The following is a 56,893-nucleotide window of genomic DNA, read 5'->3' as shown; positions in this document are numbered from 1 at the left end:
CGGCGGTGCCTTCGCGGTCATCGGCCAGCAGCACGACCTTCAGCATGGTGCGTTTGGCCGGGTCCATGGTGGTTTCCTTGAGCTGCGCCGGCATCATCTCGCCGAGCCCTTTGAAGCGGCCGACATCGACCTTGGCGTTGGCGTTGAACTCGCTCTTCAGGAGTGAGTCCTTGTGGGCCTCGTCCCGAGCGTAGACCGTCTTGCTGCCATGCGTGAGGCGATAGAGCGGCGGCACGGCCAGATAGAGATGGCCTTCGTCGATCAGGCGCGGCGTCTGGCGATAGAAGAAGGTGATCAGCAGCGAAGCGATGTGCGCGCCGTCCACGTCGGCGTCCGTCATGATGATGATTCGGGAATAGCGCAGGTCCTCTTCGCGGTAGTGCGCGCCCGTTCCGCAGCCGATCGCCTGCATCAGGTCCGAAAGCTGCGCGTTTTGCATCAGCTTGTCCTTGCCGGCGGAGGCGACATTCAGAATCTTTCCGCGCAGGGGCAGGATCGCCTGGGTCTTGCGGTCGCGCGCCTGTTTTGCACTTCCGCCTGCCGAGTCGCCCTCAACGATGAAGAGCTCGGAGCCTTCGGTGGCGGAGTTGGTGCAGTCCGAGAGCTTGCCGGGAAGGCGGAGCTTCTTCACCGCGGTCTTGCGTGACGTTTCCTTTTCGGCGCGGCGGCGCAGCCGTTCGTCGGCGCGCTCGATGACGAAGTCCAGCAGCTTGTTGGCCTGCAGCGGATTGCCCGACAGCCAGTGGTCGAACGGATCCTTGATGGCCTGTTCGACGATCTTCTGCGCTTCCGCGGTGGCCAGTCGGTCCTTGGTCTGGCCCTGGAATTCCGGCTCGCGCACGAACACCGACAGCATCACGGCAGCGCCCACCATGACGTCTTCCGAGGTGATCGGCGCGGCGCGCTTGCCCTGACCGATGCGCTCGGCGTGGTCTTTAAGGCCGCGCAGCATCGCGCTGCGCATGCCGGATTCATGCGTGCCGCCGTCGGGCGTCGGCACCGTGTTGCAGTAGGAGGAGAGAAAGCCGTCGGCGTCCGCGGTCCATGCCACCGCCCATTCGCAGGCGCCATGCGCGCCGTTGCGGCCGGATTTGCCGGAGAAGATATCCGGGTGCACCAGCGTGTCGGCGTGGACAGCGGCGGCGAGATAGTCCTTCAGGCCCCCGACGAAGTGGAATTCGTCCTCGGCGGGCACCTCTTCGATGCCCTTCAACAGCGCGGGATCGCAGCGCCAGCGGATTTTCACGCCGCCAAAGAGATAGGCCTTCGAGCGCGCCATCTTGAACAGCCGCTGCGGCTTGAACGCGGCTTTGGCGCCGAAAATATCGGTGTCGGGTTTGAAGCGAATTCGGGTGCCCCGGCGGTTGTTGATCTTGCCGAGATCCTGGAGCTTGCCTTTGGGATGGCCGCGCTCGAACGACATCTTGTAGAGCTTCTGCTCGCGCGCGACCTCGACCTCGAGCAGCGAGGAGAGGGCGTTGACCACGGAGACGCCGACGCCGTGCAGGCCGCCCGAGGTCTCATAGACCTTGGAGTCGAACTTGCCGCCGGAATGCAGCGTGCACATGATGACTTCGAGTGCGGATTTCTTCGGAAATTTCGGATGCGGATCGACCGGGATGCCGCGGCCGTTGTCGGTGATCGTGAGGAATCCGTCGGCGCCGAGTTCCACCTCGATAAATGAGGCGTGTCCCGCCAGCGCCTCGTCCATCGAATTGTCGATGACTTCGGCGAACAGATGATGCAGCGCCTTTTCGTCGGTGCCGCCGATATACATGCCGGGACGCCGGCGTACCGGCTCCAATCCTTCCAGCACCTCGATGTCGGCCGCGGTATAGCCGGCCTCGGCATTGGACGCCCGCGACGCGGCCTTGGGCGCCGCGCGGCCCTTCGGTTCCGTCCCGAAAAGGTCGTTGGGGGATTTGGCTTTTGTAGCTGATTTCAATGACTTGGACATGGCTCTTTAGGTGTTGCGCGCGAAGCCGCGCGAGCGAATCGGTCGTTCTGACTATGCCACGGATGGGCTCAAAAGGTGACGGTGGGGCAAAGCGCCATGCGCTTTCTTCCCGTGTTGCACCGAATGGCGAGCGTGTATCAGCCCCGTGCGGCGCTGAACAGATGGCCGCAACGCCCCCTCCATGGTCCAGACAGATCACGGTTTTCGCTGGCGTCGATGGCCGTTGCGGCGGCCGGGATTTGGGCTATCACAACCCGTGCCAGCCTTTGTGACTTGAAGTCACGAAAGCGGCTGGCTTAGCTGTCGCAAGCCTTGAATCAGGCGAAAAAATTCAACGGCGCAACGCGGCGGGGAAGGCACTCGAGACATGCAGGATTTTGCGCGCGCCCTGGCCGATTTCGTGCGCGAGCATCAGGCGTGGGCCGCACCGATCGTCATGGTGCTGGCGTTCGGCGAATCGCTCGCCTTCATTTCTCTGCTGGTTCCAGCATGGGGGGCGCTGGTGGCGATCGGCGCGCTGATCGGCGTCAGCGGCATCAGCTTCTGGCCGGTCTGGCTCGCCGGCGGCATAGGGGCGGCGCTCGGTGACTGGGTCTCGTACTGGTTCGGCTTTCGATACAAGGAGCAGGTCGCCCAGATGTGGCCGCTGTCGCGCTATCCGGAGATCCTGCCGCGCGGCGAGGCCTTCGTGAAAAAATGGGGCGTGCCGTCGATCTTCATCGGCCGGTTCTTCGGACCGCTACGGGCCTCGGTGCCGCTCGCCGCCGGCATTTTCGAGATGTCGTACTGGCCATTCCAGATTGCCAATTTCGTCTCGGCCCTGGTCTGGTCGGCGGCCCTATTGCTGTTCGGCGACGTGATGGCGCATATCGTCGAGTGGCTGTGGCGGGCGGCGTAGGGACAAGACCGGAATAAGCGCGCCGTGCGGGTGTTAGCCCCAAAGATACGATCGACCGACCGGAGCGCTCGCGTTTGCCATCGATCACTGTCATCGCGCGGCCGGTAATACAGCGGTAGATGCGGCAATTACATCAAAAGAAGTGCAAACCCGCTGTCGCACACATCGCATTCGCCGTCGCATACTTCATCTCACTGGGAGGACATCACCATGGAACTGACACGACGACACGCACTCGCCGGCGCCGCGGCGCTCGCCGCCACGCCGCTTTTGCCCTCCGCCGCTGCCAATGCCGCTGCGCCGCTGGCCGACAAGCAGGCGCCGAGCTTCTATCGTTACAAGGTGGGCGACGTTCAGGTGAACGCGATTTTCGACGGGTCGAGTACGTTCGATCTGGCAGATAATTTTGTCCTGAACGCCAAGAAAGACGAAGTAAACGCCGCGCTCGACAAGGCGTTCTTGCCGAAAGACAAGATGACGCTTTTGTTCACACCTCTTGCGATAAATACGGGCGGCAAGACGATTGTCATCGACACCGGAAACGGCGGCGCGGCCCATGCGGCAAGCAAGGGAGTTGCCGGGCAGTTCGTGACGAATCTCACCGCGGCGGGAATTGATCCCAAATCAGTCGATACGGTGGTGATCTCGCATTTCCATGGCGATCACATCAACGGCCTGCTCAATGCCGACAATACGCTGGCATTTCCCAATGCCGAAGTGTTGGTGCCGTCCGTTGAATGGAAGTACTTCATGGACGACGGTGAAATGAGCCGGGCGCCCGAAGGCCGAATGCAGACTGTTTTCAAAAATGCTCGTCGCGTTCTTGAAGCGGGCCTTAAGAAAAAAGCGACGCCCTATGAGTGGGGCAAGGAGATCGCGCCAGGATTGCTCGCGGTTGAGACTATCGGTCACACACCGGGGCATACATCCTTTGTTCTGTCATCGGGGTCCGACAAGGTGTTCATCCAGTCGGACGTGACCAATCATCCTGCGTTGTTTGTCGTCAATCCGGGCTGGCGGGCGTTCTTCGATCAGGATCCTGCGCAGGCCGAAACCACACGGCGCAAGATTTATGACATGCTGGTCGCCGAGAAAATGCGCGTTCAAGGCTTTCACTACCCATTTCCGGGTCTCGGCAATGTGGTGAAGGAGGGAAGCGGCTACCGGCTGGTCCCGGCGCAATGGAGCCCGGTGATCTGACGCCAGACCCTGCCGTAATGGCAGTCATAACTTGACGTCAGGCGGGCGCGGCCTTATAGCCGCGCCCATGATCAACGCTTCGACCATGTCCGCCGCTCGCCGCCGCCGCATTATCGCGGTTCGGGCGGTTGTCTGCGTTTAAGATCATCGCCCCTGCCGCCGGATCCGGTCCCGCGGCTTCTTCCTTTTTCCAAAAACGCGGACTGAACTGGCGGCTCCTACGTCAAGCAGGAGTTTGAGATGTATACGCCTCCACCGTTCAAGTCCGACCGCACCGCGAGCCTGGCGTTCGCGGAAGCGCGCGGCTTTGGGCTTTTCTGCGCGTGGGACGGCAACAAGCCGGTCGCCTCGTCGCTGCCGTTTTATCTGACCTCGGCCAATGACGGCACGCCGCGCGCCGCCTTCCACGTCGCGCGTCACAATCCTCTGGTAAAGCTCGCGGACGGGACCACGTCCTGGCTGCTGGCCGTCAACGGCGCGGATGCCTATGTGTCGCCTGACTGGTACGTCTCGCCGGACCAGGTACCGACCTGGCTCTACCAGGCGGTGCATCTGACCGGCCCGGTGCGGACGATGTCCGAGGACGAACTTGCCGCGCAGATCGAGGCGCTCAGCGCCAAGTTCGAGGAGCGGCTGTTGCCGAAAAAGCCGTGGCTGTCGTCGAAGATGACGGCCGGGCGGCTGGAAGTGTTGAAGAAAGCGATTGTGGGCCTTGAGATGACGGTTGAAGAGGTTGAGGGCAGCTTCAAGCTGAACCAGCACAAGTCCGAGACCGACTATGCAGCGATTGCGGGATCGCTTGGCTCGCAGGCCGACGCCGGCGCGCAGCAGATCGCGTATTTGATGAAAGCCGCGCGGCCCAAGGCCTTTGCAGACCAGGAGGCCTTTGCCGACGAAACGAACCAGCCCGAAAGGACCGTGCCATGACCCTCACCGACAGCCACCAGCCCAAAACCGTCGGCGGCGCGACCAAGCCCGCCGTGTTCGTGGACGGCGCGTCCGGGACCACAGGGCTCGGCATTCAGGAGCGCCTGCGCCTGCAGAACGATGTCGTGGTGAAAAACATCGCCGAGGAGAAGCGCAAGGATCCTGCCGCCAAGCGGGCGCTCCTGAGCGAGGTGGATCTCGTCATCCTCTGTCTGCCTGACGATGCCGCGAAGGAAACCGTTGCGTTGATCGACAGCATGGGCGCTTCGGCGCCCAAGGTGCTGGATGCATCGACCGCGTTCCGGGTCGCTCCCGACTGGGCCTACGGCTTTCCGGAACTCACGCCTGACCAGGCCGACAAGATCCGGACTGCGCGAAAGGTCTCCAATCCCGGCTGCTACCCAACCGGCGGGATTGCGCTGCTGCGGCCGCTGGTCGATGCGGGTCTGTTGCCGGCGGACTATCCGGTCACCATCAACGCGGTGAGCGGTTATTCGGGCGGCGGCAAGTCGATGATCGCGAGTTTTGAGGATGGCAGCGCGCCGTCCTTTGAATTGTATAGCCTCGGCTTCGAGCACAAGCATCTGCCGGAGACGCAGCTTTACTCACAGCTGACGCGGCGGCCGATCTTCGTGCCGTCGGTCGGCAATTACCGGCAGGGCATGCTGGTCTCGGTGCCGCTGCACCTCGACACGCTGACGGGCAAACCCGGCGGCGCCGACCTGCACGCGGCGCTGGCGACGCGCTACGCAGGAAGCAAGTACGTCTCGGTGATGCCGCTCGAGAACGCGGCGACCGAGGGCGGGCGGATCGAGCCCGAGGCGCTCAACGAGACCAACAAGCTCGAACTCTATGTCTTTGCCAGCGAGAAACATCGCCAGGCGGTGCTGGTCGCGCGGCTCGACAATCTGGGCAAGGGTGCGTCCGGCGCGGCCGTGCAGAACATGCAGCTGATGTTGGGGCTTGCCGACAAGTAGTAGCTGATCCCGCGTTCTCGCGAAGAGAGCACGGTGGACGAGGACGCGTGCGTTCGCAGACGTGATGCGCGCGGCACGGCCGCTGGCTTTCGCCGCCGTTGCGGTACAAGACAAGCGAACGGTTTCGCCTGAAAGGAGCGTGCGATGGGCACGAAGAAGATCGGCATTCTCGGCGCGTCCGGCTACACCGGAGCCGACGCGGTGCGCCTGCTGGCGCGGCATCCGAATGCCGAGATCACCGCGCTCACCGCCAACACCCATGCCGGCAAGGCCATGAGCGATGTGTTTCCGCACTTCTTCATGCTCGACCTGCCAAAACTCGTTGAATGGGAAAAAGTCGACTGGAGCAGTCTCGACGCGGTGTTCTGCGGGCTGCCGCACGGCACCACGCAGGAAATCATCGCGGCGGTTCTCAAAGCCAACCCCAGGATCAAGATCCTCGACATGTCCGCCGACTTCCGGTTGCGTGACAAGGACACCTATGCGCAGTGGTACGGCCATGAGCACCGGGCGCTGGAGCTGCAGGGCGAGGCGGTCTACGGCCTGACCGAGTTCTACCGCGAGAAGATCACGAGCGCTCGGCTGGTCGCCTGTCCCGGCTGCTATCCGACCGCGGTGCTGCTCGCGCTGGTGCCGCTGGCAAAAGCAAAACTGATCGACGTCGACGACATCGTCATCGACGCGAAATCAGGCGTCACCGGCGCCGGCCGCGGGCTGAAGCAGAACACGCTGTTCAGCGAGGCGGGCGAGGGGCTGTCGCCCTATTCGGTCGGCACCCACCGGCACGCGCCTGAAATCGAGCAGGAGATCGGCGTCGCCGCCAGCTCCGCGGTAACGATCAACTTCACGCCGCATCTGATCCCGATGGCGCGCGGCGAACTCTGCACGTCCTACGTCAAGCTCAACGGTGCGACGCCGGACGATTTGCGGGCGGCGCTGGAGAGGGCCTACGCCAACGAACCCTTCGTGCATGTCGCAAAGAAGGGCGTGCTGCCGCAGACCCAGAATGTGCGCGGCTCGAACTATGTTCAGATTGGCGTTGTCGCCGATCGCATCAAGAACCGGGCGATCGTGATTTCCACGCTCGACAATCTGGTAAAGGGTTCGGCTGGTCAGGCGATCCAGAACATGAACCTGATGTTCGGTCTGCCCGAAACGGCGGGGCTGGAGCAGATCGCGCTGTTTCCGTAACGCGAGGTGCCGCGGTGGACGAGGAGACGCTGCAATTCTATCGCGGCAATGCCGAGGCCTATGCCGGGCGCGAGATCACCTCGCGTCGGGCGCGGCTGACGGCGTTCCTGGCGCAACTTCCGCCGGGCGCGACCATTCTCGAACTCGGCTGCGGCGCCGGTGCCGACACCGCGGAAATGCTGGCGCGCGGGTACCAAGTTCGCGCGACCGACGGGTCGCCGGAAATGGCTGCCGTCGCGTCAAAGCATCTCGGCCACGCCGTCGAGACGCTGTTGTTTCATAACCTCGACGCGGTCGAGGCCTATGATGCTGTCTGGGCCAACGCCTGCCTGTTGCATGTGCCGAGGCCGGAGCTTGCGGATATTCTCGCGCGGATCCGGCGCGCGCTGAAGGCCAAAGGCGTCTTCTACGCCAGCTACAAGGCGGGCGACGCCGACGGCCGCGATACACTCAATCGCTATTACAATTATCCGTCGCCGGATTGGCTGCGCGCGACCTATGCCGACGCGGGCAAATGGGATTCGCTGTCGATCGAGAGCGGCGAAGTCAAAGGGTTCGACGACAAGATGGCGTCGATGCTGTTCGTGGTTGCCAAAAAGGGCGGCTGAAGAACGGCTTCCAAGTCCGCGATATTGCCCGGATATTGCCGCAGTTCGTCGCGTGAGAAATGCCCGGAGGATGTGGCTCCCTGGCTACAGCTTTAAGATACGAATCCGTTAAGGACAGGGGAGCACCGGCAGCACGTTTGTCGGAATGTGCTGGGAATGCCGGACTGGGAATGCCGTAAATGAAGTTGAAGAAGTACTTGCTGGCCACCGCTCTCGTTGGCCTGGGATCCGCCCCCTCGATCGCCGCAGACCTCGCCGCCCGGCCTTACACCAAAGCTCCAGCACTCGCTGCCGTCTACGACTGGACCGGCTTTTACCTCGGCGTCAACGCCGGCGTCGGAATTGGCCGTGATCGCTTTCAGCACGACTGGCTTGGCTTGGGAGGGGTTTATTCGTTCTATGGCTCGCCGCAGGGTGGCTTCGGCGGTGGCCAGGTCGGCTACAACTGGCAGACCGGTTCCGTACTCGGGCCGATCGTTTTCGGCGTCGAGGCGGATATTCAGGGCGCCAACCTGAGCGACGACCGCACCCGTTTTGTCGTAGGCCCCCTTACGACAACCTATAGCCAGAAGCTCGACTGGTTCGGAACCGCCCGCGGACGCATCGGCATCGCGAACGGTCCGGTGCTGAGCTATGTGACCGCCGGCTTCGCCTTCGGAAACGTCAAGACCAACGCGACCCAGTCGGGAGGCGGGCAGACGTCAACCTTCGCTACCGACCGCACGCAGGGTGGATGGGTCGTCGGCAGCGGCGTCGAGGCCGCGCTTGGCGGCAACTGGACCGGAAAGATCGAGTACCTCTACCTCAATCTCGGCAACAAGACCGACGCTTCCACGCTCTTTGCGACGGCCCCGATCAATAGCGAGATTCGCGAGAACCTCTTTCGGGTCGGTCTGAACTATCGGATCGGCGGCAAGCCTTCTGCGCCGGTCGCCACGGCCAACTGGGCCGGTTTCTATCTCGGCGGCAACTTCGGTTCCGGCACCGGGCGGGATCGCAGCTCGATCAGCATTCCGACGCTGCCGCTCCTTGAGACCTTCAACCTCGCGCCCGACGGGATCAATGGCGGCGTGCAGGCGGGTTACAACTGGCAGGCCGCAAATTGGGTGTTCGGTCTGGAGGCCGACATTCAGGGCAGTACCCAGAAAGACAACAAGACCTGCATGGTCTTCTGTATGCCGGGTACGGTTTATGCGGCGTACGACGCCACGCTGCCGTGGTTCGGCACGGTGCGCGGACGGCTGGGTTATTCGGTCGGGTCGACCCTGTTCTACGCGACCGGCGGTCTCGCTTACGGCAGCATCAAGACGAAGATCAACACGAGCACGTTGCTCGGCCCGGTCACGCAATCCTTCTCGCACACCAATGCCGGCTGGACGGCGGGCGCGGGCATCGAAACGCCGTTCACGCTGCTGGGATTGCTGGGCCCGAACTGGACGACCAAGGCCGAATATCTCTACGTCGACCTCGGCTCGACCTCGGATACCTTCATTTTCGGCGCCGTTCCTGCGACCGCCACCCGATCGGTTACCGAGCACGTCTTCCGCACCGGCATCAGCTACCACTTCAATTCGCCGGTTGTTGCGAAGTACTGAGCGCTGTTTCAGAGGCGCGAATGAAAAAACCCCGGGGCCGAGCCCCGGGGTTTTGCTTTGGATTTTGTGTTTACTGAGAGTCTCAAACCACCTGGAAGATCGCCAGCGCCAGCACGGCTTGTGCGAGGAAGCCGAGCGTGTCGACGATCAAATGGGCGGCGCGCGCCCCGACGGTTGGTCCCGCTTGGCGGTGCTGTGTTGCCAAACTATCAGCAACGATGAGATCGGTTCGCGTGCCAAGCTCTGAGAACGGCACCCTCTTCATCGGCTGTGAGACCGGTGACCGGTCCGCCTGCGGTGCGCGCCCACAACAACGTGTCGCGGTCCACGGGGATGAAGCGTGCGCGGTCCGGAACTTTTCCGGCGATGCCCCGTGCGGCGCACGTTACGTCATGGCCCAGAGCGCAGGCATGGGCGGCAATTGCGCGCCCGAGAAACTGCGTGCCGCCAAGGATCAACAGACGCATTTGTACACCGAAAGAAAATCGCTGATCGGGCAAAACATCGTCAGGATCCCGGGCGCGCCCTTCGGCGCCCCGGATGTCGATGCGGAGATGGATGCCGGAGGGCTAGTCGCCTCACATCACCTTGAAGATCGCCAGCGCCAGCACGGCCTGCGCCAGGAAACCGACGGTGAAGGCCAGCGTGCGGAACACCGGCAGGCCGAGCGTGTAGACGATCAGATGCGCGACGCGGGCCCAGAAATACACGGCGCAGGCATAGACAGTCCATTGGGTGGAATAGTCGAGGTCGTTGAGGATCAGGACCAGCGGCGCGAAGATGATCAGGTTCTCGATCGCGTTGTCGTGCGCGAACATCAGCCGGTTGGCCCAGTCTGCGTGCGGCTTGTCGTTGCGCGAGGGGTTGCCCATGGCGCCGGTGAGGCCGCGCACCTGACAGCGATTGATGATGTAGGGAACCCACAGCAGCCCGGTCAAAATCACGGTCAGAGTCAGCCAGAACAATTCACGAGTCATTGGTTTCCCCCTCAAACGAATTCGAATCCCGGCACGGGATGGCTGATTATACCGGACAACGCGAGTCGGCGCTATGCGCGGACCTTGACGTAGCTGCCCGGCGCGTCCTCGATCGGCGGCATCTCCTCGGAGCCGACGGCGCGCGCGGGCACCTGCTCGGCGTCGAGGCTCTCCAGCCATTGCCGCCAGTCGGGCCACCACGAACCCTTGTGCTCGGTGGCATTCTTAAGCCAGTCGGCGAGGGTGACGTCCCTGATGTTGTCGTTGGTCCAGTACTGGTACTTGCCGCCGGCCGGCGGGTTGACCACGCCGGCGATGTGGCCGGAGCCGGACAGCACATACTTCACCGGACCGCCGAAGAACTGCGAGCCGTAGAGCACCGAGTCCGCCGGCGCGATGTGATCCTCCTTGGTCGCCAGATTGTAGACGGGCACCTTGACCTTCGACAGGTCGAGCAGCGTGTTGTCGAGCACCATGCTGCCGGTGGAGAGGCGGTTCTCCAGATAGCAGTTGCGCAAGTAAAAGGAATGGTTGGCCGCCGGCATCCGCGTGGCGTCGGAATTCCAGTGCAGCAGGTCGAAGGCGGAGGGCGCCTGTCCCTTCAGATAGTTGCTGACGACATACGACCAGATCAGGTCGTTGGAGCGCAGCATGTTGAAGGCCATCGCCATCTTGCTGCCTTCAAGAACGCCGGCGGCATGCATGTCGCGTTCGAGCGCCGAGATCTGGTCTTCATCGACAAACACCAAGAGATCGCCGGCATGGGTAAAGTCGACCTGCGCCGCGAAGAACGTCGCCGACGTCACACGCTGGCGCCGCTTCTCGGCGAGCCAGGCCAGCGTCGAGGCGAGCAGGGTGCCGCCAACGCAGTAGCCGGCCGTGTGGACCTTCATCTCGCCCGTCACCTTTTCGATGACGTCCATCGCGGTGAGCGGGCCTTCCTTCATGTAGTCGTCAAAGGTCTTCTTGCCGAGTTCCTTGTCGGGATTGACCCAGGAGATCACGAACACGGTGATGCCCTGGTCGACGCACCATTTGATGTAGGATTTTTCCGGCTTGAGATCGAGAATGTAGAACTTGTTGATCCAGGGCGGCACGATCAACAGCGGCGTGCGCAGCACCGTCTCCGTGGTCGGCGTGTACTGGATGAGCTGCATCAGCTCGTTCTGGAAGATCACCTTGCCGGGCGTCGTCGCCATGTTGATGCCGACGACGAGGTTCGACGGGTCGGATTGGCGGATGCGCAGGTTGCCGCGGCCGGCTTCGATGTCTTCGGTTAGCATCTTCATGCCGCGAACGAGATTGTCACCGTTCGAGGCCAGCGTCTCGCGCAGCACTTCCGGATTGGTGAGAACGAAATTCGACGGCGCGATCGCGTTGGTGATCTGCTGAACGTAGAACTCGGCCTTCTTGCGCGTGTGCGGATCGAGGCCTTCGGCGTTCTTCACAAGTTCCTGTGCCCACTGCGTGGTGAGCAGATAGAGCTGCAGCACGAAATCGAAAAACTGATTCGATTTCCACTCCGGATCCTTGAAGCGCTTGTCGCGCGGTGATGGCTCGATCGCGGGCTTGGCCGCTTCGCCCGCCATTCGGCGCGCGGCCTGGCCCCAAAGATCGAGATAGGCCTTGCCCATCTTGGTCTGCAGATCTGCGGCGCGCTGGTTGTCGGAGAGCCAGTATTCCGCGACCACAGAGAACGTCTTGATGACCTCACCGATTTCGCTGGGCGGCTTGTCCTTCGGTTCCCCGCCCTCGCGGGGCTTGAGATAGGCCGCGAGCGCCTGGCCGCTGGTCTCCATCGCCTTGGCGATGTTCATGGCGAAGGCTTCGGCGTTGAAGGTTTTCGCAAACTGCGTTTCGGTGTTGACGTCATTCATATCAAGGACACTATAGCTTCATTTCGCGTTCGTCACCGCGTGGATTGCTGGCAAGCGGGTTGGGGTTAACCCTGTTGCACTGCGATAAAATTTGCGTGTTCAGGCCCATTGAAAGCCGCACCGGTTGGAATAGTTCTTTGGGCTTTAATCGTTTCGAGCGACAATGGTTTGAACGGTTCTGGTGAAATCAACGCCGCGGGACGATTCAGCGCGTTGCAAGGCTCGTACCAGCGCATAGATACCATCGCGATGCGGGGCGCGCAGGTAGTTGGGGATTTCCGGACGGATGCCGGCAGAACGAACGATAAGGTTGTGGTCGATTGCCGCGCTGTTCGCGACGGCATTGGCGCTCGGCGGCTGCTCGACACAGATCGCGGATATGCCGGGCGTTGGCCTGCCGGCTGGCGCGCCCGAGCGTCCGAAGGAAGCCGGTGGCTATCTACCGGTGCATGACCTTCCGCCGGATCGCAACGAAGAGGCGATGAAGCCGGCCGAACTGGCTAAAATCCAGTCAGAATTGACGGCCGCCCGCGACCGTCAGGCGACGGCTTCTACGCCGGCAAAGCCCCCGGCCAAGAAGTAAAGTCGTTTCGACGCGCTGTCCCGGCGAGCCAGCCGCCCCCCGCTAGGTCCGGGGCGGGGTTGCTTGAAAACGCCATAAAAACTGGCGCTGCCGGGCTCCCGTGGTAAAAGAACCCAATTCAACCGCATTGCGGGTCCAGGTCTCAAGGACCTCGCGCCTGAATTCGCTCTAAATCCTTGATTGAGCGCGACTTCTGATCGAAACCCAATCCGGTTTCGATAGCCGCGAAGGTTCCCCCGATTCTGTCCTGCCGGTTGTCGGAGCAAGGGTCCCATGGAAGATTTTTATCGCATTCGCCGTCTGCCGCCTTACGTGTTCGAGAAGGTCAACCAGGCCAAGGCGGCCGCGCGCAATGCCGGGGCCGACATCATCGACATGGGCATGGGCAATCCGGACCTGCCGACGCCGCCCCATGTGCTGGAGAAGCTGAAGGAGACGCTCGGCAAGCCGCGGACCGATCGCTACTCGGCCTCACGCGGCATCAACGGCCTGCGCAAGGCGCAAGCTGCCTATTACGGGCGGCGCTTCGGCGTAAAACTCAATCCGGACACCCAGATCGTGGCGACGCTGGGCTCGAAGGAGGGGTTTGCCAATGTGGCGCAGGCGATCACCGCGCCCGGCGACGTCGTGCTGTGCCCCAATCCGAGCTACCCGATTCACGCCTTCGGCTTTCTGATGGCGGGCGGCGTGATCCGCTCGGTGCCCTCGGAACCGACGCCGCAGTTTTTCGAGGCGGTGGAACGCGCGATCATCCATTCGATCCCGAAGCCGATCGCGCTGATCGTCTGCTATCCCTCCAATCCGACCGCCTATGTTGCCGACCTCGATTTCTACCGGGATCTGGTGGCCTTCGCAAAGAAGCACGAGATCTTCATCCTGTCGGATCTGGCCTACGCCGAAGTCTATTTCGACGACAACAATCCGCCGCCCTCGGTGCTGCAGGTTCCCGGCGCCATGGACGTCACCGTCGAGTTCACCTCGATGTCGAAGACGTTCTCGATGGCGGGCTGGCGCATGGGCTTTGCCGTCGGCAACGAGCGGATCATCGCGGCGCTGGCGCGGGTCAAATCCTACCTCGACTACGGCGCGTTCACGCCCATTCAAGTCGCCGCCACCGCCGCGCTGAACGGGCCGGACGACTGCATCAAGGAAATGCGCGACACCTACCGCAAGCGCCGCGATGCGCTGGTCGAATCGTTCGGCCGGGCGGGGTGGGAGATTCCGCCGCCGCAGGCCTCGATGTTCGCCTGGGCGCCGCTGCCCAAGACCTTCGAGGGCGTCGGCAGCATGCAGTTCGCGACCCTGATGGTGGAGAAATCCGGCGTGGTGGTTTCGCCCGGCGTCGCCTTCGGCGAGCATGGCGAGGGCTATGTCCGCATCGCCATGGTGGAAAACGAGCAACGTATCCGCCAGGCCGCCCGCGGGGTGCGCCGCTTCCTTGAAAGCGGCATTGAAACGTTGCACAACGTGGTTCCTCTCGCCAACCGGCGCTAATTCCTTTTATTGCAGGTTATCTCATTCATGGTCGCACCCCTGAGAGTAGGTATTGCGGGGCTCGGCACCGTTGGCGCCGAAGTCGTCCGCCTCATCGAAGCGCAGTCGCGGACGCTGTCCGAGCGCAGCGGGCGCGGCGTGCGCGTCGTTGCCGTCACGGCGCGCTCAAAAGCCAAAAAGCGCTCGCTCGACCTGCGCGGCATCGAGTGGGCCAAAAGCCCGCTGGCGCTGGCCAACGACCCCAACGTCGATTGCTTCGTCGAACTGATGGGTGGCTCCGGTGAGCCGGCGCTGTCGGCGATCGAGGCGGCGCTGAAATCCGGCAAGTCGGTGGTGACCGCCAACAAGGCGCTGATCGCCAAGCACGGATTGCGGCTGGCGAAGGCCGCCGAGAAGCATGGCGGCGCCCTGAACTTCGAGGCGGCGGTAGGCGCCGCCATTCCGGTCATCAAGACCCTTCGCGAAGGACTTGCCGGCACCGGCGTCAACCGCGTCTACGGCATCCTCAACGGCACCTGCAATTACATCCTGACCCGGATGGAGCAGGAGGGGCTGTCGTTTGCCGAATGCCTGAAGGACGCGCAGCGGCTCGGCTATGCCGAAGCCAACCCGTCGTTCGACGTCGATGGCCATGATACCGCGCAGAAGCTTGCGATCCTGGCCAGCCTCGCCTTCGGCACCAAGGTGGCGCAGAGCGCGGTGTATGTGGAAGGCATCTCCTCGATCGCGCCGGAAGATCTTCGCGCGGCCGAGGAACTCGGCTACCGCGTCAAACTGCTGGGTGTGGCGGTGCGCACCGCCAAGGGTATCGAGCAGCGCGTGCATCCCACCATGGTGCCGAAATCGTCGGCGATCGCGCAGGTGATGGGCGTCACCAACGCCGTCACCATCGACGGCGAAGGCATTCCGCCGATCACGCTGGTGGGACCCGGCGCCGGCGGTGCCGCGACGGCGTCCGCCGTCGTGGCCGATATCGCCGACGTGGCGCGCGGCATTCGGGCAAAGCCGTTCGGGCGCCCGATGGAGCGGCTGCGCGACACCAGCAAGGCGCCGATGGAGCGCCACGAGGGCGGCTACTACATCCGCCTGATGGCGCGCGACCTGGCCGGCACCGCCGCCACCATCGCCACCCGCCTCGCCGAACAGAAGATTTCGCTGGAGTCGATCGTGCAGCGCCACCCCGAAGGTGTCGACGCGAACGGTGCAGCGAAAAAGGCCGCACCGGTTCCGGTCATCCTGATTACCTACGCAACTTCCGAGGACGCGGTGTATCGTGCGCTCGAAGCCGTTCAGCGCGACAAGGTGATCAGCGGCCGGCCGCAGGTGATACGGATCGAAAAGAACTAGACCATGATCCGAACGGATCGCGCGCCAAACGTTTGATTTGCGGTCCGAGAGGCCCGTGCAGGTTTAAAGGAGTAAGCCAATGTCGACCCATATTTCCGTTCCGCCGCAATTGCTGCTCGAGCGCATTCTTACGCTCGAAATCGTGCGCGTGACGGAGCGCGCCGCGGTTTCGGCGGCGCGGCTGCGCGGCCACGGCCAGGAGAAGCCGGCAGACCAGGCCGCGGTCGACGCGATGCGCCGCGAACTCAACAAGCTGCCGATCGAAGGCACCATCGTGATCGGCGAGGGCGAGCGCGACGAGGCGCCGATGCTGTTCATCGGCGAGAAGGTCGGGCTGAACGCGGGTCCCCAGGTCGATATCGCTGTCGACCCGCTCGAGGGCACCACGCTCTGCGCCAAGAACATGCCGGGCGCGATCGCGACCATGGCGATGGCCGATGGCGGCACGCTGCTCCATGCGCCCGACGTCTACATGCAGAAGCTCGCGGTCGGTCCGGGCTACGCCAAGGGCGTGGTCGAGCTTGACGCGTCGCCCGCCGACAATGTCCGGCGGCTCGCGAAGGCCAAAGGCGTCGAGCCCGGCGCGATCACGGTGCTGGTGCTTGATCGCCCGCGCCACGCCGACATCATTACCGGCGTCCGCAGCACGGGTGCCGCGGTGCGGCTGATCACCGACGGCGACGTGGCTGGCGTGATCCATTGCGCCGATCCCGATAATACCGGCGTCGATATGTATATCGGCACCGGCGGCGCGCCCGAGGGCGTGCTGGCCGCGGCGGCGCTGCGCTGCATCGGCGGCCAGATGCAGTGCCGGCTGATCCTCGACAGCGACGAGAAGCGGGAGCGCGCACACAAGATGGGCGTGACCGATCCGAAGATGATTTACGGCATCGAAGACATGGTGCGGGGCGACTGCCTGTTCGCGGCAACCGGCGTCACCACGGGCTCGCTGCTGTCAGGCGTCAAGTTCCGCAAGGATGTGATCGAGACCGAAACGGTGGTGATGCGCTCGGTCACCGGCACGGTGCGCTACATCAAGGCGGAGCACCGGCAGCTGGATAAGTTTCATCTGGATTGAGGCCCGCCGTCATTCCGGGGCGCGAAGCGAACTATGGTGCGCAATCGCGCACCTGAGAATCTCGACGTTCCCCGGGGTGCAATTGCACCCCTGAGGTCTGGTGCTGCGCATCATCCCGGAACGACTGCGGCAGAAAAACAAGAACAAGGGGAGGCTCGCATGTCCGACGTGTCCGCGGTGAAGGCGCTGGTGTTCGACGTGTTCGGCACCGTCGTCGACTGGCGCACCAGCCTGATCAACGATTTCACCAAATGGTCGGAGACGTCAGGCATCAATGCCGACTGGACCGCTTTGGTCGATGGTTGGCGCGCGGTCTATTCCGCCTCGATGGATGAGGTGCGCAAGCACCCGGAACGCGGCTATCAGATCCTGGATACGCTGCATCGGCAGTCGCTGGAAAAGCTGGTCGCGCAGTTTGCGATCAAGGGATTGAGCGAGGCCGATCTGCACTACCTGACGATGGGCTGGCATCGCCTGCATGCCTGGCCCGACAGCGTGCCGGGGCTAACGCGGCTGAAAAAGAAATACATCATCTCGCCGCTCTCCAACGGCAACGTCGCGCTATTGACCAACATGGCAAAGTTCGCAGGGCTCCCGTGGGACCTCGTCATGTCGGCGGAATTGTTCGAGCACTACAAGCCCGATCCCGAAACCTATCTCGGCGCCGCCAAACTACTCTGCCTGCCACCGGACCAGGTGATGATGGTCGCCGCCCACAACAACGATCTGAAGGCCGCGCAGAAGCTTGGCCTGAAGACCGCCTTCGTCGCGCGTCCCACCGAATACGGCCCGCACCAGAAATACGATTTCGAGGCCAAGGGCGACTGGGACATCGTCGCCAAGGATTTTGGCGGCATCGCCGATCGGCTGGGGTGCTGAGGTCGCTCGCGTCCTGGGCGCGGCGCAGCGTTTTACACGACGCGTGGGAGAGCTGGGTACGTCATGGCGTGCCTGATGCGGAGCGTGACCGGCGCGATGTGTGGCGCATACGCTGGACGATAACCTCGCTATCGGTGACCCGGTAAAAAATCAGATAGGGATAAGGGCTGAGAGTGAGGCGCCGGACGCCTGGAAGGTCGGTCGCTTGCCCCGCGTAAGGGTGCTGCGCGAGCAAACGGAAAAGAGTTTGAATCCGCTCGCGAACATGGTTTGCCCCTTGGGGCGAATCCGCCTCGATGTAGTCGAGCGCCTTCGCGATCTGCGTCGCCTCGCGCCGTGTGACGCGCAGCCTCACACAGGGCGCTTTGCCAGGATCGAACGCATCTCTTCGTCTGTGGCGAACTCACCCCGCGCGATCTCGTCATCAGCTTCGGCAAGGTCGGCGCGTTCCTCCGACGTCAACCGAATAACGGGTTGCTCCTCGCCGGCCACCTGTAGAAGTAGGCGCGCAAGCTCGTCCTGCACCTCGGGGGGGAGGGCGCGTACGCTATCGACCGCATGTTCAAGCAGTTTGGTCATAGTCGAAAGATAGACCTTTCGAAGGCGGGGCGGAAGGACGTATGCGCCTTATTTTGCCCTGACGCTACGATCAATGCCGCCGGAATCGACTTGCCGACAAGCCACGTCAGCGTTTCGGCGTCGCCAATCGCTCCCTTGCACGTGGCGAAGACCTCGACTGCATTTCCACGGCCCGAGCCAGACGTTCAACCGCGGGAACAATCGTCTGGCGTGCGTGGCCACTGAAGCCAAGCACAAGTGCGGACCGCGGCGCCGCTGCGAGATATAGCCGGCTCATGGGCCGGACGACGACACCGTGTTGGTGGCCAGCGCGCTCGATGGCGGTGTCCGAGAGGCCGCGCCGCGTGAAGGCCACGAGATGCATGCCCTGGTCCGGAGCGTTGACCGTGAGATCGGTACCGAGTTGGCGCTTGAGAGCGGCAACCAGCTCGTCGCGCTGCTCCCTGTACAGCACGCGCATGCGACGAATATGCGCGGCGAAATGACCTTCTTCCATGAAGGCGGCCACCACGGCCTGGCTTAAGGTCGATGGCTGCCGGTCCATCAAATAGCGGGCGGCAACGAACGACCGCTGCAGCGCGTGCGGGATGACGGCGTAACCGATCCGCAGGCCTGGAAAGAGCGCCTTGTTGAGCGTGCCGATATAAATGACGCGCTCACCGTCATCGAGGCCTTGAAGCGAGGCAAGCGGCCGGCCGCCGTACCGGAATTCGCTGGCATAGTCGTCCTCCACGATCCATGCATTCCTCTTCCGTGCCCAGGCCAGGAGTTCAAGGCGGCGGGCCATCGAGAGCACGACCCCCGTTGGAAATTGGTGGGAGGGCGTCACGAACACCGCGCAGGCGTTCGGCGCCGATTGGATGCCTGCGCCGACGTCGATGCCTTGCCCGTCGACGGGTATCGGATGGACTGTCGCGCCAGCGGCCAACAGAGCCTGTCGCGTCAGTGGATAACCGGGATCTTCAACCCAAACCTCCTTGTTGCGGTTCGGAAGGATCCGGATGACGATGTCGATCGCCTGCTGCGTTCCCGCCGTAACCACGATCTGATCGGGGTCGCATTTCACCGCCCGAGCGGCTCGCAGATATTCGCAGATGGCCTTTCGAAGTTCGATCGTTCCGCGCGGGTCGGAATATCCAAAATGGTTTGCATCCAGCGAACGAAAGGTACGTGCGCTGAGCTTGCGCCATAGCTCCAGCGTTCGGTCGTCGATCAGCGTGCGTCCCAGGTTGAACGGCCGCTGATCGCTCTGCACCGTGACATCGACAAAATCGCCGAGGGGCTGCATCTGCGTGGCGTTGGACGGGATCGCCGCAGCAGGCTTCTTGCGTCGCTGTGAATTTCCCTCGATCGGCTCGGGAAGGTCAGGCGAAATATAGGTGCCTGACCCATGCCTGCCGGACGTGTATCCTTCGGCGAGAAGCTGCTCGTAGGCGGCAACTGCGGCGGAGCGCGACACACCAAGCTGCACGGCCATCTCCCGCGTGGATGGCAGCTTCGTTCCCGGCCGCAAGCGTCGTGACAGGATCGCCGCGCGAAGCTGCAGATAGAGCTGGCGGAATAGCGGCGTGTCGCTCTCGCGAACGACCTCGAACGCATAAAGGTCTGCCCAGCTTTGTCGGCTTTTCATGTCGGCATCCGGATCGATATCGGTGCGAAAGTGGTATCGTAGTCTTTCAATAAGTGGATCTTTTCGACAGACCACTATGCAGGCTATGCCGGCGTGGAGGGTGATTCAAGCCGGTGCGATCGCCGGGTTCGCGCTTTCAATCGATTTCACGGAGATCGGCATGAGTTCGCCTCAACTGCGTCGCGCCGATCGCGCGATGTCCGAGCAACGGGCATATGAAATGCTTGAGCGCGGGTTCAGCGGACGGCTCGCGACCGTCGGTGCGGATGGCTATCCCTATTGCGTTCCGCTGCTCTACATCTGGATGGACGGGGAAATCTACCTTCACACCGGCAGCGCCAGGGGGCATTTGCGGGCGAACGTCAAGCGCGAGCCGCGCATCTGCTTTGAGCTCGACGAGCCGGACCAGGTGTTCGACTACGGCCGCTTCGAATGCGATTCCGGTCTGGCGTACCGAAGCGTGATCGTGTTCGGCAAGATTCGGATCGTCGAGGAGAGGGCGGTCAAGCAACGTTTCTGCGAAGTGCTGATGGAAAAATACGGCAAGCCGGATAGCACGCGGCCTAAAGGCTTTTTCCCGCGCATCGACGCGATCACGGTTTACGCCATTGCGGTCGAGCGAATGACGGGCAAGGAGATGGCCTTACCCGCGCTCTCCGAGCAGTGGCCCGCGAAAGACAGAACCAAAACGCCGAATGCGCGCCCGTAACGGATTAGCACCCATCCTATGGGCGTCGTTGCTATCCCGCGCCGCCCTGGATCACGCCGAACCAGCCGAGCCCTCTATACGTCTCGTAGCCCGGCGTGGCGTGGAACGCGACCAGCGCGCCGGAGCGGTCCTGATGGAAGCCGGAGCGCCGCCCCTCCAGTGGAAGCGAGAGGCGTTCGGTGAGCAGGCCCTGGCCGTCGGACGCCGCGATCACCCGGAAATTCGAATCGACCAGCAGCACGCGCGCCTTGTCGGCGGCGCCGACGCGCACGCCCTGGACGATTGCACGGGCTTGCGGCTCCCAGTCGAAATGGACCGCCAACACGCCGGTCGGCTTGCCGTTGGCCTTGCCGCCGGCACGAACGCTGGCGCAATAGGTCACGACCTGGGCGTTGCCGAGCAGGGGCTGGCACTCGACGTCGCCGACGGCGTATTCGTCGCCGGTTCGCAGGCCCCGCGCCGCGCGAAACCACTTGGTTGACGCCACGTTCTGGCCCACGACGTTGAAGCGATCGGCGCGGCCGTTGGCGCGCACCGTGCCGTCGAGATCGCACAGCCAGAGATCGAGGTAGACGGTGTAGGCGCCGAGGATCACGGCCAGCCGTTCCGAGACATGGGCTACGGCCGCAGCCTCCGGCGCCGCCGCGCAATCGACGACGGCGGAGTCGGTCGCCCACCAGCGCACGTCGCAGGTGCGCTCATAGAGGTTGCGGTCCATCAGCTCGATGGCATTCAGCGACAGATCGACCATGCGCTCGCCACGCGAGCGGTCGGCCATCTGCGCGATCGAGTTCATCAGATTGCCGGTCCGGTTGGTGAGCTGGCTTTCAAGTTCGCGGGCGATGGTCTCGACCTGCTGGCCGACATTGCGGACTTCCTGCGCCACCACGGCAAAGCCCGCGCCCTGGGCGCCGGCGCGCGAGCTCTCGATCAGCGCGTTCAGCGCCAGCATTTTCATCTGGTTGGTGATCTTCTGGATCGACTTGGTCTTCTCGCAGGCGACCTGGTTGACCTCGGCGGTCAATCTGGCGATCAGCGCGGAAACGTCGGCTTCATCCTCCGCGCCTGCTGCATTGGCGGGCTGTTTTGCGGTCGTTGCGGTCTGGGAGCGAAGCGCGACGGACATTGGCGGGAATTCCTCAGTCTTTGTGCGGATGTCGATCTTCTGCGGATCGGCGGGACTCAACGACAGCGTGTCTGCCTCCTTTGTCGGGGATCATGGCTAACGATTGGTTTATGTTTCGCCGTCCCGCGGGTAGTATTACGGGGACAAGTTGCATCTTCTTTGTGCAAGTCGTTTTTGTCGGCATAGGCTCAAAGCCCACCTGGCCGAAATTGTGTCAGCCCGGCCACAACGATTCGCGGCACAGCCGCACCACGCCATCGCCCTGGCTTTGCGTTTGCCGCAGGGCGGCTTTGCCCCTATGTCTCGAAGGCATCATGACGCTTCCCGCATCCGCCATTCCCGTTGAACTGCCGCCAGCGTTTCTCGGCGTATCACGTTCAGCAATGGGCAAATTGTGGCGCGACCGGCTCGACGCCAGGGGGGCGGCGCGGGCGCTGGCGATCACGCAGCGATATCAGTTGCCGGAGATGCTGGCGCGCGTGCTGGCGGGCCGCGATGTCGGGATCGACGAGGTCGAGGACTTTCTTGATCCGACCATCCGCAAACTGATGCCCGATCCCCACACCGTGACGGCGATGGAGACGGCGGCGGGGCGCATTGCCGACGCGGCCTTGCGCGCCGAGAAGGTCGCGATCTTCGGCGATTACGACGTCGATGGTGCGACCTCGGCGGCGCTGCTGGCCTGGCATTTGCGCCATTGCGGGCTCGATCCCTTGATCCACATTCCCGACCGTATCTTCGAGGGATACGGGCCCAACGTCGAGGCAGTGCGGGGGCTTGCCGCCAAGGGCGCGACGCTGCTCGTTACCGTTGATTGCGGCACCACCAGCCTCGAGCCGCTGGCGGAAGCACGGAAGCTCGGCATGTCGGTGGTCGTCATCGACCATCACCAGACCGGCGACGAATTGCCGGAGGTCGATGCGCTGGTGAACCCGAACCGGCCCGACGATCTCTCTGGCCTCGGTCATCTCGCCGCCGTTGGCCTCGTGCTGATCACGCTGGTGGCGGTGAACCGGGAATTGCGCGGCCGCGGCTTTTGGAATGCCGAACGGCCCGAGCCGGACCTTTTGGGCATGCTGCACCATGTGGCGCTCGGCACCGTCGCCGACGTCGCGCCGCTGACCGGGCTCAACCGCGCCTTCGTCGCCAAGGGGCTGATTGCGATGCGCCGCCGGGACCACATCGGCCATACCGCGCTGATGGATGTGGCGCGGCTGAACGGGCCGCCCGAAGCCTGGCATCTCGGCTTCATGCTGGGGCCGCGCATCAATGCCGGCGGCCGGATCGGGCGCGCCGATTTAGGCGTGCGGCTTTTGCTGGAGGGCGACGTCTCGGAGGCCGCGCGGATCGCCGCCGAACTCGACCGGCTCAACAGCGAGCGCCGCATTATCGAGCAAGCGGCGGAGGCGCAAGCCGAAGCCGAAGCGCTGGCGTCGCTCGGCCTCGAGGACAAGGGCGCGGTGATCGTGACCGCCGCCGAGGGCTGGCACCCCGGCATCGTCGGCCTGGTCGCCTCGCGGCTGAAGGAGAAGTTTGCACGTCCCGCCTTTGCCATTGCGCTGGAGCCGGGCGGCATCGGCACCGGCTCGGGTCGCTCGATCTCCGGCGTCGATCTCGGAAAAGCCGTGCGGCAGGCGGTGAAGGAAAAATTGCTGATGAAGGGCGGCGGCCACGCCATGGCCGCGGGCGTGACGCTGCGAAAAGAGAAGCTCGCGGAATTTCGCGCCTTCATGGAAAGCGCGCTGGCCGAGGACGTCGCCAATTCCCGCCACGAGAACGAGCTGTTCATCGACGGCGCCGTCAGCGCGCGCAGCGTGACGGTGGAATTCGCCAACATGCTGAACCGCGCCGGACCGTTCGGGGCGGCCAATCCGGAGCCGGTGATCGCGCTGCCGGCGCATCAGCTGGTCTATGCCGACGAAGTGGGCCAGGCGCATCTGCGCGTGCGCTTCAAGTCCGGCGACGGCGCCATGGTCAACGGCATCGCGTTCCGCTCGATCGGCCAAAAACTCGGCCACGCGCTGACGCAGAACCGTGGCCAGCCCTTGCATGTGGCGGGCTCGCTCGCGGTCGATCGCTTTCAGGGGACGGAGCGCGTGCAGTTGCGCGTGGTCGATGTCGCGGTGCCGGATCAGGGACCGGCCTTGATCCGGTAGTTCAACAACCAAGAGCAACAAACGGGAGAAGACATGACGGGACAGGTTCAGGGCAAGGTCGCGCTCGTGACGGGCGGCGCATCCGGCATCGGCGAAGCGGTTTGCGAGTTGCTCGCGCGCGAAGGCGCTTCAATTGCCGTGACCGATGTCGACGATTTGAAAGGTCCCGAGGTCGTCGCGCGGATCAAGAAGGCGGGCGGGGAGGCGAGCTTTTGGCATCACGACGTCACCAGCGAGGAGCGCTGGATCGAGGTGGTGGCCGATGTCGTGAAGCGCTACGGCCGGCTCGACGTGCTGGTCTCGAACGCCGGGATCGGCATTGCCGTGCCGACGATCACCGAGATGTCGCTTTCGGACTGGCGGCGGCAGACCGCGATCAATCTCGACGGCGTGTTCCTGTCGGTGAAACACAGCCTGCCGCCGATGCGCAAGACCGGCGGCGGCTCCGTCATCATGATGTCGTCGCTCGCCGGCCTGCGGGGTGCAGCCGGCCTTTCCGGCTATTGCGCGACCAAGGGCGGCGTGCGGCTGTTCGCGAAAGCGATCGCGATGGAGTGCGCCACTTTCGGCGACGGCATCCGCGTCAACTCGGTGCATCCCGGCATCATCGACACGCCGATCTGGGGCAAGATCCCGACCGAGGCGGCGGGCGCCGGGCAGAACGCCCCGATCGATCCCGAGGAGCGCGCGCAAATGGCGACGCCGCTGGGGCGTGCCGGGCAGGCCGCGGAGATTGCGCAGGGCGTGTTGTATCTGGCGTCGGATGCCTCGCGCTACGTGACGGGGACGGAGCTCGTCATCGATGGCGGAATGTTTGCGGGCGGGGTGGCGCGGAGGTGAGGGCGCTCGTCATTGCGAGCGTAGCGAAGCAATCCATCTTTCTTCGCGCAGAGGCATGGATTGCTTCGTCGCTTCGCTCCTCGCAATGACGGTGAACTAGTTCCCTTGCCTCAACCGCGCCAGCACCTTCAGCCCGCCATAACCGTCAGCCGGCAGCAGCCCCATCTTGGTCTGGTAATCCTTCACGGCCTTCATCGTGTCGTTGCCGACGCGGCCGTCGGTGCCGCCGGTGTCGAAGCCGGCTTTTGTCAATCGCGTCTGCACTTCCTGCACTTCCGCAAGCGTCAGCGCGCGTTCGGAGCCGGGGAAGGGGTGAATGAACGGTGGCGCCCCGAGAATACGATCGCCGAGATGGCAGATCGCCAGCGCGTAGTTCATCGACGGGTTGTAGCTCTTCACCGAATAGAAATTCGGACCCAGCAGGAATGCAGGTCCGCCGGCGACAGGCACCCACATCTGAGCCGATGCGTTCGGCTGCGGGAACGGCTTGCCGTCGGCGCGCGTGACGCCGGCGCTGGACCATGCCGCATAGGTTCGGCTGCCGCTCGATGACCCGCCGGAGTTGCTGACCTCATAGCCCCAGTGCTCGCCGCGGTGATACTTGCCGCGGTTGAGCAGATAGCGCGCGCTGGAGCCCAGCGCATCGTCGGGCTTGCCGAACGGCGAGACGCGGCCGTCCTTGTCGTAGTCCATGCCGACATTGAGCCAGACTTCCGGCATCCATTGCGTATGGCCCATGGCGCCGGCCCAGGAGCCGCGCATTTCTTCCGGTGTGCCCCAGCCGCGGTCGACGATCTTCAAGGCGTTGATCAGCTCGGTTTCCCAATAGGCGCGGCGGCGCGGTTCGTTCCAGGCCAGCGCTGCAAGCGCCGGAAAAATCGGACGCATATGGTTTTGCTGCACCAGGGGATCGCCATAGGCTGATTCAACACCCCACAGCGCCAGCAGCGTGCCGCGCTCGACGCCAAAATCCTGCTCGATCCGCGCGAACAGCGCCTCGTGTTTCTTCAACGCCTCGCGGCCGTTGATGATGCGCCAGTCCGAGGCGCGGCGGTTGATGTATTGCCAGATCTGCTCGTGGAATTCCGGCTGCTTCTGCATCTGCCGGAACACGCTCATGTCGGGCTCGATGCGGCCCATCACCCGGGTCCAGGTCCCGTCCGAAATGCCTTTTGCCAGTGCGCGCGCGCGAAAATTGTCGCGCCACGCGTCGAAGCCGGGAGGTGCCGCGGCAAACGCAGTCAGTGGCGCGGCGAGCAGGGCGCCTGCGCCGATGCCGGCCTTCAGCAGGGCGCGACGGGTGGGGGCGTTCCGGGAATCAGGCTGTTTCATCCAGCCATTCTAGCGGCGTGGCGGGCCTGCGCCAAAAGCCATGACGCCGCGGGAACCGCCGATTTCGTTACAAATCCGTAGCGATTTTGGCGAGCCAGCGGCGGATCACGGCCTGTGCCTTGGTGGTGAGCCCGGCCGCCAGCCTCCGCTCGATCGCATCGGCGCGCCGCCGGCACTGCTCGAGCAGGGCCGCGCCCCGTCGCGTCACCGTCCACTGCAGCACCCGGCCATGGATCGGGTGCGGGGCCTTTTTGATGGCGCCGTCGCGCTCCAGATTGCGGATGATGACGCCGATGGTCTGCGGCGTCTGCAGCGCCACCCGCGCGAGGTCAGCGCCCGACAGGCCGGGATAGGCGCGCAGCATGGTCAGCACCACGAATTGCGGCGAGGTGACGCCGAGGTCGGCCAGCGCGCGCTCCATCGCCAGCCGCGTCGCGGCCTGGGCCTGCCGCAGCAGGTAGGCGAGGTAGCCTTGCTCGCCGCGCTTGCCCTGACCGGGCGGCGGCGGGCGGATCGCGGCGCGCACGGGATTTTCGGCGGATGGCTTCCGACGTCTGGCCGGCGTTTTTCGCAACGCCATTTGTCGGCGATTATTCGGCTCTTCGGCCCGCGCTTTTTGCGGCCGATGCGATCCCGGCCTAGCCGAAGTCCCGATCTTGCGCTGCATATCAGTGCTCTTATAATAAATCAGAGCCCTAATAACATAAGGCAATCGCAATGTCACACGCCCGCAAAGAGTACAAGGATTTCATGTCGCTGACGCCGGACGCCTACGCGGCCGTGTTGGCGCTCGGCCAGGTCGCGGGCAAGGCCGGCATGGACAAGCAACTGCTCGAACTGATCAAGCTGCGCGCCTCGCAGATCAACGGCTGCGCCTTCTGCGTGCAGTACCACATCCTGGAAAGCGAGAAGCTCGGCGTGCCCACTGACAAGCTCAATCTGGTGGTGGTCTGGCGCGAGGCGCCGCAGTTCTCGCAGCGTGAGCGCGCGGCACTGGCATGGACGGAGGCGCTGACCTTGCTCGCCGACGGCGTCAGCGACGAGGTCTATGCGCAGGCGAGCGCGGAGTTTTCGGAACAGGAGCTCGCCTATCTCACCTCCGCGGTCGCCTCGATCAATGTCTGGAACAGGTTCGGCGCCGCGTTTCGCTGGACGCCGCCGGCACGGAAGACAGCGGTCGGCGCGGCAGCTTCGTAAGAACCGGCATGACGAGGGCGCCGCTCGCTCGCCTGCGTGGCGGCTCCTAAAATTTGGAGCTGCTATGCAACGGTCGGGAGGAGCCGCCCCACTTCTTCCTGCAGATCTGCGATCGCCCCACGATCCCCGGAGAGGTGTCGCAGCAGGCATCGCTGGAATAGCCCATCAAACAGCGCATAAAGGGCCCCCCGGGAGACGGCAGGCTGTCGACCACCGAGTAAGGCAAAGCGCGACGAGATGCGCCACACCATGTCTTCCAGGCTCTTGTCGATCTCGGTTACGTCGTTGCGAAAGGCCTCTTCAAACAGAGACTGCGAGCGAAGGTCGTACCAAAGGCGATGCATCTGCGCCTCGTCGCGAACCGTCTCGCCTAGTTTTTCCAGAAAACCCTTCATCAGTTCGTCGCGGCTTTGCGCCGCCGACGTGATCAGGTCGTACCGCGTAACGCACTTCGCCTTGTAGTGACGAACGCAACAGCAGATCAGGTCGACCTTGTCGGTGAAGTAGTAGTGCAGCACACCGTGCGTAAACTCCGACTTCTGTGCGATCTCGCGCAGGCTGGTCCTCGCATAGCCGAGCTCAGCAAGGGTTTCCAACGCAGCCTCGGCAAGTTCGACTCGTCGTGCACTGAATTTATCGACACGCGATCGCTCGATTCGATCGGAAGGTTTGTTTAGCCGGCTCGGCGTTTCAATTTTCCGCTGCCTCTCCGCAGATTGCTTGCGCACGTCCAAAACTCCGAATCGCCGAGTCACTTCGGCGGCAATAGTGCCCTGAAGAGCCTCCCAAAATTATCCTCGCCCCTCCCTGTTAAGGATTGCTTGACAAGTGTCAAGATTTTTGACAATCGTCAAGATAATCTTGGACAACTGTCAAGTTTTCGAGAATTCACGGCCGGAAGAAGCTGTGCATCGGGAGAAAGTGCTGGCGGCGTGCCTCGGCAGCCCGCGGCGCATCACAACGGAAATCACAAGGGGAGGAGCTACGATGAGTGCGAACAATCTGGCTGGCCGCAAGGCTCTGGTCACTGGCGGCGCGCGAGGCATCGGCGCTGCGATAGCAGAGGCGTTGGCGAACGCCGGTGCGGCGGTGATGATCGGCGATATTCTCGCCGATCTCGGCAAGGACACGGCTGGCCGTCTTGCAAAGACAGGCGCCAAGACCGGCTTCGTAGAGCTGAATGTCACCGACGACGCGCAATGGGAAAAGGCGGTTGCAGCCACCGTCGCCACGCTCGGTGGCTACGACATCCTGATCAACAATGCAGGCATCGAGATTACCTCGCTCGTGGTCGATCTCAAGGCTGAGGATCTGCGCCGGATGTGCGACGTCAACATCGTCGGCACCGCTCTCGGCATGAAGCACGCGTTTCGCGCGATGCGACCTGGCGGAAGTGCAGGTGCCGGCGGCGCCATCGTCAATATCGCGTCGGTCGCGGCGACGATCGCTTTCCCGGCGATTGCCGGGTACTCCGGGACCAAATCGGCTGTTGACCGCATGACGCGGATCGCCGCGGTCGAAGCCGGCAAGCTCGGCTATGGCGTGCGGGTCAACTGTCTCTATCCCGGGCTTGTGCCCACCGACATGGGAATGCAACTGGCCAACGACATCGTTGCCGCAGGACTTGCGCCTGACGTCGGTGCCGCCGTCGGCTCGGTCGTCGAGCAGACACCGCTTGGCCGGTTGGGTGAGGTTGGCGACATGGCCGACGCCGCTGTTTTCCTTTGCTCCAACGAGGCGCGCTTTATCACCGGCGCCGGCCTGCCGGTCGACGGCGGTATGGGCACGTAGATTACCAAACGCCAAGAACAAGAATTCGGACAGAAATTCGGGAGGATATGAACATGAGCGAGAAAAAGCCTGTCGTCGTCTATGGCGTCTCCGGCTACACCGGGCGTCTGGTTTGCGAATATCTGCGGGAATACAACATTCCCTTCATTGCCGCCGGCCGCGACGCCGCCAAAGTGAAAGCCGTCGTCGAGAAAATTCCCGGCATCGAAACCGCGGACTATGAGATTGCCGAGGTTGAGCACACGGTCGAAGCGCTGACCAAGCTGTTCAAGGGCGCGAAGTTCGTCAGCAATATGGTCGGCCCATTCATCAAGTATGGCCCGGAAGTTGTCGAAGCCTGTCTTGCCGCCGGTTGTCACTATTCCGATACGACCGGCGAGCAGGACTGGGTGCTGCTGGCGCAGGAACGCTGGGGAGAAAAATTCGCGGCAAAAGGATTGCTGCTCGCGCCCAACATCGCGCAGATGTACACGACGGGTGAAATCGCAGCGAACATCTGCCTCGAAACGCCCGGGCTCGATACGCTCGACATCCTGGTACTGTGGAAGGGGTTTCCGACCTATGCCTCGACGCAGACGATTTTCACCATCCTCAAGGCGAACTGGTACTACCTCGTCCAGAACAAATTTGTCGAATGGGATGTGACGGCCAATTTCGAGGTCAACGTTCCCGGTCAGCACGAGGGCGCCATCGCGGTGCCGTGGGGTGGCACTGCGCATCCGGTCTGGTTCAAGAACGATCCGCGCGTGTCGAATTGCAGGGTGCTCGGCGGCGTCATGCAGCGCGACGTCATGTTGGGCGTGGTTCAGACCCAGCAGATGGTGAAAGAGAAAATCAAGCCGCTCCCGCCCGACCAGCAGGAAAAGGCGCTGGCTGACATCGCGGCAACGGTGCAGGCCACCATGCCGCCGCGCGAAAATCCGCGCATCAACACCTCGATCGATTCGGTCTATGCATCGGGACCGCTCGGTCGTGCCCATTGCGTGATCCACGGCAACTGCAATTACAAGCAGACTGGAATGCTGCAGGCCTATGTCGCCTTCTCGCTGCTGCAGACGGCTCCCAGGAAGGTCGGCTTTGCTTCCGCCTGTCAGGCGTTCGGGCATCGGGAACTGTTAGGGCAGTTGCGAAGCTTCGGACTGGTGATGAACCCAATTCTGACCGTTCACAATTGACGCAGCCGGGTGACGCGTGCGACCGCGCCACCCGCCTTCTTTACGGGAGGTGGTCCATGCGGCTTGTCGATTATCTGGATAAGGGCGCCTCGCTTGGTGTTGATGCGCCATGCCTGACCATGGACGGAAACGACCTGAGCTATGGCGACGTGCAGCGCCTTAGCTATCGGATCGCGCACGGACTCGCCAATTCCGGCGTTGCCGCCGGGGAGAAAGTCGCGATCCTGTCCGGCAACGATCCGATCGCCTTTGCCTGCGTATTCGGTATTTCGCGCGCCGGAGCCGTCTGGTGTCCGATCAATCCACGCAACGAGGCGGCGGAAAACCAGTTCATCCTCGATGCGTTCGATTGCAGCCTGTTGCTGTTTCACAGCAGCTTCGCGCCGATGGTCGACAAAATGCGGCCTGATCTGCCGAAGCTGCGCAAGCTTGTATGTCTCGATACCGAGACGTCTTTCGCGCCGTCGTTCGAGCGCTGGCTTGCCGATGTCGATGACCGGCCATTTCAGCGCGATCCCGTCGATGATCTTGCGCTCATACCCGGCACCGGCGGAACGACCGGCAAACCCAAAGGCGTGATGCTCTCGGGACGCAACATCGAAACGATGACCGCGTTGACCCTGATGGGCTATCCGTTCAAGGGGCGCCCGACCTATCTTGCGCTCGCGCCGCTGACGCATGCCGCCGGTGTACTGTGTTTTCCGATCATGACGCTCGGAGGACGGGTGGTGATCATGCATCACCCGGACATCGGCGAATTCCTACATCTGATCGCGCGCTACCGGGTCACGCACACATTCCTTCCGCCAACCGTCATCTACATGCTGCTGGATCATCCGGAGCTTGGAAGCGCCGATCTCAGCTCGCTGCAATGCTTCTGGTACGGCGCGGCCCCGATTTCGGTGGCGCGCCTGACCGAGGCGCTGGAACGGATCGGCCCGATGGCCCAGCTCTTTGGGCAGACCGAAGCGCCGATGATGATCTCGATGATGCCGCCTGAGGACCATTACAATGCCGACGGTTCGATCGCGACTGGACGTTTGTCATCGGCGGGCCGTGTCGGGGCGCTGGTTCAGGTTGCGATCATGGATGGCGACGGCAATATGATGCCTACCGGAGAACGCGGCGAAATCGTCGTTCGTGGATCGCTGGTGATGGATGGGTACTACAAGAACGCCGAAGCAACGGCGGAGGCCTCCGTGCACGGTTGGCATCATACGGGTGACATCGGATACCTCGATGCGGACAATTTCCTCTACATCGTCGATCGCGCCAAAGACATGATCATTACTGGCGGCTTCAACGTCTATTCCGTCGAGGTCGAGAACGCTCTTCAGGCCCACGAAACCATTCAGGATTGTGCCGTCATCGGTTTGCCGGACGACAAGTGGGGTGAACGCGTGGTTGCTGTGGTGCAGCCGAGAGCAGGGCGCACTGTCGATATTGCCGCGGTATCGGCCTTCGTGAAGCAGCGGGTCGGAAGCGTTAAAACGCCAAAGCAGATTGAAGTCTGGGATGACCTTCCGCGCTCCAAGGTCGGCAAGGTGCTGAAATCCGAGATCCGTACCAGGATGCTGACAAGCGGAAAAACATGACGATGGCTGGGCGCGGATCAGCCGTTCCTAGGACGCGATCAGGGCGCTGCAGGGGTTAACCCAGATCCGGCCGACGCGAACGGCGACGAGGGTCGCGTTCCTGGGTGACGCGGGAACAGGTTCGGCGCCGCGTTTCGCCGGACGCCGCCGGCGCGGAAGGGCGGGACATCAAGGTAACCCGGAGCCGACCTTCATCCGCTCGTATCGATCGAAGCCAACAAGAAAGCCTCGGCGAGGCCGAGGCTTCAGCTGTTAAAGCGGATGGGCCGATAAAAGTCAGTATTTCGCGACCACTGGGCCACCGAAAGTGTAGTTCACGCGGACAGTGGCGATGTCGACATCCTGCTTAATACCGTCCGTGTAAAGGAAGCCGCCGCCGAACGCAGGGACAGCAACGAAGTTGAGGCTGTGCGTCCCCATGAAAAGATGATCGTATTCGACTGCGACCGACCACTGCGAGGCGAAACCGAATTCGATGCCGGCTCCAATCACACCGCCCCAGCGGGTTTCACTTGCCTGAGAGAACGTCCCCCCAGGTCCAACGCCAACTCCTCCTCCTATGGCAGCTACAGTGGTGTTTGATATCCCGGCATATTTGTCGTGGGTGAGGGCCGCGCCGCCCTTCAGATACGCGAGCACGTTGTTCCAGGCATAGCCAATCTGGCCGGTGAAGATACCGATGGAATCGATTTTGGTCTGGTTTACGAAGGGCACACCGCCGAAGGTGCCAATCGCGCGGGTGTTAGATCCCTTCAGATTAGCCCAGTCGCCCTGGGCTTCTATCCCGAACACCCAATTTGTCGCTTGCCAGCGATAACCGATCTGGCCACCGGCCAAGGCCCCCGTCGCATCGTGGCAACCCAATCCGGTCGGCACCGGAACGCCGCCGGTCCAGCAATTGTGGCTGGACGCGCCGCCACCGTTGAGGCCGATATAGAAGCCACCCCAATTGTAGATTGGTGCAACCACAGGAGGCGCCTTGGTATAGACCCTCGCCGGCAAGTCGGCGGCATTTGCCGCGCCTGCGAACGTGACCACCGAAGCAAGCCCAATCCCGATGATTGCAGCACAACGCATTTCAAATCCCCAGCGCAAGTAGTAACGCGTTCTGACATAGACCCACCAAGCGCGCCAGAGTGCCGCACTTTCAGATTGAAGCTTTCGGTGAGGTGTTGTGAAAATGCCTCAAGCGACCAGCGGAAACGTCCGGTGCTGGCCCATCGCGACATACTGCGCTTCCGCACGAGCTTGGTCGCTATAGGAGCAAAGCGGACGTAGTCACCAGTCACATGACGCCGCCGGGTTTATAGGGACACGGCCTAGTTCTCGCGGCCTTCCGCCGGGCTACGGCGAAGCACATCTTCCGGCAAAACGTGCACCACGGCGGCGACAGCCGGAGGATCGGTGCCGATCTCGCGGCCGCGGGCGCGGATCAGCCGTTCATAGGACGCGATCAGGGTGGTGTAGGGGTTGACCCAGATCCAGCCGTCGCGCGTGAATACCTGCACGTCGAAGTGGAGATGGTACGAAGTGCCGTTCGGGAAATCGAGATAGTTGGAGACCACGCCGATCTTTTCGCCCTCGGCGACCCGGCGGCCGTTGAGAATGCCATCCGCATCCATGGCTGACGGGTTCATATGCATGTAGCGAAAGCGGATGTGCTCGTTGCTCGTGTTGATCTGCAGCGTTGCCGCCTGCTGCTTCGGTGAGCGGATCAGCATGCCGTCACGGACGGCCACGACGGCCTGCTTCCTCGGATGGCAACTGCTTTCGCTGTTGCTGTTCGGCGGGCAGGGGGCGGGGCGGATGTCCTGGCCCTGATGGCCGAAGCCGGCGGCGCATTGCCCGACCTGGAAGCTGCGGGCTTCGCAAAAATTGTCCCGCCACGGATAGACGCCGCGGCCCGCTTCCGAATTTTTTCTGGCGATGGATTGCGAGCGGATGGCGGCCGGGACTTTATCGAGCGGAAAACGGATTTGCGAATAGGCGGCGAAGTCGGCGCGTCCGCCGCGCCGGCGCACGCTGCTGCGGGCGATGATGTCGCCGCCCGGGTAATAGGTGAAGTCGGGCGAAACCGCCGTCGGCCGTTCGGCGATCTCGGACGAAATGTCGTGGCGCGGCTGCGCCGGTTGTCCGCCGGCGATGCGCAAGGCTTTCAGAAAGCGCTCGGCGATGGGATAGGCCTCGCGGCAGGCCAGGCGGCGCGCCCGCGGCGCCGAATCAAGACACTGGATCGACACTACATAGGGCACGCCGAAGCGCGTGAAGGCGTAGCGTACATAGCCTTCACGGATGAAGCGGCGCATGTCGGGGAACTGCGTCGCCAGCGCCTTGACCGGCTCGCCCCTGCCGCCAAGCGGATCGGCGAGGTCGTAAATGAGGATCGAGCCGGTGATCTGCACTTCGACCGGCTTGGCGAAGGTTCGCGAGCCACCCGCGCCGGGCTGCAGCGAAAACACCGCATCGTAGCCGGCCGGACCGGCGTGGAACAGATCTGCGCGACTGAAATCGGCCTGGTAGCGCGACAGTGGAAGTTGTGTGCCGTCGGCCTGGTCTTCGAGGTAACCCGCGGTATCGAACGGCAACAATACCGGCACCGGACTGCGTCCGATCCCGGCGAACAGGCTTGCGTTGATGGCGTTCAGTTGCACCAGCGCAGGCGTTGCGCGCGGATCCCATGCCGGCACGCGCCGCTGGCCGGCGAACGTAAATCGGGAAGCAATCGCCGGGCGGGTCCCGATCTCGGTGCGGAGCTGATCGACAACCGCCCGCCATTCGGCGCGGACGGCCGTGATCGAAGGCGTCCGAAACTCTTCGGCGGCAACGCCGGCGAGCCCGGCTGCAAGCAAACAAAGGACTGCCAGCCAACGCCTGAGCAAGCGGACAGCCATCGTATTCAATGCAATCGCCCCCCGGCGAGCCCCTTAATTCCAGTGCGCGACCTTAATCCTTTGCGCGCTCGACGTAAGAGCCGTCCTCGGTCATGACCACGATCCGCGTTCCCGTCCCGATGTGCGGTGGCACCGCGGTGCGAACGCCGTTGGAGAGAATAGCAGGTTTGTAGGAGGAAGACGCGGTCTGGCCCTTGGTGACCGGCTCGGTCTCCACAACTTCCAGCGTCGCGCGCTGTGGGAGCTGGATGGCGACCGGATTCATGTCGTGAAGCGACAGCTTCACGGTCATGTTCTCCTGCAGATAGGGCGCGGACGAACCGACGATTTCCTTGGAGATCTGGACCTGGTCGTAGGTCTCGGCATTCATGAAATGGAAGCCGTCGGCATCTTCATACAGATAGTTGAAATTGTGATCCTCGACGGTCGCCTTCTCGACCTGGTCGGTGGTCTTGTAGCGTTCCGAAATCTTCACGCCATCGCCGATCCGGCGCATTTCGATCTGGCTGACCGGGGTTCCCTTGCCGGGATGGATGTTTTCGGCGGTGAGGACGACGTAAAGCCTGCCGTCCTGCTCGATGATGTTGCCCTTGCGGATAGAACTGGCGATGACTTTCAAAGCTGTTTTCCTGAATTTCTGGCCTTCGGCCAATCCGGACATGGGCGTCCGCGGGGCCGATCGGGCGGTTTCGGGCTGCAACATACTGATTTTGCCCGTCGATGCCAGCGTTTTGCCGCCATTCCCGGAGGAATGCCTCAGGCCATAACGGCCCTATTTTGCTGGGCTTATTGGCGGCGCCGGTCGGGGAACTCGACCGCCTTGGCGTTGTGGTCGGCGAAATCGATGGGAATCGAGAATTGCCCGGTTTTCGTATCGAAGACACAGCGCCAGCCGTCGATCCAGGGCAACGGCTTCTCCTCACCCTGTGAATCGAACGAAAGGGTGAGCACGATATAGCGGCTGTCAGGCCAATGCTTTCCCATCCCGGCGTAATTATTGTCCATCCCCTGGACCAGATGTACCTGCAAGTGATTGAGCGAATCGCGATCGCTGGATTTCCGATGCATCTTCCTGGACAGCGGCTGGCTGAAGAAATATTCCCAGGCCATGTCGCCCAGGGGTTTTGGCGTTGCCGGTGAAAATTGGTCGCCAGTTCGCCGGTACAGAAACAGCGTGTGATAGCCTGCGCCGAGCTTCTGCATCCGCACCAGCCATTGGCTGTTGCGGCTAAATCGAAACCCGGCGGGGTACCCGGCAAGATCGGGGTCTTCGTTGCGGTTCAGCAGAGCGCCGTTCTGATGCTTCCCGTCGAAGGTCCAGAACTGGTACACGCGATCGTATTCGTCCTTCTTCTTCGAAAATTGTTCGACACTGACCTGGCCATCGGGCGAGGTGAACGTGTGGTCGGCATCCGGCAGCCGTTCCAATTCGCTGCCGGGACCGTCCGCGCTGGCCGGCGCCGCCGTGACCAGCGCCACTAACAAAAGGATTGCAGTTCTTCCCAACCAGCCGCCAGACATGCTCGTATCCTGTTGCAAACTCTGGCCGTTGGACTGCTGAGCCGGCCACAAGGTTCAGCGTTGGGGCGTCGGTATTGAGCGGAATGGACAAGGTGAGCGAGTTTCGCCATGACAAGATGGATTAAGCGCGGGACGTTGCCGCCTGCCGGCGGCATCACAGAGAAAGTCCAACAATTTCAATGGTATTTATAGATCCCTTGACTGCCTTTTTAGCCTCGGCGGAGAGCGCTCCGTGGCTGGGCAAGGACCGTTGCTGATGGCCGCGACCGACCAGCCGTCGCCATGGTGGTCGCCCGCGCGGCACGCCGATCGAAAGCCGTTCCTGATGGCGCGAGGCGCGATCACCAGCGCAGTGCGGGCCTGGTTCGACGAACAGGGATTTGCCGAGGTGGAGACTGCCATCCTCCAGATATCGCCGGGCAACGAGACGCATCTGCATGCGCCGCGAACCGAGCTGACCAGCGGCGATGGCTCACGCGCGACGCGTTATTTGCGAACCTCGCCGGAGTTCGCCGCCAAGAAGCTGCTCGCCGCCGGTGAAGCCAAAATATTCGAGTTCGCACGCGTGTTCCGCGACCGCGAGCGCGGCGATCTGCATCTGCCCGAATTCACGATGCTGGAATGGTACCGCGCGGACGCAAGCTATGACGCGGTCATGGCCGATACCATCGTCGTGATCGCACATGCGGCGCAGGCGACCGGCATCGGCACGTTCTCGTTCCGGGGCCGAACGGCCGATCCCTTCGCCGAGCCGGAACTGTTGACGGTGGCGGCGGCGTTTGAGCGCTTTGCCGGGATCGATCTGTTGGCCACGATTCCGAATGGCGAGGGCGACCGTGCGGTGCTCGCCGCGGCGGCAAAAGGGCGGGTACGGGTCACGGATGACGACACCTGGTCGGACATTTTCAGCAAGGTACTGGTCGAGCATGTCGAACCGAACCTGGGGCAGGGGCGTTTGACCGTCCTGTTCGAATATCCGTCGCCGGAAGCAGCCCTGGCGCGGACGAAGGCGGCCGATCCGCGGGTCGCCGAACGGTTTGAGGTCTATGCCTGCGGCGTCGAGCTTGCCAACGGATTCGGCGAATTGACCGACGCGGCCGAGCAGCGCCGCCGTTTCGCCGCAGCCATGGACGAGAAGGCGCGGCGTTATGGCGAGCGCTATCCGCTCGACGAGGATTTTCTCGCAGCCGTTGGCGCGATGCCGCCGTCGAGCGGTGTCGCGCTCGGTTTCGATCGGCTGGTGATGCTGGCAGCCGGCGCGCTGCGGGTCGATCAGGTGGTGTGGACGCCACCGGCAGGAGAGCCATGAACAGGATCGATCCGAAACTGGCGGCCACGCTGCGGCAGCCCGCCGAGCTCGTCGAGCGCGGGTTGGCGAAGCCGACCGATCTCGCCGACCTCGAACGGGTCGCCGCGCGCTATGCCATCGCCGTGACGCCTGATATCGCCGGCCTGATCGACGCTGAAAACCCCGACGATCCGATCGCGCGGCAGTTCATTCCGAGCGCGCTCGAACTGGTGAGCGCATCGGGCGAAAACGCCGATCCGATCGGCGATGACGCGCATTCGCCCGTTCCCGGCATCGTCCACCGCTATCCCGATCGCGTGCTGTTCAAGCTGGTGCATGTCTGCGCAGTGTATTGCCGGTTCTGCTTTCGCCGCGAGATGGTCGGGCCGGGCAAGGCAACGGCGCTGTCGGAGGCGGCCTATCGCGACGCGCTGGACTATATTCGTGGCCACGCGGAAATCTGGGAAGTCATCCTGACCGGCGGCGATCCGCTGATGCTGTCGCCACGGCGGCTGGCCGAGATCATGGCGGACCTCGCAGCCATCGATCACGTCAGAATCGTCCGCATCCACACCCGCGTGCCCGTCGCGGCGCCGGCGCGCATCGATGGCGAGATGGTCAAGGCGTTGCGGGTTGACGGCGCGACGACCTGGATCGCCGTTCATGCGAATCATCCAAGCGAATTGTCGGGCGCGGCGCGCGCGACCTGCGCGCGGCTCGCGGATGCCGGCATCCCCCTGGTCAGCCAAACGGTGCTGCTCCGCGGCGTCAACGACGATGCGGCTGTTCTGGAAGCCTTGATGCGGGCCTTCGTCGAAAACCGGATCAAGCCCTACTACCTGCATCATGGCGATCTGGCGCCGGGGACGGCGCATCTGCGCACGACCATCGCGCAAGGCCAGGAACTGATGCGCCGCCTGCGGGGCCGCGTTTCCGGCCTGTGCCAGCCGGATTATGTGCTCGATATTCCCGGTGGCCATGGAAAGGCGCCGATTGGCCCGCATTATTTGTCGCAGGCAAATTCGCAGGGATGTGAACAATCCCCGGGCGAAACGGGGTATCGTGTCGTCGACTATTGCGGCGACGTTCACCTCTATCCGCCAAAGCCCTGACCTGCGATGGCGGAGGACGGCGAGAGCAAGCGGGAGCCGCCGGAAGATGAGGGCAATCGCGGCATCGAAAATGCCATGATGCTCGGCTTCTTCGTGGTGGTGGTGGCTGCCGGAATCTGGTTGCTTGCCACCATGGCCGATGTACGAAAGGCGCAGGACTGCGCCGGCCAGGGACGCCGCAACTGCGCAACGATCGACGTGCCGGCGCGGTAACAAGAGACAGGAAACGGGAGATCCAAGATGCGAACGACAATCCTCTCGATAGCACTGGTGGTCCTGATCGGCGGGGCGGATGCGTTCGCGCAGGGGTCATCGACCGCGCCGAAAAATTCGGGCGGAGGTGGAGGCGGAGGGGTGATACAGGCGCCGGTCGGCCATCGCCAGCCGCGCGCCGGCGATGTGCCCAGCGAGAAAAACCTGAGCGATCCGAACGATCCCCTGAGCAAGGAAAACGCTGCGCTCGACCGCAAGATCAAGAGCATCTGCCGCGGCTGCTAGGGCGCGCCCCCAAATCTGATATGGGAGATCGCAATGCCCGCTAAAATGTTGCGAATGATCGCGGTTGCCGCTGTCTGCTTCTGCGACGGCGCATTTGCCGTTGCTTCCGGGCAGCCGCGTCATGCGCCGGCGTCCGTTCAGGGATCGACTAGCTCTTCGCAGTCCATGGATACGCTCAAGACAACCCGGTATGCGAAACAAGGCGCCGTTCGGGCGCCGGCAGCCGGCCGCGATCCCTATGTCGACCCAGCTGCGCCATACAAAGCCAATCGCCTGTCCTCGCCACGGGCGACCGAATCGATCCTCAATGTTCCCGGGCAGACAACCGTCCTGACGCGGGAAGTGCTCGACGACATGAAGGCCACGAGCGTCAGGGACGCCTTGCGTTCAACCGCGGGCGTGACGGTTGGAAGATAAAGGGAGCGGCCTTGTGCGCCGGTCGCTTTCGTAGCCGCACAGCGATGTCCGCTTGCAGGGGAAATCCGACATCCAAAATCAATGACATCACGCCCGCTTTTGGCCGAAGCGGACGGCAACGCTGGGGCAAGTTAGTTGCCTTTGGCGACCGCCAGGCCGAGACGGGCCATTCTGGGGTGGAGACGCGCCTGGGCTACCCCGCTCCGAAGACAGCGGATGGAACATAAGGCCGGAATTTGGCTTCAAAGCGAAAGGACACGTAATGGCAAAGAGCACGATTTGCCTCTGGTACGACAAGGACGCCGAGGCTGCTGCCCGCTTCTATGCCGAGACCTTTCCCGACAGTTCGGTGGGTGCCGTCCACCGTGCACCTGGTAACTACCCGTCCGGCAAGGAGGGCGACGTGCTGACGGTCGAATTCACAGTTGCCGGCATCCCCTGTCTCGGCCTCAACGGCGGCCCAATGTTCAAACATTGCGAAGCCTTCTCGTTCCAGATCGCCACCGACGATCAGCACGAGACCGACCGCTACTGGAACGCCATCGTCGGCAATGGCGGCCAAGAGAGTGCGTGTGGCTGGTGCAAAGACAAGTGGGGCGTCTCCTGGCAAATCACGCCGCGCGTGCTGACAGAGGCGCTGGCGGCCGGCGGCGCTGAAGCAAAGCGCGCGTTTGATGCGATGATGGGCATGAAGAAGATCGACGTCGCCGCGATCAAGGCGGCACGGCGCGGCTGACGACCCATCAAGGATTTTGCGGATCCTCAGCGCCAGTCCTCGCGATCTTTCCTTTGTTCCAAGGGACGCCCGTTGGGGGAGGGCGGACGCCGGGTTTATGAGGACAGGCCCTAATAATCGAGATCCGACAAGAAAGTGGTGTTCACGATTTCGAACTCGGACTCTCGCCAGTTCTTAAATAGCGCCGCGCGCGCCGGATGATGTGTTGCCAAATCTGACGTGTTGCATTTCACGGCGTGATGATCGATGCCTGAAATCTCAAGCAACTCATCAAAGCTTGCCTGACGATCCTCGCGATTCTCAATTTCGGCGAAGTAGATGGTGTGGTCGTGCTTTCCCATCGCCCAACAAAATTGAACGCGATCCTGGTCAGCGGCGGCATATGCCAAATGAGGGGCAAGCAGAGCTGCTGTCAGCAGCAATCGAATGATCGGGGCAACCCTGTTCATGGTTCTTGGCGTCATTGCGCGATTCCAAACGTTGTTTGAGGCGTCCGGGCCCGAGGCCGCCACGGCGTGGTGACGGGCCTGACCTTGGCAGCAACCTATATTTCGGCGCGCGATTTCTTCATGTGAGGTACGCCACAGGCCGGTCGATTCTTGCCAAGAATACGACGGTGCTTGTTGTGGGTAATCATCCATTTGCATGAGGTGGAAGCCGGGTTTCTGTCGCGCACTGATGGAATCGAGATGAAAGTTGCAGCGAAAGCCGATGTCAGCCGCTACCGATGGATTTCGTTCGCCATTTCGCGCACATTCGCCAGCGATGATGGCGAGGTTTCAACGGGCTGGGTTATGGAGCCAACGACATGGATGAAGTCGAGATCGTCGATTACGATCCCCGATGGCCGCTCTTGTTCAACGAAGAGGCCGGGCGGTTACGGGCGGTCCTTGATTCATCGCTGATTGTGGGACTCGAGCATTTCGGAAGCACTGCGATTTCCGGCCTGTCTGCCAAGCCCATCATAGATATCCTGATCGCGGTCCGGTCATTGGCTGCCGCGCAGGCCACCTTCGTTGAAGCGCTCCGAAATCTTGATTACGTATATTGGGCCGACAATCCGAAGAAGGATCGAATGTTCTTCGTCAAGGGGATGCCGCCCTTCGGCTCAAAGCGCTCCCATCATGTGCATGTCACGGAGCCAGATGGAGAGATGTGGCGGCGGTTGGCGTTCAGAGACTATTTGCGCGCCCATCCAGAGGAAGCTGAGACTTACGAGCGGCTCAAAAGACGACTCGCCGCCGAACATCGGACAGATCGCGAGGCCTATACCGACGCAAAATCTGCCTACGTGGAAAGTGTGTTGCGGAAGGCGAGCAAGTAGGGATGTCGGTTGTTGGGCACTCAGCGGACATGGTTCGCCGAGGGCGCTTCGGGGAGGGTCATTCACATTCCAGATCGTGCCGTGCCGCCGCCTCCATGAAAACGGCAGCAGGGCGCGCAGATTGCGTGCCCTGCTTCATGGTCATTCGCCCAACTAGGCCGAACGCTCTTCCGGCAAATTGCGCGATTGCGCATTCCTTCGCGTCGCCACCGCATCGGCCAGCACGTCCAGCGCGGACACCGTCGTCTCCCAGTCGATGCAGCCGTCGGTGATGCTCTGCCCGTAGGTCAACTGCTTGCCCGGCACCACGTCCTGGCGGCCGGCGACCAGATTGCTCTCGATCATGACGCCAGTGATACGCTGCTCGCCGTTCGAGATCTGCTGGGCGATGTCGGCCACGACCAGCGGCTGGTTCTCCGGCTTCTTGTTGCTGTTGGCGTGGCTGGTGTCGATCATGATCCGCGGGGCCACGCCGGCGCGGACAAGTTCGAGGCAGGCGGCATCGACGCTTTCCCGGTCGTAGTTCGGCTGGTGGCCGCCGCGCAGGATGATGTGGCAGTCCTCGTTGCCGGTGGTTGCCGCGATCGCCGAGCGGCCGCCCTTGGTCACCGCCATGAAATGGTGCGGGTGCGAAGCCGACTTCACGGCATCCGCGGCGATGCGGACGTTGCCGTCGGTGCCGTTCTTGAAGCCGACCGGGCAGGAAAGCCCCGACGCCAGCTCGCGATGGATCTGGCTCTCGGTGGTGCGCGCGCCGATCGCCGCCCATGCCATCAGGTCGGCGATGTATTGCGGCGTCGTCATGTCGAGGAATTCCGTTCCCGCCGGCAGGCCGAGATTGTTCACTGCCGACAGCACGTTGCGCGCCAGCCGCAGGCCCCTGTTGATATCGAAAGAGCCGTCGAGGTTGGGGTCGTTGATCAGCCCCTTCCATCCGACCGTTGTGCGCGGCTTCTCGAAATAGACGCGCATCACGATCTCGAGGCGGTCGGCAAGCTGTTCGCGCAAGGCGGCGAGACGCTCGGCGTACTCGACGGCTGCCACGGGATCGTGGACCGAGCAGGGGCCGACGACGACCAGCAGGCGGTCGTCGGTGCCGTTGAGGATGGCGTGGATGGCGTTGCGCGCCGCCATCACCACCCGCGTCGCAGTCAAGGTGCGCGGGATCTCGCCCATCACCTCCTGCGGCGTACTCAGCTCTTTCAGTTCGCTAATTCGAAGGTCGTCGGTGGTGCTCAACACGGCTATGGCTCCTGTTCGTTGGGAACCTGCCGGCCAATAAAAAAGCCGCCAGGTTTGGCGGCTGTTCGGACATCTTGGCTTCAATTCGTCAGATTGAGCACGATCCTCCCACCGCCAGCGAGCTGTCGTAGCTAAAATACCAATAGCTGTTGGCGGCGATCATGATCATGGCAGGCTCTATAGCCCAGCCATTCGGCCTTGTCACCCTCATAATCGGCGGCGGGTGAGACGTCAGGATTTGCGCGCGGCGAGCGCCATGCCGACCAGCGACGCGCCGCCGAGCACGAGGTTGATCCCGACCAGGAGGCCGATCGCCCATTGCGCCGAATCCGGCAGGCCAGCGACGATGATGAAGGCGATCGCCAGGTCCATCACGCCTGAGATCAACAGCCAGGACCAGCGTTCTGACAATTCGCGGCGGTGCTCCAGCGCGTACATGATGGTGACGACGCCTTCGGCGAGAAAATACGCGCCGACCACGATGGTGAGCGTGAGGACGCCCTGCTCGGGCTTTGCGAGCAGGATGCCGCCGGCGAGAACGGCCAGCGCCGCCGAAAACAGCGACCACCAGAAGCCCGGCGTCTGCCGCGCCCAGTAGGTGACGAACAGCCCGGCAATGCCGCTGATCAGAAACATCCAGCCGAGGAAGATGGTGACCGCAAGGCTCGCCAGCGGCGGCACGATCATCGCAGCGAGGCCGAGCAAAGCGAGCACGATGCCCTCGAACAGGAAGGCCTTCCAGTGCGCCTTCACCCTGGCGTTCATTTCGGACTGCAATTTGCGGATGTCTGGCGGGATATCCTGGGGGCTATCTTGGGGAAGGGTCATTGGAAGCTCCCGATGCCTGCCGCGCCGATGGAGTGTCCAATATAGCCCGTGCGCCGCCTGCGGGTAAAATTTGTTCGCACGCCTTTTTGAGCGAAATTAACGACGGAAGGATGACATTCAGCCTGGCTCGGGCGCGGACGAAAATCCCTCCGAGGACGTCCTGATGCGGTTGCGGCCGAACACGTAGACCGCCGACGTCGCCAGCAATAGCGCCAAGCCGATCAGAATGGAGCTCAGGCCGAGCGGAATCAGAAGCAGCGACGCGTTGCGCTCGGGATTGACGAACCAGTGATGGAGCGACGTCAACACGAAAGCAGCCCCGGCGAAGCCGGCCCCGCTGCCCACGAGCAGCAGGGCCCACATTCGCCGCAACTGGCTCAGCCGCTCACGCGCGATCTCGGTGCGCGGCGCATGGTGGCGGCCGACCCGCCGAACCAGCCGCACGGCAAATCCGATCGAACTGAACCCGATCAGCAGGCTCGCCGCCCCGAGCAGCATGCGCGTGGTGGGGCCGAGATCGGGATGTTTCTGCAATGTCAGCAGCGGAAAATCGAATGCGGCATGCAAGGCGACCGGCGCGAACAGCGCCAGACACCAACTTGAAATCCGCGCCCAGTCGCGATGATGGCGGTGTGCGCCCAGCGCCGTTCCGGCGCGCGCGATCGCGATATAGGCGCCTGCGATAATGCCGAGCGCACCGTGAAACGGTACCGTCAGCACGCTGCGCAAGGCGGCCAGCGAACGCCACATGTCGGAGTGCTGTACGAGATAAGCGAGGTTTTCGTAAGCCGCGAAGCCGAGACCTGCCGCCGCGCCGTAGACCACGGTATCCATCGGGTCCGCAAACGTACGCCGCCGCACCGACACGGCGATGATCACGAGGACCTTCACGATCTCTTCGGGCGCGGCGACGCCGAAGACCGAACGCAGGCCCTGCGTCATCCAGGGGTTTCCCGGCACCGCGAGGATCGCGGCAAACGGGGCGCGCGCAATTCCCAACAGAGAAATGCTGGCGGCGCCAAGTAAGAAAGCGAGCCATACCCGCGTGGGCGGGCCGGGACGCTCGTCGGCGGCAATGACGAGCCAGAGCACCAGCAACGCCGGCGCAATGGCGGCAACGCCGATCGATGTGGGGAGGGCCTGCAGCAACAACATGTCGGGAACTTTACCTCGTCAGGTGCTCAAATGACCCTAAATTCAGTTGTTTGCAAGAAACCCGAACGCGACTCGTTGTCGCCAAGAACGATTCGAAGCCCGAGCCTACTGGATCCACTGGCTCGCAGCGGCCTTGCCGCCGATCTTGCCATGGACCATCAACAACCCCGCCAGCGCGACCAGTGCAAAGCCGGCGCCGGCCAGGAATGTTCCCTGCGGCCCCGCGATGTCCCAGAGCGCCCCGGCAATGACGCTGGCTGCGAGCATCGCCAGTCCGCCGAGCAGGTTGAAGAATCCATAGGCCGTGCCGCGAAGCTCGGCCGGCGCGGTATCGGCCACGAGCGCGGCCAGTAACCCCTGCGTCAGCCCCATATGCAGGCCCCAGAGCACGACGCCCAGCGTAACGCCGCCAATGGACGGCAGCAGGGCCAGCGCGATATCAGCGGCAACCAGCACCAGAATGCCGCCCGCCAGCACGGCCGTGCGGCTGATTCGGTCCGAGATGACGCCGGCGGGATAGGCCGCGACGGCATAGACGACATTCATGGCCACCAGCACGGCGGGCACGAGCGTGATCGGCAGCCCGACATTCTGGGCGCGCAGAACCAGGAATGCCTCGCTGAAGCGCGCCAGCGTGAATACGCTCGCCACCGCCACCACCCACCAATAGGCCGGTCCGAGATTCCTGATCTCAGCCAGGCTTATGGGATTGCGCACGGCGCGCAGCGCCTGCGGCCGGTCCGGCTCACGCACGGCGAAGACGATCAGCGCCAGCGCCAGGAAGGCGGGGATCACGGTAAACCAGAACACAGCCTTGAAGTTGTCCGCCGTCCACCACATCAGGACGATGGCGAGTAGGGGGCCCGTGAAGGAGCCGACCGTGTCCAGCGATTGGCGCAGCCCAAAGCCCGCGCCGCGCAGATGAGCCGGCGTGAAGTCTGCCACCAGCGCGTCGCGGGGGGCGCCGCGAATGCCCTTGCCGATCCGATCGACGAAACGCGCAGCGACCAGCCACGCGATGGTTGGCGCAAGCGGAAACACCGGCCTGGTGAGGGCCGCGAGACCATAGCCTGCGGCTGCGAGCCATTTGCGCTTGCCGAGCCAGTCCGAGAGCGCGCCGGAGAAGATTTTAACGATGGAGGCGGTCGCCTCGGCAATGCCTTCGATCACGCCGACCGTCACCATCGATGCGCCAAGCACCGTGACCAGGTAGATTGGCAGCAGGGCGTGGATCATCTCCGACGAGATGTCCATCAGCATCGAGACAAACCCCAGGGTCCATACGCCTGCCGGAATATCCCTGATCGAATAGGCCGGCTTGGTTTCAGCAGCCATGTCGCCTCACGCGCCCTCTCATCGTGCCAACAGCAACCGGCACGCTTCGACAAACACCTCGGCCCCTGTGACGATGTCGGCGTCAGCGGTGTTCTCGGTCCAGTGGTGCGAGATGCCGCCGATCGAGGGCACGAACAGCATGCCTGCCGGCATGACGGTCGAGAGAACCTGGGCGTCGTGACCGGCGCCGCTCGGCATGCGGAGTGACTTGCCGCCGGCACAGGCTGCGCTGGCTTGTTCGATGGCCTGCTGGAAGGAGACATCCATTAGCGCCGGTGTGCCGGTGCGAATGCGTTCCACCGCGACGCTGCAGCGGCCCTGTTTGTCGACCTCCGCGGCCATGCTGCGGAGCAGATCCTCCAGCCGCGCAATCACGCTCCCGTCGTCGTCGCGAATCTGGAACAGCATTTCCGCAGCTCCCGGGATGATGCTCGGCGCGCCGGGATCGAGGGTGATGCGGCCGGTGGTCCACACCGTGCGCGGACCGCAGGCCGCCGGGAAGCGCTCGTCGATATCGACGCAAAATCTGGCAAGCGCGAGGCCCGCGTCCCTGCGGATGGCCATCCGCGTGGTGCCGGCGTGGTTTTGTTCGCCCGTAAACGTGATGCGGTATTGCCAGATCCCGACGATGGACGTGACTACCCCAATTTTGAGGCCGCTGCTTTCGAGCGTCTCGCCCTGTTCGATGTGGGCTTCGAGATATCCGATATGCCGCCCGTGTTCGCACCGCGCGCGGGCGCGGCCGGCGAGGCCGGCATCGCGCAGCGCGTCTCGCATGGTCTTGCCGCTGTTGCGGTCGCGTGCTGCGTCGATATCGGCTTCGGTGACGCCGCCGACATAGGAGCGGCTGCCGAGGAAGTGTCCGAAGTGCCCTTCCTCGTCGCACCACGATGCAACTTCAACCGTGCCGTTTGTATTCGGATCGCGATTGATGATTCGGGCGGCTTCGAGTGCATAGACCACGCCGAGCGGCCCATCGAGCCAGCCCGCGTGGTTCTGGCTTTCGAGATGCGACCCCGCCAATATCTTCGGCCCGCCTTTCGCGCTGATGCCGAGGATGTTGCCGATGCCGTCGATCTCGCCGGTGAGGCAGGCCTCGGGAAGGCGCTGCACCAGCCACGCCAGCGAGTGCAGATGCGGTTCCGAGAATGTCGGTTTGTGAACGCCGGTCTTGTAGGTGCCGATGGCACGCAGCGCATGGAGGTCGGCGAGGACGCGGGCGCCATCGGCGCGTGAGAGATTATCAGCCATGGATTCACATACCGGTCCGTAGTTCTCCGGGGTAGAACAAAGTTCCTGATGTGTCCGGAATAGAACAGAGTTCCGGGAACGCCGCCAACCGTGTTGATCTATCCTGCTGACAGCAGCGCCAATGCGATGACAACAAGACGAGCGCCGCCACCGCGCCAGCGGTTATCTTCGCTTTCTCCTTTAACGTGTAGCCGCGCATTTTTTTCCGCAAAAAGTGTGATGGGCGTTCAGGCCCTTGCGGAAGGATATTCGATCAATCAGTCGCAAAAGGAAATAGTTCGCGTCTCGCGAGCAGGGAACGGCCCCAGTACCATGGGAACACCGCGGCGGTTTCGGTCGGTCGTCGGCCGCGGCCGCGCGCAAATCGAAAGGCCTTGCTTTAGACGGGATGAAAAGCCGCGTTGCCGGCGTTAGGAGAGTTCGCCTCGCCGCATGCCGACGACCATGGCGCGACCTTCGGCCAGGCGGTTCTTCATCGTGGCGACGACCTCATTGGCAAGCAACTCTCAGTCTACGCTACGATCACTGTTCCCCAAAGGGCCAGGAACACATTGCCCACCGTCGGCACTGCACTCTTTGCGACTTCCTGGATCGAAGCGAGCGCCGGTGTTGCCGTTCCTGCGCCGGCGACGACACAAGCGTGAGGAAATGATCGCGTCTCGTTCGCAGCGTTGATTCAAATCAACGTTCTGTAAAAGCCGAACTAAAGACTCGATCCGATCGACAGCCGGGAGGTTCCCATGGCGGCTCGCGCGAAGATCTGGTTCTTCTGTCTGCTTCTCCTTTCATCCACCGCGCTGGCGCAACAGCCATCCGCAATTCAAGTGGGTGTCGTGCCGGCGGAAAAGATCGCACTGGCCGACACAAATCGCTTCGTGGGCAGGATTGAAGCCATTGAGCGCGTCGACGTACGCGCGCGCGTCACCGGCTTTCTCGAAAAGGTCGATTTCAAGGACGGCGACCGAGTGAAGGAGGGCGCACCTCTCTATAAAATCGAGAGGGGACCGTTCGAGGCCGCCGTTCAGCAAGCTAAGGCGACGGTCGAGAAGACAAGGGCTCTGCTGGAAAATGCCAACTTCCAGAAGCAGCGCGCCGACGAGTTGATAAAGACCAACGCGATTTCCCAGGCCACGCGCGACGACCGCAATGCGGCGTCGCGTGAAGCCGAAGGCAACTTCGTGGCTGCGGAGGCCGATCTGAAGACGGCCGAGATCAACCTGGCCTATACCGACATTTCATCGCCGATCGACGGTCGGGTCGGCCGAACGGCTGTGACGCGCGGCAACGTCGTAAGTCCCAATTCGGGCGTGTTGACCACGATCGTCAGCACCGATCCGATGTACGTCGTCTTTCCGGTCAGCCAGCGCGAGTTTCTGCGGTTGAAAGAGGAAGGTCGCGGCGCCAGGAAGCAATCGGCAACAGACTTCACAGTGAGCGTTCAGTTCTCGAACGGCGTAGTATACGGCGAAAAGGGACAGATTGATTTCGTCGATGTCAAGGTCGACCGGGCGACCGATGCCGTGACGGTGCGCGCCAGGATCGCAAATCCGAATGGCGAATTGGTCGATGGCCAACTCGTTCAGGTCGCCGTCGAGAGCGGCAAACCGGAGGAGCGCGTCGTCGTTCCGCAGGCCGCTCTGATCGCGGATCAGCTTGGCACTTATGTGTTCGCGATCGAAGACGGCAAGGCCGTCGTCAAACGGCTGAAGCTCGGGCCGACCAAGGGTGGCTCGGTCGTGGTTCTCGAAGGATTGGCGGGCGGCGAGATGGTCGTCGTTCAGGGGACGCAAGGCCTGAGGCCTGGCGCCGTCGTGACGGCTTCGCCAGCCCAGACCCCCGTTCGCGGTCTTTAGTCATGTTGTCGTCCATCTTCGTCGAGCGTCCGCGTCTGGCTGTTGTCATTGCGGTCGTTACCGCCATCGCCGGGCTTGTGTCGCTGCTTGTGATTCCGATCGCGCAGCTTCCGAACATCGTTCCGCCGCAGGTCTCGGTGACCGCCGTCTATCCGGGCGCATCCTCGCTGGTCGTCGATTCCACGGTCGCCCAGGTGATCGAATCCCAGGTCGTCGGCGTCGACAAGATGATCTACATGAAGAGCATCTCAGGCAACGACGGCAGCTACTCATTGTTGGCCTCGTTCGAGCTCGGCACCGATCCCGACATCAACACGGTCAACGTCAACAACCGCGTCCAGATCGCACTCGCCAAGATGCCGGAGGAAGTCAAGCGGTCGGGCGTCACGGTGAAGAAGAAGTCGTCCGCGCTTCTCGCCGTTATCGCGGTGTATTCGCCGACGCAGGCTTACGACGAGCTGTTCCTGTCCAACTACGTTACCATCAATCTGCTTGACCAGATCCGGAGCACGTCGGGTGTCGGCGACGCCCAATTGTTCGGACCGCAGGACTATTCGATGCGGATCTGGCTCAAGACCGATCAATTGACCGGACTGGGGCTGACCACCGGCGACGTGATCTCGGCCATCCAAACGCAGAACGTGCAGGCGGCCGTCGGGCGGATCGGTGCGCGCCCGGTTTCCGACGACCAGCAGCTCCAGCTCAACATCCAGACCAAGGGAAGGCTCTCCTCGACCGAGGAGTTCGAGAAGATCATCATCCGGAGCAATCCCGACGGATCGGTCCTGCGTCTCGGCGATATCGCCCGCCTGCAACTCGGCGCCGCCAATCTGGACCGGTCGACGCGCCTGAACGGCGCCGCGGCCACGCTGATCGGAATCTACCAAGCCCCCGGCGCGAATGCGCTGAGGAGCGTCGACGCGCTCAACAAGCTGATGGCGGACAATGCCAAGTCGTTTCCGGAAGGCGTCGCCTGGAAGATCACCTACGATCCGACGGTCTTCGTCAGGGCCACGATCGAGAAGGTGAAGCATACCCTTCTCGAGGCCGCCCTCCTGGTGCTGCTGGTGGTCTTCATTTTCTTAGGCAACATCCGCGCCACCCTGATCCCGATGATCGCCGTTCCCGTCAGCCTGATCGGCACCTTCGTCGTGCTAAACGCCATTGGATATTCCGCCAACACGGTATCGCTTCTCGCCATGATTCTGGCGATCGGCATCGTGGTCGACGACGCCATCGTCGTGGTCGAAGCCGTCGAACAGACGATGGAGGCGCATCCCGAACTGTCGCCCGGAGAGGCGACCAAACTCGCGATGCAAGGCATCTTTGCGCCGATCATCGCGATCACCCTGGTGCTGCTCGCGGTGTTCGTGCCGGTCGCCTTCATCTCGGGCATTTCCGGCGAATTGTTCCGGCAGTTCGCGGTCACGGTGGCGGTTTCGATGTTCCTGTCCGCCATCAACGCGCTAACGCTTTCGCCGGCTCTCTGCGCGATCCTGCTGAAGCCACATCATGGGCCGAAGCGCGGCTTGATGGGAATGCTGAGCCGGGGAATCGACAAGGTCCGCGACGGCTACGGTTTGGCGGTTGCGCGGCTGGTCCGGCTTGCGATCATCGGGATGGTCGTCGTTGTGGCGGCGCTGGCCAGCATCGGGCTGCTTGCGAGGGCAACTCCGACCGGCTTCCTCCCGTCCGACGATCAGGGCGCATTCTTTGTCGTCGTTCAATTGCCCGACGGTGCCTCGATCGGGCGCACCTCCGACGTGGTGCAACAGGCCGAGGACATCCTCAAGAAGGAGCGTGCGATCGCCGACGTGAGCTCGATTATCGGATTGAACTTCGTCGACAACTACTCCCAGCCGAACTCCGGCTTCCTGGTCGTCACGCTCAAGAATTTCGAGGAGCGCGTCGAAGGCAGCCAGACATCCGACGCCATCATCGCGCGGCTCGCCGGCGCGCTGCGCGGCGTGAAGGGCGGCAGTGCCGTGCCATTGGCGCCGCCGCCGATCATCGGCCTCGGCACCGGCGGCGGTTTCAGCTACGTGCTGCAGGACCTGCGCGGCGGCGAACCCGCCGACATGGCCCAGGTGCTGCGCGGGCTGGTGGTCGCGGCGAACCAGGACCCACAGCTCTCGCGGGTGTTCACGACCTTCTCGGCGACCAACCCGTCCGTATTCCTGGACATCGACCGCGACAAGGCGCGTATCCTCGGCATCGAGATCAACTCGATATTTCAGGCGCTGCAGACCTCGCTTGGCGGGTTCTATGTCAACGACATCAATCTGTTCGGCCGCACCTGGCAAGTCCAGGTGCAGGCCGAGAGCGAGGACCGCTCTTCGGTCGAGGATATCTACCGCATCAATGTGCGCAGCAAGGACGGACAGATGGTGCCGCTGCGCAGCCTCGTTGAGGTCCGCATCGAACTCGGGCCGCAAGGACTGATCCGCTACAACAATACGCGCGCCGCGACCGTTCTGGGCGGGCCGGCGCCCGGCATCTCCTCGGGCCAGGCGCTCGCTGCAATGGACGCGGTGGCGGCAAAGACCTTGCCTTCAGGATATCGGGGATCGTGGACCGACATCTCGTTCCAGGAAAAGCGGGCGGAAGGGCAGACCCCGATCATCCTCGCGTTCGCGTTGCTGTTTGCGTACCTCTTCCTGGTCGGGCTGTACGAGAGCTGGACCATACCGGTGCCGGTCTTGCTGTCGGTCTCGGTCGGCGTGGCGGGTGCCTATCTTTCCATCGTACTCGCGGGCCTGACGCTGGATCTGTACGCACAGATCGGAATGATCGTTCTGATCGGCCTGGCGGCGAAGAACGGCATTCTGATCGTCGAGTTCGCCAAGGCGCGGCGCGAGCAGGGTCACCCGCTGCATGACGCCGCCGTCGAAGGCGCGCGGTTGCGGTTCCGACCGGTCATGATGACGTCTTTCGCCTTCATCCTGGGACTCGTTCCTCTCGTCATCGCGTCCGGCGCCTCCAAGCTCGCGTTTCGCAACGTAGCCACCCCCGTCTTCGGCGGCATGCTGGCGGCGTCGCTCATCGGCGTCTTCGTCATTCCTCCGCTGTACGTTTTGTTCCAGGGTTTTCGTGAACGGATCAAGGCGCGGTTTGGGAGCAAGCCAGGTTCTCACACAACGGCCGCAGACCATTGAGTCTTGTCGCAATTTGGGCTTCGGAGAGGGCGAGCCAGGATGTCTCAAAGCACTGATAGCCGAAGAGCAGTGCCGCGCTCGAACGCGATCTCCCTGATGGCGACGACGCCCTCATTCGCACGGGCTTCCGGCCACGTTAGTCTCAAGTTCGTGAGCGACGTGCTGACCTATCGCGGTCGCGATTATTCATTCCGTATGTTCGGCGCGGGCCTGGGGATCACGCCGGGGCGAGCGCCGGCCGGTTCTAAGGGTGGGCTTCTGGAATTCGTGACGTTCGCGACTTTGCCGGTATGTATAGTTCTGTCGGCGGAGGATGGCCACCGCTGGATCTTACCCCGTCCTGAATTAGACGCATAGGCCCGCCGGTTCACGCTGGCGGGCCTACAGCGCCCTCTGCTGGCTTTACGGGATAAGGTTGAGCGGTTAAGACCCTGGGGTGGGGTCGCAATCGTGCAACGTCTGAAATTCCTGGATGGTCTGAGAGGATGGGCGGCAGTTTCTGTGCTGCTTTATCACGTCTTCTGCGATGGGATCCCGTTCGACGCAGCACTTGGAAGCCAGCTTAAATTGTTCATGCCGTTTAATGGCGGAGTTGGCGTTTTTATCTTCTTTCTCGTATCCGGCTTTTCGCTTTCCATCGATTATCTGGCGCGCGGTGATCTGCGCTCGTGGCTGCGAACAACTTTCGGGCGCTACTTCCGGTTAGCCATTCCAATATTCTTTGCGTGCCTGGCCGTTCATATCGCGATGAAACTTGGAGCGATTGCGCCTCCATCCGAGCGACTGCCGAGATTCCAAGAATTTCTAACCTTTACCCCAACTTGGGAACATCTTGCTCGCTTCTCACTCTACGGCGTGTTTTTCGACTACCGCGATAGTTACATCGGGCCATTGTGGACAATGCGCTACGAACTGGCGGGCTCATTCATTGCGCTATTGTCGGCTCTGGCCTTCCGGCATACGAGATGGCGGTTCGGCTCCTTTTTGGTGATGGCGGTGATAATTCTCAAGGTGGCGCCAGACGACGACTACAAAATGCTCGCTCTTTTCCCGGTCGGATGCGCTTTGGCAGATTGCCATCTTCGTGGCTGGTTCAGCTTGATCCCGAATCCTCTCGGCGTCGCCCTATTCTGCTCCGGTTTTGCCATCCCCATTTTCGTGCCCTATAGCGTGGCCGCGTGGGGGTCTGCTGCAACGCTTCTCATTCTCGGCAGCATATCAATCCCAGCCACGCGCGCCTTTCTTGAAAGCAGATTGTCCAGTTGGCTAGGAGTTATCTGCTTTCCGCTCTACCTGATACACGGTCCCGTAATCTGGCTTTTGGGCGAGCCGCTCATGAGGAGTTTGGGGCACGGTATCGCAGCAAAGATAGTCATCGAATTTGCGGTTATCGCAGCTTCGCTCGTTGCGGCACGGTCGTTTTTATGGACAGAGCGTCTCGCTATAGCGACAGCCAGATATATCGGAGCTGCAGGCGCCAGTGTTCTCCTCGTCAGCCGCGCCGGTCAATCCAGCCGCGAATTTGAGCGGCAGTAACGGCCCGGCGCATGTCGCCCGGAAGTGTCGCGCGTCGGGCCGCGTACGGGCTCAGGTATCCGGCGAAAAGTAGGATCGCAGCGTCAGCCGAACTGCGATGTAGAGCGCGGCGCAACTAGCGATCACGATGCAGGCTGTATCCATTTGTCGCCCCTCGTTCGTGCGCGCTTATTGTCCATTTGTTGGACAGCGCAGCCGGTAAGGGAGTTAAGCCATTGAGACTGTTGGCGCTCCCTAGCGGACTGCCAGATTCGTTTTTCGTCAATGGCTTGCGGTGACTGACGGCGCTTAACCGCACTAATCGAAGCTTCGGGCGTTTCCAGCGAGTGACTAACGCGAGAGATCAGCCGCATCACAAATGACAAGCGCAGGCTGAAGCGATAAGATCAAATCGTGGGAGTGGCGATCACGGTTTACTTCACCCATCGGCACCGTGCATTTCAGTTAAGTACCCACAATCGGCAAAATGCTGATCGAACAAAAGATTTAAACCGAATTGAGATTCGCCAACGTCGACCGAACTGGAGGGAATTCTAGGTGTGCGCAGCATCACAGACTGTTGCGAAGACAATAGCCACGATCGTCTCGGAGACCACCATCACCGAGAGGTTGACCATGCCGAAGAAAACGATCGTAGAGCCAAAGTCGCAGATCGCTCCAAAGTCATTGGATGATACGGAACTCGACACCGTTTGTGGCGGTACCATGCTTCAAAACGCGTTCAGCAATGTCGTCAAGTCCATCGGCGAAGGGCTGTCGGGAATGGCGCGCAAGGGCTGAGGCAACTAAGGCGATGCGCCCCGGCAATCGATCCTTCCGTGCCGTCGTTTACAAGTTCATGCCCTAAGGAAAGAACACGATTGTCGCGTCGTCGGTGGTCTGCCCGATTTCTCTGAGGTCATGCTGAGGTGTTTGTGGAATTGCCGTCGAATTGCCGGGCAAGACGAGCATCGCATGCGTGGGTGAACCGGCAAGATCGCTAAGAAGGCCCTCGAGTTGGTATTTAAACTGATACCAGAGAGAGTGTTTCAGATGCACTGCCCAGCGCGGAGGGGGTGTCACAGACCATTCGTCGCCGCCACCCCAAGGATTTGGCATATGTATCGAAAGGCCCATAGTGTCCACGTACTCAGCCGTGACCCATCCCATCGTGGTCCCGTAATCGACGTCGTCGATTTGGAAATCCCATCGAACGCGCAATCGTGCTCTCTTACTAGAAGTCGGATGTTTGAGCCAATCGTCATAGCCGTCCCATGAGAATTGGGGGGCGCGCGTCAAGGTCGCCGTGCCCCAAGAAGCACCTGCCATCGCGCTTGCAAAGCACTGCTCTGCTGCTTGAGTGAACTGCGCAGATGCGCTGAAGCGACGGCCGGGCGTGTTGAACTCGCCGCCGAGCAGGCTGCGTGCCTGACCTCGCAACGACTGGTCGTCGAGTTCGATCGGCAAATCGGCGTTCGGAGTCCATACCCGGGCGAAGCGCACCATCCGGCCTTGCAGGTCGGGGCCGTCGAACAGGAACAGCTCGACGAATGGACGCCAATTGTTAAGCCACACTTTGGATACCCTACGATTGATCCAGAGGTTCTTCAAAATCCTCTCGGGCCAGACGAGTTCGTCTTGCCACGGATTGAGCCAGGCGGTCAGACTTAGTGGAGGATCGGCGGAAACAATGATGGCCGGATCCATTAACCCGGCGGGCGCGACGACACCTGGTTGGTAGTCGAGTGTCAGCTTGTAGGCGAAGTCTGGGCCGAGAACGAGGTCAACGGCGTCCCGACCTTCTCCCCACAGCGCGAACTGCTCGAGTACCGTGAGGAGTTCTTTACGCTGTTCCACGGTCTGGGCGGCTCGCGCCCGAGCGCCCAGAACCGCCAGAAACTCCGGGACCGAGGCAGACTTGCCAACAAGGGCTTGCACCCATTCCGGGGGATCCCGGATGAGATCCCGGGGCATCGAAGTTCTTTCTTGCGCAGGGGGAACGCGACGAAAATGTGCAACGCCATCACGGAATTCCGACTCTTCGTGTTCACCGACGCTTCCGGTCTGCATAGCTTGATCCTCCGCAAGCATTCCGGCCCCTCGTAGATGAGACTAGCACAGCACATCGGCCCAGAGTGTGAACTGACTGACGCTTGAAGTGGCATACTGCATATTGCATTTCACTAACGAGCAATCGCAGAGCATCTTGCCCTAAGGTTGCATCAGGTGAAGTATGGTCGCCGGTACAGAGCAGCGAGTGCGGCTATGGTTGAGTGGCTTAAGCTGGGCGCAATCTCCCTTCTGCTTTCGACGCTGTTGACCGGCGTGATGTTCGCCCTCTTTTGCTGCTCGCGCGCTAACCAGTCCCCATGCGGGTATGCGAGAACTTAGGCCGCACGTCCGCGCCCTTCTTGCCGCAGCGCGTACAGGTGAAGTTTGGCTCGATGTCGGAGAGCCGGACATCATCGGCCCAGCCGTCAGCGTTGGTTTCGACGTGATGGCTGCAGCGGTGATCGCGGCAATAGATCAGCACATCGCGGACGCCGGATGCGCGCATTTCGCCGAAGGTGATTTTCTGCGGGTGGGTTGTCACTGTCGCCTGCCCAAAACCCGGCCGCTGCTTGATTTTCTACACACTCAGACACGCCAAGGTGTCGCAAGCATAAGCAGCGTCTGCTGTCCGGGGGCATTTGCCCGCATTACTATCCTGCCGAGACTGGGCGGCATGTGCGAAGGGGCACGATTTCGGGCGTGTCCCCATCAAGAGAAGAAAGACGCCGCGCTCGGCTTGGTATTTGGCTTCGGCGCGGGTGCTTTCCCAACCTCGCAAAATAGTCTTGCCTGTACGGTCACATACCCGCCATTCCCACTTGCGCCGTCGAAATGTCAGCATCGCTTCGAACATAGAGGACCGCTACGTCTTACTTTCTGAATTGGGCCTGAGGGCAGTCGCCGTCTGTAACAAGCTACCAGTACAATGGGTACGTTTTGAACGCCGTATTTCTACGGGCTCCCAAAGGGGACTCTTGGTCGCGCGGTTGGCATAACGTAGCT

At 62.5% G+C, this 56,893-nt stretch carries 52 protein-coding genes and 1 pseudogene (1 of these 53 cut by a window edge); 30 read left to right on the top strand and 23 right to left on the bottom strand.

Annotated elements, in window-relative coordinates:
- Positions 1-1,957, bottom strand: the 5' portion of a protein-coding gene (gene parE / locus ACVWVY_RS29890; RefSeq protein ID WP_456629737.1) for a DNA topoisomerase IV subunit B. 98 nt of this gene lie to the left of the window's left edge; only the first 1,957 of its 2,055 coding nucleotides appear in the window; the start codon lies at positions 1,955-1,957; the stop codon falls past the left edge of the window.
- 367 nt (positions 1,958-2,324) lie between these two features.
- Here parE and ACVWVY_RS29885 point away from each other — a divergent pair, with 367 nt between their 5' ends.
- The 7 genes from ACVWVY_RS29885 to ACVWVY_RS29855 all read left to right on the top strand — a co-directional run bounded on the left by ACVWVY_RS29885 (position 2,325) and on the right by ACVWVY_RS29855 (position 9,353).
- Complete coding sequence (locus ACVWVY_RS29885) at positions 2,325-2,855, top strand: DedA family protein (RefSeq protein ID WP_456629736.1); 531 nt, start codon at positions 2,325-2,327, stop codon at positions 2,853-2,855.
- A 210-nt stretch (positions 2,856-3,065) separates the two neighbouring features.
- Positions 3,066-4,055 (top strand): MBL fold metallo-hydrolase, encoded by a 990-nt coding sequence (locus tag ACVWVY_RS29880; RefSeq protein WP_456629735.1) that lies wholly within the window; start codon positions 3,066-3,068, stop codon positions 4,053-4,055.
- 240 nt (positions 4,056-4,295) lie between these two features.
- The gene (locus tag ACVWVY_RS29875) at positions 4,296-4,982 is read left to right on the top strand and encodes an FMN-binding negative transcriptional regulator (RefSeq protein ID WP_456629734.1); all 687 of its coding nucleotides are present in this window, start codon (positions 4,296-4,298) and stop codon (positions 4,980-4,982) included.
- On the top strand, positions 4,979-5,959 hold the full coding sequence (gene argC, locus ACVWVY_RS29870) for an N-acetyl-gamma-glutamyl-phosphate reductase (protein ID WP_456629733.1): 981 nt from the start codon (positions 4,979-4,981) through the stop codon (positions 5,957-5,959). Before ACVWVY_RS29875 ends, argC (ACVWVY_RS29870) begins: the two co-directional genes overlap by 4 nt.
- Positions 5,960-6,103: 144 nt before the next feature.
- Positions 6,104-7,150 carry an N-acetyl-gamma-glutamyl-phosphate reductase gene (argC, locus tag ACVWVY_RS29865; protein ID WP_456629732.1) on the top strand — a complete coding sequence of 349 codons (1,047 nt, stop codon included), beginning with the start codon at positions 6,104-6,106 and terminating at the stop codon, positions 7,148-7,150.
- A 14-nt stretch (positions 7,151-7,164) separates the two neighbouring features.
- Positions 7,165-7,758, top strand: coding sequence for a class I SAM-dependent methyltransferase (locus ACVWVY_RS29860; protein ID WP_456629731.1), 594 nt, complete (start codon positions 7,165-7,167; stop codon positions 7,756-7,758).
- Positions 7,759-7,943: 185 nt separating this feature from the next.
- On the top strand, positions 7,944-9,353 hold the full coding sequence (locus ACVWVY_RS29855) for an outer membrane protein (RefSeq protein ID WP_456632339.1): 1,410 nt from the start codon (positions 7,944-7,946) through the stop codon (positions 9,351-9,353).
- An 82-nt stretch (positions 9,354-9,435) separates the two neighbouring features.
- Here the strand turns inward: ACVWVY_RS29855 and ACVWVY_RS29850 are convergent, their stop codons facing one another.
- The 3 genes from ACVWVY_RS29850 to ACVWVY_RS29840 form a co-directional block, all read right to left on the bottom strand.
- The gene (locus ACVWVY_RS29850) at positions 9,436-9,609 is read right to left on the bottom strand and encodes a hypothetical protein (protein ID WP_456629730.1); all 174 of its coding nucleotides are present in this window, start codon (positions 9,607-9,609) and stop codon (positions 9,436-9,438) included.
- 322 nt (positions 9,610-9,931) lie between these two features.
- Positions 9,932-10,330, bottom strand: coding sequence for an MAPEG family protein (locus ACVWVY_RS29845; protein WP_456629729.1), 399 nt, complete (start codon positions 10,328-10,330; stop codon positions 9,932-9,934).
- Between the two features lie 71 nt (positions 10,331-10,401).
- Positions 10,402-12,207 (bottom strand): PHA/PHB synthase family protein, encoded by a 1,806-nt coding sequence (locus tag ACVWVY_RS29840; RefSeq protein ID WP_456629728.1) that lies wholly within the window; start codon positions 12,205-12,207, stop codon positions 10,402-10,404.
- Between the two features lie 286 nt (positions 12,208-12,493).
- Between ACVWVY_RS29840 and ACVWVY_RS29835 the strand changes: the two genes are divergently transcribed.
- The 5 genes from ACVWVY_RS29835 to ACVWVY_RS29815 all read left to right on the top strand — a co-directional run bounded on the left by ACVWVY_RS29835 (position 12,494) and on the right by ACVWVY_RS29815 (position 17,588).
- On the top strand, positions 12,494-12,790 hold the full coding sequence (locus tag ACVWVY_RS29835) for a hypothetical protein (RefSeq protein WP_456629727.1): 297 nt from the start codon (positions 12,494-12,496) through the stop codon (positions 12,788-12,790).
- Positions 12,791-13,063: 273 nt separating this feature from the next.
- On the top strand, positions 13,064-14,284 hold the full coding sequence (locus tag ACVWVY_RS29830; protein WP_334387674.1) for an LL-diaminopimelate aminotransferase: 1,221 nt from the start codon (positions 13,064-13,066) through the stop codon (positions 14,282-14,284).
- Between the two features lie 27 nt (positions 14,285-14,311).
- Positions 14,312-15,631, top strand: coding sequence for a homoserine dehydrogenase (locus ACVWVY_RS29825; RefSeq protein WP_456629726.1), 1,320 nt, complete (start codon positions 14,312-14,314; stop codon positions 15,629-15,631).
- A 79-nt stretch (positions 15,632-15,710) separates the two neighbouring features.
- A complete protein-coding gene (glpX, locus tag ACVWVY_RS29820) occupies positions 15,711-16,709 on the top strand; it encodes a class II fructose-bisphosphatase (protein WP_456629725.1) in 999 nt (332 codons plus the stop codon).
- 159 nt (positions 16,710-16,868) lie between these two features.
- Positions 16,869-17,588 (top strand): haloacid dehalogenase type II, encoded by a 720-nt coding sequence (locus tag ACVWVY_RS29815; protein WP_456629724.1) that lies wholly within the window; start codon positions 16,869-16,871, stop codon positions 17,586-17,588.
- A 61-nt stretch (positions 17,589-17,649) separates the two neighbouring features.
- On the opposite strand, the gene ACVWVY_RS29810 is transcribed toward ACVWVY_RS29815, so the two are convergent.
- From ACVWVY_RS29810 to pdxR, 3 genes are all read right to left on the bottom strand, one after another.
- Complete coding sequence (locus ACVWVY_RS29810) at positions 17,650-17,943, bottom strand: type II toxin-antitoxin system RelE/ParE family toxin (RefSeq protein ID WP_456629723.1); 294 nt, start codon at positions 17,941-17,943, stop codon at positions 17,650-17,652.
- Complete coding sequence (locus tag ACVWVY_RS29805; protein ID WP_456629722.1) at positions 17,940-18,167, bottom strand: hypothetical protein; 228 nt, start codon at positions 18,165-18,167, stop codon at positions 17,940-17,942. The genes ACVWVY_RS29810 and ACVWVY_RS29805 overlap by 4 nt, the downstream gene beginning before the upstream one ends.
- Positions 18,168-18,273: 106 nt before the next feature.
- Positions 18,274-19,797 carry a MocR-like pyridoxine biosynthesis transcription factor PdxR gene (gene pdxR, locus ACVWVY_RS29800; RefSeq protein WP_456629721.1) on the bottom strand — a complete coding sequence of 508 codons (1,524 nt, stop codon included), beginning with the start codon at positions 19,795-19,797 and terminating at the stop codon, positions 18,274-18,276.
- Positions 19,798-19,957: 160 nt separating this feature from the next.
- Between pdxR and ACVWVY_RS29795 the strand changes: the two genes are divergently transcribed.
- A complete protein-coding gene (locus ACVWVY_RS29795; RefSeq protein WP_456629720.1) occupies positions 19,958-20,506 on the top strand; it encodes a pyridoxamine 5'-phosphate oxidase family protein in 549 nt (182 codons plus the stop codon).
- A 31-nt stretch (positions 20,507-20,537) separates the two neighbouring features.
- On the opposite strand, the gene ACVWVY_RS29790 is transcribed toward ACVWVY_RS29795, so the two are convergent.
- Positions 20,538-21,632 carry a methyl-accepting chemotaxis protein gene (locus ACVWVY_RS29790; RefSeq protein ID WP_456629719.1) on the bottom strand — a complete coding sequence of 365 codons (1,095 nt, stop codon included), beginning with the start codon at positions 21,630-21,632 and terminating at the stop codon, positions 20,538-20,540.
- A gap of 314 nt (positions 21,633-21,946) precedes the next feature.
- On the opposite strand from ACVWVY_RS29790, the gene recJ reads away from it, so the two are divergent.
- Both recJ and ACVWVY_RS29780 read left to right on the top strand, forming a co-directional pair.
- Complete coding sequence (recJ, locus tag ACVWVY_RS29785) at positions 21,947-23,788, top strand: single-stranded-DNA-specific exonuclease RecJ (protein WP_456629718.1); 1,842 nt, start codon at positions 21,947-21,949, stop codon at positions 23,786-23,788.
- Positions 23,789-23,821: 33 nt separating this feature from the next.
- The gene (locus ACVWVY_RS29780; RefSeq protein WP_456629717.1) at positions 23,822-24,628 is read left to right on the top strand and encodes a glucose 1-dehydrogenase; all 807 of its coding nucleotides are present in this window, start codon (positions 23,822-23,824) and stop codon (positions 24,626-24,628) included.
- Between the two features lie 96 nt (positions 24,629-24,724).
- Here the strand turns inward: ACVWVY_RS29780 and ACVWVY_RS29775 are convergent, their stop codons facing one another.
- Together ACVWVY_RS29775 and ACVWVY_RS29770 are read right to left on the bottom strand one after the other, a co-directional pair.
- Positions 24,725-25,960, bottom strand: a complete 1,236-nt coding sequence (locus tag ACVWVY_RS29775) for a lytic murein transglycosylase (RefSeq protein ID WP_456629716.1) — start codon at positions 25,958-25,960, stop codon at positions 24,725-24,727.
- A 67-nt stretch (positions 25,961-26,027) separates the two neighbouring features.
- Positions 26,028-26,540 carry a MarR family winged helix-turn-helix transcriptional regulator gene (locus tag ACVWVY_RS29770; RefSeq protein WP_456629715.1) on the bottom strand — a complete coding sequence of 171 codons (513 nt, stop codon included), beginning with the start codon at positions 26,538-26,540 and terminating at the stop codon, positions 26,028-26,030.
- A 137-nt stretch (positions 26,541-26,677) separates the two neighbouring features.
- Between ACVWVY_RS29770 and ACVWVY_RS29765 the strand changes: the two genes are divergently transcribed.
- A complete protein-coding gene (locus ACVWVY_RS29765) occupies positions 26,678-27,157 on the top strand; it encodes a carboxymuconolactone decarboxylase family protein (protein ID WP_456629714.1) in 480 nt (159 codons plus the stop codon).
- A 62-nt stretch (positions 27,158-27,219) separates the two neighbouring features.
- On the opposite strand, the gene ACVWVY_RS29760 is transcribed toward ACVWVY_RS29765, so the two are convergent.
- A complete protein-coding gene (locus ACVWVY_RS29760) occupies positions 27,220-27,885 on the bottom strand; it encodes a TetR/AcrR family transcriptional regulator (RefSeq protein WP_456629713.1) in 666 nt (221 codons plus the stop codon).
- A gap of 259 nt (positions 27,886-28,144) precedes the next feature.
- Here ACVWVY_RS29760 and ACVWVY_RS29755 point away from each other — a divergent pair, with 259 nt between their 5' ends.
- From ACVWVY_RS29755 to ACVWVY_RS29745, 3 genes are read left to right on the top strand one after another with little or no spacing between them, the layout of a single operon-like run.
- The gene (locus ACVWVY_RS29755; protein WP_456629712.1) at positions 28,145-28,948 is read left to right on the top strand and encodes an SDR family NAD(P)-dependent oxidoreductase; all 804 of its coding nucleotides are present in this window, start codon (positions 28,145-28,147) and stop codon (positions 28,946-28,948) included.
- Positions 28,949-29,001: 53 nt separating this feature from the next.
- Positions 29,002-30,123, top strand: a complete 1,122-nt coding sequence (locus ACVWVY_RS29750; RefSeq protein WP_214489427.1) for a DUF5938 domain-containing protein — start codon at positions 29,002-29,004, stop codon at positions 30,121-30,123.
- A gap of 56 nt (positions 30,124-30,179) precedes the next feature.
- Positions 30,180-31,718: an AMP-binding protein gene (locus ACVWVY_RS29745; protein ID WP_456629711.1), complete on the top strand. Its 1,539-nt coding sequence runs from the start codon at positions 30,180-30,182 to the stop codon at positions 31,716-31,718.
- A gap of 276 nt (positions 31,719-31,994) precedes the next feature.
- Here the strand turns inward: ACVWVY_RS29745 and ACVWVY_RS29740 are convergent, their stop codons facing one another.
- The 4 genes from ACVWVY_RS29740 to ACVWVY_RS29725 form a co-directional block, all read right to left on the bottom strand.
- Complete coding sequence (locus tag ACVWVY_RS29740) at positions 31,995-32,795, bottom strand: outer membrane protein (protein ID WP_456629710.1); 801 nt, start codon at positions 32,793-32,795, stop codon at positions 31,995-31,997.
- Between the two features lie 242 nt (positions 32,796-33,037).
- The gene (locus ACVWVY_RS29735; RefSeq protein WP_456629709.1) at positions 33,038-34,609 is read right to left on the bottom strand and encodes a M23 family peptidase; all 1,572 of its coding nucleotides are present in this window, start codon (positions 34,607-34,609) and stop codon (positions 33,038-33,040) included.
- 52 nt (positions 34,610-34,661) lie between these two features.
- On the bottom strand, positions 34,662-35,228 hold the full coding sequence (gene efp / locus ACVWVY_RS29730) for an elongation factor P (RefSeq protein WP_456629708.1): 567 nt from the start codon (positions 35,226-35,228) through the stop codon (positions 34,662-34,664).
- Positions 35,229-35,395: 167 nt separating this feature from the next.
- Positions 35,396-36,130, bottom strand: coding sequence for a hypothetical protein (locus tag ACVWVY_RS29725; protein WP_456629707.1), 735 nt, complete (start codon positions 36,128-36,130; stop codon positions 35,396-35,398).
- Positions 36,131-36,386: 256 nt separating this feature from the next.
- Here ACVWVY_RS29725 and epmA point away from each other — a divergent pair, with 256 nt between their 5' ends.
- The 6 genes and pseudogenes from epmA to ACVWVY_RS29695 all read left to right on the top strand — a co-directional run bounded on the left by epmA (position 36,387) and on the right by ACVWVY_RS29695 (position 40,181).
- Positions 36,387-37,439 carry an EF-P lysine aminoacylase EpmA gene (gene epmA / locus ACVWVY_RS29720; RefSeq protein ID WP_456632338.1) on the top strand — a complete coding sequence of 351 codons (1,053 nt, stop codon included), beginning with the start codon at positions 36,387-36,389 and terminating at the stop codon, positions 37,437-37,439.
- The gene (locus tag ACVWVY_RS29715; RefSeq protein WP_456629706.1) at positions 37,436-38,530 is read left to right on the top strand and encodes a lysine-2,3-aminomutase-like protein; all 1,095 of its coding nucleotides are present in this window, start codon (positions 37,436-37,438) and stop codon (positions 38,528-38,530) included. The genes epmA and ACVWVY_RS29715 overlap by 4 nt, the downstream gene beginning before the upstream one ends.
- Before the next feature lie 6 nt (positions 38,531-38,536).
- Positions 38,537-38,743, top strand: coding sequence for a hypothetical protein (locus tag ACVWVY_RS29710; RefSeq protein ID WP_456629705.1), 207 nt, complete (start codon positions 38,537-38,539; stop codon positions 38,741-38,743).
- A 27-nt stretch (positions 38,744-38,770) separates the two neighbouring features.
- A complete protein-coding gene (locus ACVWVY_RS29705; RefSeq protein WP_456629704.1) occupies positions 38,771-39,028 on the top strand; it encodes a hypothetical protein in 258 nt (85 codons plus the stop codon).
- A gap of 243 nt (positions 39,029-39,271) precedes the next feature.
- Positions 39,272-39,445: pseudogene (locus ACVWVY_RS29700) on the top strand (TonB-dependent receptor plug domain-containing protein); the annotation flags it as partial.
- A gap of 262 nt (positions 39,446-39,707) precedes the next feature.
- Entirely contained in the window at positions 39,708-40,181 is a 474-nt protein-coding gene (locus ACVWVY_RS29695; RefSeq protein ID WP_456629703.1) for a VOC family protein, read from the top strand.
- Positions 40,182-40,291: 110 nt separating this feature from the next.
- Here ACVWVY_RS29695 and ACVWVY_RS29690 read toward each other — a convergent pair whose 3' ends face one another.
- Positions 40,292-40,828 (bottom strand): hypothetical protein, encoded by a 537-nt coding sequence (locus ACVWVY_RS29690; protein ID WP_456629702.1) that lies wholly within the window; start codon positions 40,826-40,828, stop codon positions 40,292-40,294.
- Between the two features lie 161 nt (positions 40,829-40,989).
- On the opposite strand from ACVWVY_RS29690, the gene ACVWVY_RS29685 reads away from it, so the two are divergent.
- Complete coding sequence (locus ACVWVY_RS29685) at positions 40,990-41,505, top strand: GrpB family protein (protein ID WP_456629701.1); 516 nt, start codon at positions 40,990-40,992, stop codon at positions 41,503-41,505.
- A gap of 153 nt (positions 41,506-41,658) precedes the next feature.
- On the opposite strand, the gene ACVWVY_RS29680 is transcribed toward ACVWVY_RS29685, so the two are convergent.
- The 5 genes from ACVWVY_RS29680 to ACVWVY_RS29660 form a co-directional block, all read right to left on the bottom strand.
- Complete coding sequence (locus tag ACVWVY_RS29680; RefSeq protein ID WP_456629700.1) at positions 41,659-42,747, bottom strand: 3-deoxy-7-phosphoheptulonate synthase; 1,089 nt, start codon at positions 42,745-42,747, stop codon at positions 41,659-41,661.
- 231 nt (positions 42,748-42,978) lie between these two features.
- Positions 42,979-43,575: an HdeD family acid-resistance protein gene (locus tag ACVWVY_RS29675; protein ID WP_456629699.1), complete on the bottom strand. Its 597-nt coding sequence runs from the start codon at positions 43,573-43,575 to the stop codon at positions 42,979-42,981.
- Between the two features lie 117 nt (positions 43,576-43,692).
- Positions 43,693-44,730: a PrsW family glutamic-type intramembrane protease gene (locus tag ACVWVY_RS29670; protein ID WP_456629698.1), complete on the bottom strand. Its 1,038-nt coding sequence runs from the start codon at positions 44,728-44,730 to the stop codon at positions 43,693-43,695.
- Positions 44,731-44,835: 105 nt separating this feature from the next.
- On the bottom strand, positions 44,836-46,065 hold the full coding sequence (locus ACVWVY_RS29665) for an MFS transporter (RefSeq protein ID WP_456629697.1): 1,230 nt from the start codon (positions 46,063-46,065) through the stop codon (positions 44,836-44,838).
- Positions 46,066-46,083: 18 nt separating this feature from the next.
- Positions 46,084-47,316, bottom strand: a complete 1,233-nt coding sequence (locus tag ACVWVY_RS29660; RefSeq protein ID WP_456629696.1) for a hydantoinase/carbamoylase family amidase — start codon at positions 47,314-47,316, stop codon at positions 46,084-46,086.
- A gap of 740 nt (positions 47,317-48,056) precedes the next feature.
- On the opposite strand from ACVWVY_RS29660, the gene ACVWVY_RS29655 reads away from it, so the two are divergent.
- The 4 genes from ACVWVY_RS29655 to ACVWVY_RS29640 all read left to right on the top strand — a co-directional run bounded on the left by ACVWVY_RS29655 (position 48,057) and on the right by ACVWVY_RS29640 (position 54,640).
- The gene (locus ACVWVY_RS29655; protein ID WP_456629695.1) at positions 48,057-49,169 is read left to right on the top strand and encodes an efflux RND transporter periplasmic adaptor subunit; all 1,113 of its coding nucleotides are present in this window, start codon (positions 48,057-48,059) and stop codon (positions 49,167-49,169) included.
- 2 nt (positions 49,170-49,171) lie between these two features.
- Positions 49,172-52,324, top strand: coding sequence for an efflux RND transporter permease subunit (locus tag ACVWVY_RS29650; RefSeq protein WP_456629694.1), 3,153 nt, complete (start codon positions 49,172-49,174; stop codon positions 52,322-52,324).
- Positions 52,325-52,774: 450 nt separating this feature from the next.
- Entirely contained in the window at positions 52,775-53,860 is a 1,086-nt protein-coding gene (locus tag ACVWVY_RS29645) for an acyltransferase family protein (RefSeq protein WP_456629693.1), read from the top strand.
- Between the two features lie 615 nt (positions 53,861-54,475).
- Entirely contained in the window at positions 54,476-54,640 is a 165-nt protein-coding gene (locus ACVWVY_RS29640; protein ID WP_456629692.1) for a hypothetical protein, read from the top strand.
- A 63-nt stretch (positions 54,641-54,703) separates the two neighbouring features.
- On the opposite strand, the gene ACVWVY_RS29635 is transcribed toward ACVWVY_RS29640, so the two are convergent.
- Positions 54,704-55,909, bottom strand: a complete 1,206-nt coding sequence (locus ACVWVY_RS29635; protein WP_456629691.1) for a hypothetical protein — start codon at positions 55,907-55,909, stop codon at positions 54,704-54,706.
- Positions 55,910-56,195: 286 nt separating this feature from the next.
- On the bottom strand, positions 56,196-56,432 hold the full coding sequence (locus tag ACVWVY_RS29630) for a hypothetical protein (protein WP_456629690.1): 237 nt from the start codon (positions 56,430-56,432) through the stop codon (positions 56,196-56,198).
- Positions 56,433-56,893 lie beyond the last annotated feature (461 nt).

The sequence above is a fragment of the Bradyrhizobium sp. URHC0002 genome, from assembly GCF_054059515.1.
Note: the sequence above shows the minus strand (reverse complement) of the source record. Positions and strands in the feature narration are given on the sequence as shown.

Coding starts and splice junctions, on each gene's coding strand:
- ACVWVY_RS29885 (WP_456629736.1), top strand. CDS start 2,325: ATGCAGGATTTTGCGCGCGCCCTGGCCGATTTCGTGCGCGAGCATCAG.
- ACVWVY_RS29880 (WP_456629735.1), top strand. CDS start 3,066: ATGGAACTGACACGACGACACGCACTCGCCGGCGCCGCGGCGCTCGCC.
- ACVWVY_RS29875 (WP_456629734.1), top strand. CDS start 4,296: ATGTATACGCCTCCACCGTTCAAGTCCGACCGCACCGCGAGCCTGGCG.
- argC (WP_456629733.1), top strand. CDS start 4,979: ATGACCCTCACCGACAGCCACCAGCCCAAAACCGTCGGCGGCGCGACC.
- argC (WP_456629732.1), top strand. CDS start 6,104: ATGGGCACGAAGAAGATCGGCATTCTCGGCGCGTCCGGCTACACCGGA.
- ACVWVY_RS29845 (WP_456629729.1), bottom strand. CDS start 10,330: ATGACTCGTGAATTGTTCTGGCTGACTCTGACCGTGATTTTGACCGGG.
- ACVWVY_RS29840 (WP_456629728.1), bottom strand. CDS start 12,207: ATGAATGACGTCAACACCGAAACGCAGTTTGCGAAAACCTTCAACGCC.
- ACVWVY_RS29835 (WP_456629727.1), top strand. CDS start 12,494: ATGCCGGCAGAACGAACGATAAGGTTGTGGTCGATTGCCGCGCTGTTC.
- ACVWVY_RS29830 (WP_334387674.1), top strand. CDS start 13,064: ATGGAAGATTTTTATCGCATTCGCCGTCTGCCGCCTTACGTGTTCGAG.
- ACVWVY_RS29825 (WP_456629726.1), top strand. CDS start 14,312: ATGGTCGCACCCCTGAGAGTAGGTATTGCGGGGCTCGGCACCGTTGGC.
- glpX (WP_456629725.1), top strand. CDS start 15,711: ATGTCGACCCATATTTCCGTTCCGCCGCAATTGCTGCTCGAGCGCATT.
- ACVWVY_RS29815 (WP_456629724.1), top strand. CDS start 16,869: ATGTCCGACGTGTCCGCGGTGAAGGCGCTGGTGTTCGACGTGTTCGGC.
- ACVWVY_RS29805 (WP_456629722.1), bottom strand. CDS start 18,167: ATGACCAAACTGCTTGAACATGCGGTCGATAGCGTACGCGCCCTCCCC.
- pdxR (WP_456629721.1), bottom strand. CDS start 19,797: ATGAAAAGCCGACAAAGCTGGGCAGACCTTTATGCGTTCGAGGTCGTT.
- ACVWVY_RS29795 (WP_456629720.1), top strand. CDS start 19,958: ATGAGTTCGCCTCAACTGCGTCGCGCCGATCGCGCGATGTCCGAGCAA.
- ACVWVY_RS29790 (WP_456629719.1), bottom strand. CDS start 21,632: ATGTCCGTCGCGCTTCGCTCCCAGACCGCAACGACCGCAAAACAGCCC.
- recJ (WP_456629718.1), top strand. CDS start 21,947: ATGACGCTTCCCGCATCCGCCATTCCCGTTGAACTGCCGCCAGCGTTT.
- ACVWVY_RS29780 (WP_456629717.1), top strand. CDS start 23,822: ATGACGGGACAGGTTCAGGGCAAGGTCGCGCTCGTGACGGGCGGCGCA.
- ACVWVY_RS29775 (WP_456629716.1), bottom strand. CDS start 25,960: ATGAAACAGCCTGATTCCCGGAACGCCCCCACCCGTCGCGCCCTGCTG.
- ACVWVY_RS29770 (WP_456629715.1), bottom strand. CDS start 26,540: ATGGCGTTGCGAAAAACGCCGGCCAGACGTCGGAAGCCATCCGCCGAA.
- ACVWVY_RS29765 (WP_456629714.1), top strand. CDS start 26,678: ATGTCACACGCCCGCAAAGAGTACAAGGATTTCATGTCGCTGACGCCG.
- ACVWVY_RS29755 (WP_456629712.1), top strand. CDS start 28,145: ATGAGTGCGAACAATCTGGCTGGCCGCAAGGCTCTGGTCACTGGCGGC.
- ACVWVY_RS29750 (WP_214489427.1), top strand. CDS start 29,002: ATGAGCGAGAAAAAGCCTGTCGTCGTCTATGGCGTCTCCGGCTACACC.
- ACVWVY_RS29745 (WP_456629711.1), top strand. CDS start 30,180: ATGCGGCTTGTCGATTATCTGGATAAGGGCGCCTCGCTTGGTGTTGAT.
- ACVWVY_RS29740 (WP_456629710.1), bottom strand. CDS start 32,795: ATGCGTTGTGCTGCAATCATCGGGATTGGGCTTGCTTCGGTGGTCACG.
- ACVWVY_RS29735 (WP_456629709.1), bottom strand. CDS start 34,609: ATGGCTGTCCGCTTGCTCAGGCGTTGGCTGGCAGTCCTTTGTTTGCTT.
- ACVWVY_RS29725 (WP_456629707.1), bottom strand. CDS start 36,130: ATGTCTGGCGGCTGGTTGGGAAGAACTGCAATCCTTTTGTTAGTGGCG.
- epmA (WP_456632338.1), top strand. CDS start 36,387: ATGGCCGCGACCGACCAGCCGTCGCCATGGTGGTCGCCCGCGCGGCAC.
- ACVWVY_RS29715 (WP_456629706.1), top strand. CDS start 37,436: ATGAACAGGATCGATCCGAAACTGGCGGCCACGCTGCGGCAGCCCGCC.
- ACVWVY_RS29710 (WP_456629705.1), top strand. CDS start 38,537: ATGGCGGAGGACGGCGAGAGCAAGCGGGAGCCGCCGGAAGATGAGGGC.
- ACVWVY_RS29705 (WP_456629704.1), top strand. CDS start 38,771: ATGCGAACGACAATCCTCTCGATAGCACTGGTGGTCCTGATCGGCGGG.
- ACVWVY_RS29695 (WP_456629703.1), top strand. CDS start 39,708: ATGGCAAAGAGCACGATTTGCCTCTGGTACGACAAGGACGCCGAGGCT.
- ACVWVY_RS29690 (WP_456629702.1), bottom strand. CDS start 40,828: ATGCAAATGGATGATTACCCACAACAAGCACCGTCGTATTCTTGGCAA.
- ACVWVY_RS29685 (WP_456629701.1), top strand. CDS start 40,990: ATGGATGAAGTCGAGATCGTCGATTACGATCCCCGATGGCCGCTCTTG.
- ACVWVY_RS29675 (WP_456629699.1), bottom strand. CDS start 43,575: ATGACCCTTCCCCAAGATAGCCCCCAGGATATCCCGCCAGACATCCGC.
- ACVWVY_RS29670 (WP_456629698.1), bottom strand. CDS start 44,730: ATGTTGTTGCTGCAGGCCCTCCCCACATCGATCGGCGTTGCCGCCATT.
- ACVWVY_RS29665 (WP_456629697.1), bottom strand. CDS start 46,065: ATGGCTGCTGAAACCAAGCCGGCCTATTCGATCAGGGATATTCCGGCA.
- ACVWVY_RS29660 (WP_456629696.1), bottom strand. CDS start 47,316: ATGGCTGATAATCTCTCACGCGCCGATGGCGCCCGCGTCCTCGCCGAC.
- ACVWVY_RS29655 (WP_456629695.1), top strand. CDS start 48,057: ATGGCGGCTCGCGCGAAGATCTGGTTCTTCTGTCTGCTTCTCCTTTCA.
- ACVWVY_RS29650 (WP_456629694.1), top strand. CDS start 49,172: ATGTTGTCGTCCATCTTCGTCGAGCGTCCGCGTCTGGCTGTTGTCATT.
- ACVWVY_RS29640 (WP_456629692.1), top strand. CDS start 54,476: ATGCCGAAGAAAACGATCGTAGAGCCAAAGTCGCAGATCGCTCCAAAG.
- ACVWVY_RS29635 (WP_456629691.1), bottom strand. CDS start 55,909: ATGCAGACCGGAAGCGTCGGTGAACACGAAGAGTCGGAATTCCGTGAT.